Below are 56,416 nucleotides of genomic sequence, written 5' to 3'. Positions count from 1 at the left end.
GGCGGAAGAGGCAGGCGTGTCACTGGAAGCAGACGCGCGCGAGGCGGTGTCCGTCAACGGCAACCGCGAACTGATCGGTCAGGCGCTGTCGAACATCGTCGACAACGCCATCAAATATTCCACCGGCGCCAATGCCCAGCCGGCGGTGCGCGTCACGCTCGAGCGAGCCGGTGCGGACGTTCGCCTGTCGGTTACCGACAATGGACACGGCATTCCCGACGATGGCGACCGCGCGCGCGCCACGGAACGTTTCGTGCGGCTGGAGAAGAGCCGTTCGCAGCCGGGTTCCGGTCTTGGCCTCAGCCTCGCCAAGGCGGTCATGACGTTCCACAATGGCCGGCTTGAACTCTTGCCTGGCAATCCTGGACTATCCGTGGTCATGAGTTTCCCGGCTCGGGAGGATCACTGATGAGCACTGCAGCGAAGCGGGTGGAGACTGGATGGCTGCTGAAGCCGGCTGCCAAGCTTGCTCCGCTCGACAAGGACCGTGCGCGGTTGGAACTGGCCGAGATCGCTTCCGCCGCGCGCGAAGAAGGACTGACGCGGCTGGCCAAGTTCCTGGCAGGCAAAGGGGAGGGCCAGGATTTCCTTGCCGCCGTCTTCGATCTGTCGCCGTTCCTGCGTGATACCGCACGTCGCCGGCCGCAAATCCTGGACGGGCTGTTCGAGCAGACGATCGAGGCTCGGCTGAAGGCGATCGGCGCCGCCATCGACCAGGTGCATCTAACCGAAGCAGTCTCGGAATCCGGCCTGATGATGGAGCTGCGCCAGTGGAAGGCGGAGGCGCATTTCCTGATCGCGCTGGCCGATCTTGCCGGCGAGGCCGAAACGGCGCTGACGGTCCGGCGATTGAGCGATCTTGCAGACGCCTGCACCCGTGCGGCCGTCGACTTCCTGCTGCGTGACGCGCATGGCCAGGGCAAACTCAAACTGCCGGATGTCGGCAATCCGTCGAAACAGTCGGGCTGGATCCTGCTCGGCATGGGCAAGCTCGGCGCGCATGAGCTGAATTTTTCCTCCGACATCGATCTGGTGGTTTTCTTCGATCCGGAAGCGCCCGCCGTCGTCGATCCGCTCGACGCCACCGAGTTGTTTTCGAGGCTGACGCGCCGCCTGGTGCGCATCCTGCAGGACCGCACCGAACACGGTTATGTCTTCCGCACCGATCTGAGACTGCGCCCAGACCCCGGTTCGACACCGCTGGCGATCCCGGTCGAGGCGGCATTGCGCTACTATGAGGCACGCGGCCAGAACTGGGAGCGCGCCGCGATGATCAAGGCACGCCCGGTGGCAGGCGATCTGGCCGCGGGTGCGGCCTTCCTCAAGGAGTTGCAGCCCTATATCTGGCGCAAATACATGGACTACGCGGCGATTGCCGACGTCCATTCGATCAAGCGCCAGATCCACGCCCACAAGGGCCATGGCGAGATTGCGGTCAAAGGCCACAACGTTAAGCTTGGCCGCGGCGGCATTCGAGAGATCGAGTTCTTCGTCCAGACCCAGCAGCTCATCGCCGGCGGACGCTTCCCTGAACTGCGTGGCCGCGAGACCGTGCCGATGCTCGGTGAGCTTGCGACCCGCGGCTGGATCACCACCGAGGCGCGCGATGCGCTTGCCCGCCAGTACTGGTTCCTGCGCCGCGTCGAACATGCCGTGCAGATGGTTGCCGACGAGCAGACGCACACACTGCCGGAAGATGATGAAGGCCTGGAGCGCATCGCCCGCATGCTCGCCTTTGCCGACGCTTCTGCCTTTTCCCAAGCGTTCCGTGCCTCGCTGCAGCAGGTCGAACGCCACTACGCGGCACTGTTCGAAACAGCACCCGAACTATCGACCGGCATCGGCAACCTGGTCTTCACCGGCGATGTCGACGATCCCGATACGCTGCAGACCTTGCACGGGCTCGGCTTTCAGCGGCCAAGCGACATCTGCCGCGTCATCCGTGGCTGGCATTTCGGCCGCTATCGCCTCACCCAGTCGGCGGAGGCACGCGAGCGGCTGACGGAACTGACGCCGGCGCTGCTGCGCGCCTTCGGCCAGACGCGCCGGGCCGACGAAGCTCTGATGCGCTTCGACGAGTTTCTCGCCGGCCTGCCGGCTGGCATCCAGCTGTTCTCCCTGCTGCAGTCCAATCCTGCCCTGCTGAAGCTTCTGGCGACGATCATGGGGGCCGCCCCCCGGCTGGCGGCGATCATCACCCGCAGGCCGCATGTCTTCGATGGTTTGCTCGACCCGGCCTTGCTCACCGAACTACCGGACCGCGCCTATCTGTCGGCGCGGCTTTCCGCCTTCGTCGAGGGCGACCGACTTTACGAGGATGTGCTCGACCGGCTGCGCATTTTTGCCTCCGAGCAGAAATTCCTGATTGGTGTCCGGCTGCTCGCCGGCTCGATCGATCCGGCGCGGGCCGGCCGCGCCTTTTCCGATCTGGCGGATCTCACCATCGAGGCTGCGTTGAAGGCGGTGACGGCCGAATTCGCGGCACGCCACGGCATCATTGCCGGCGGCGTGGTTTCGCTGCTCGGCATGGGCAAGCTCGGCAGCCGCGAGTTGACTGCCGGATCGGATGTCGACCTGATCCTGCTCTACGACCACGCGCCGGATGCCGAAGAGTCCAACGGCGACAAGCCGCTGGCGCCTTCGCATTACTACACCCGCATGACGCAAAGGCTGATCGCGGCGGTGTCCGCGCCGACGGCGGAGGGGGTGCTCTACGAACTCGACCTGCGCCTGCGGCCGTCCGGCAACAAGGGGCCGGTGGCCACCCATATCGATGCCTTCAAGAAATACCAGCGCCAGGAAGCTTGGACCTGGGAACACATGGCGCTGGCCCGCGCCCGCGCCATTGCCGGCGACGCCAGCCTGTGCGGCGAGGTTGAAGCGGAAGTGGCGACGGTGCTTGGACAGCCGCGCGACGCCGCCAAGGTGATGGCCGAGGCTGCGGACATGCGGGGTATGATCGAGAAGGAAAAGCCGCCGCGCGATCTCTGGGACATCAAGCTTATTCCCGGAGGATTGATCGATCTGGAATTCATCGCCCAGGTGGCCGTCATCACCGGGCACGTCGAGACCGGGCGCCGCGCCACCGGCACCGCCGAGATCCTGTCGCGCCTTGCATCGGGCTTCGCCGATGCCGGGATAAGGCAGGAGCTTGGCGATGCCTACGCGCTCTATCTTGCACTGACCCAGATGACGCGGCTGTGCCTCACCGGAGCCTTCGAGCGCGACGACGTTCCGCCGGGGCTTTCGGATCTGCTTCTGGCGGTGACCGACTTGCCGGATTTCGGTGTGCTGGAAGCACACCTCAAGGAGACGTCGCAGAAGGTCAGGAAGGACTTTGATCTTTTGTTTCGTTCGGGATCACCGTGAAGCGATCGTCCCTTGGAATTGAAGACGTTTCGTGTTTTCCAGTCTCATGCAGCTACTCTGTTCGCCGAATCTGCCGGAGCGCGCGGCGTGCGTGAGCCTGCAAAATTCTCTCCCCCAGATAGGCGTAGAAGCGCGGCGGCAGCATACCATAGTCGAATCGGGACGGTTTGCTTCCCGCGATGGGCCTGAGATCGGGACCCGGCCAGAGGAAGTCATTGGTTTCGGTCACGACGATCCATGACGGCGTGTCATCGAGGCCGAGATGGGCTTTGAGTGGCGCAGGTATTTCTACTGCATCGGCAGGATCAGCCGGTGGCGAGTGTGTGACCGGAACGACCGTTATGACTTCACGGCCCTCCACGACCCGGCGCGCGGCGACAATGGCGCATGGTCGGTTTTTGCGACCTTCTTCGGCACCCTTTCGTGTTCTCTCACCCAGAGGTAAGAATAGGAAATCACCAGACCCGGGATAGGTTTGGGCAGGCTCACGGTGTCCAGTCTTTGAGCATCGCATCGAGCCCGGCATATTCGCTCGGTACGGCGCTTTCGGCGATGGCGTTCAGCGTCTCATCATCCAGTTCTTCCGCGTTACGGGCGACTCGTCCCTTGACCAACACCTCGAACATCGCCGCCGACAGGAGTACCGTGTGGGTCCGGCCATTCTTTGTGATTGCGACCGGCGCACGCTGGGCAGCGTCCTGAAAACGCCCGACATTCTGCTGGAATTCTGTTGAAGTCACTCGCATGACAAAGTCTACCTTTCTTATCTAAGGTGGATAAAATAGATAACTTTGTCAAAGCGTTTCACCTCGCGTCCATGAGGTGGGATCAGGCCTGGGATGGTGATAAAATATTCACGCTGCAACCTTGATCGCCGGCACGGCCCTCTTCACCGGAATGCGCACCGACACGATCGTGCCGACACCTTCGCTCGACCGGATCTTCAGCGCGCCGCCCTGAAGCTCGGCCAGCGAACGTGAGATGGCAAGGCCAAGGCCAGACCCGGCATGGCTCTTGGAGAACTGGTTCTGCACCTGCTCGAAGGGCCGTCCTAGCTTGCCGAGCGCCTCCTTGGGAATGCCGCAGCCATTGTCCTCGATCGTCAGCACCAGCGCGCCAGATGTGTTGCGGGCCCTGACCGATATGTGGCCGCCCTGGCCGGTGAATTTCACCGCATTGGACAAAAGGTTGATGACGATCTGCTTGATCGCGCGGCGATCGGCGACCAGCGTCAGCGCATCGGCAATGCGCGTTTCCACGGTGATGGCCTTTTGCGCCGCCTGCAGCGAGACGACGCGAACCGTTTCGCTGATCAGCGGGCCAAGATCGATCTCTTCCCGGTCCAGCGAGAATTGGCCGGCCTCGATCTTGGACATGTCGAGAATGTCGTTGATGACGCCCAGCAGATATTTTCCGCTGCTGTTGATGTCGGTGGCATATTCCTCGTAGCGCTCCGATCCGAGCGGGCCGAACAGCCCTTGTTCCATCAGTTCGGAGAAGCCGATGATGGCGTTCAGCGGCGTGCGCAACTCATGCGACATGTTGGCCAGGAATTCGGATTTGGCCCGGTTCGCAGCTTCGGCGCGTTCGGTTTCCTTCATGTATTTGCGGTTGAGGTCGACCAGTTCGCGCGAACGCTCCTCTTCGGCCCGCCGCGCGAGGCTGAGATCATGGATCGTTGCCATCAGCCGTCGCTCGCTGTCGACCAGCTTCTCCTGGTGCAGCTTGATCTGGGTGATGTCGGAGCCGACCGAGACGATGCCGCCGTCCCGGGTCTTCAGTTCGTTGACCTGCAGCCAGCGGCCATCGGCCAGCTGCCGCTCGAAAGTGGCGCCGCCCTGCAGGCCGCTGGTGTGGGCAAGCCGCCGTTCGGAAGCAAAGGCCAGCATGCGTTCTTCCAGCGCCGCGCGCGCGGTGCCCGGCATCACGTCGCGGTCCGAAAGCCCGTTGTCCTGCTGGTATTTGGAATTGCACATGATCAGGCGCTGCGTCGAATCCCACAGCACGAAGGATTCGTTGATGTTCTCGATCGCCGTTCTGAGGCGAAGGTCGGCAGCCTCGGAACGCAGCGCCAGATGACGCTGTTCGGTGACGTCGACGGCGATACCGATCAGCTGGATCTCCGGCGCTTCCGGATCGATGACCTGTGCCCGTGCGCGCATCCAGATCCATTGGCCGTCGGCATGGCGCATGCGGAACACCTGGTCGATATGGTCGATCTCGCGTGCGACGATTCTGTTGGCGAGTTCAAACAGGTCGCCGTCCTCGGGATGGATGATCTGATCGACCTCGCCGAAGGACAGCATCGTTTCGCACGGCTTGTAGCCGAGCATGTCGTACATCGAGCGCGACCAGTACATCTTGCCGCGCACCATGTCCCAGTCCCACAGGCCGCAGCGGCCGCGAACCAGCGCCATGTCGATGCGCTGATGCGCTTCGAGGTAGATGCGGTCGGCCGCCTGCGCACGCGCGGCCTGGCCGAAATAGGCATAGAGGATGACGATCAGCACGCCGGCCGTCAGCACGAACAGGGTGACGTTCAGCGAAACGGTCTTGCGCCAGGCATCGAAAACCGCGTCCTGTGGCACCAGGGCCGCCGATGCGCCCTTTCCGCCATCCGCCAGGCTGACCGCGGCGTACCAGTCCCGTCCGTCGATGTTGACGTCCATGACGCCGGCACGATCGCCGAACATGAACAAGGGCTGGCCGCCCTCGACGAGGCCGTCCAGCGAATGGCCCTGCCATGGCATCGAGCGCGGCGTCACCGCGACGATCTTGAAAGCGCTGTCGGTGATGACAAGCACATGGCTGCGGCCCATCGCGCCCTGACGGCTGGTGGTCTCCAGCAGATCCTGTATGGCGCCGGGCACCGTTTCCGAGGTGGTGGCGAGCGAACTGGCCAACTGGCCCGCCGCCAGCGTCAGGATCGCCTTGGCATTGCGCTCGACATCGTCGCGCTCGTTCATCAGTGACAGCACGCGCAGCGCTGCGATGACGATCAGGAAGGTGATGATGAGGGCGGGTATTGATCGGCGCAGCAGCGGCTCGGCGGCCAGAAGCCGCCGGTAGGCCGGTTCGGCGATGAGCCGCGTATTCCCGGCAAGACCGTCGCCGCGCGTCTCGCGATGCGCAAAAACCGTCCCTCCGGGCGCGCCCCACGCGTCCGCCTTCGCCATAAATGGCACTCCCCGAATTTGCCTATGCTGCTTGGCGATCCGGCAAACGCCGCACATCCGAATCGTCAGTAAAGAATCAAAGGTGATTCGCCTTGTCCAGTGGTCCGGCGAAAAAAGATTAAAAATCGACTAAAATAACGCCGAAACGGCCCAATGTCTCTTGCCGGGCGCCCGCTTATGCCAGCGTACGCTCGACAATATCCCGCAGATCCGCCGATAGGTTTTCGGCGCCGGCGATCGACAGCAGCGCTTCCCTGGCCTTGGCTTGCCGCAAAGGTTCGAGCGAACGCCACGATCTGAGCGCCGTCGCCAGCCTGGCTGCCACTTGCGGGTTGCCCTTTTCAACCTCGAGCACAGTCTGAGCAAAGAACCAGTAGCCTTCGCCGTCAGCACGATGGAAGCCGGTCTGGTTGGCGCTGGAGAAGGTGCCGATCAGCGAGCGAACTCGATTCGGATTGCCCATCGAGAAGGCCGGGTGGTTGGTCAGGGCCTTCACGGTGTCGACGGTTTGCGGCCCCGGAACGCTGGCCTGGATCTGGAACCATTTGTCCATGACCAGCGGGTCGGACCCATAGGTCGTCTCGAAAGCCGCCAGCGCCTCGACCGCCTCGGGCGAACCGTGGTGACGATGCGCGAGCACGGCAAGTGCTGCCGCGCGGTCGGTCATGTTGGTCGCCGACTGGAAATGCCCGGCGGCGAGTGCTGCTCCACCCGGCTGCAGCGACAGATAATCCAGCAAGGTGTTGCGCAAGGCGCGTCGTCCGGCGCTCGCCGCGTCGAGGCTGAACGCTTCTCTGTCGGCAAGGCTGCGGTAGAGGCCCGAAAAAACGTCCCGGTTCGCAGTGCCGATCGCCAGCGCCAGTGCCTCGCGAGCCGCATAGATGGCATCGGGGTCGATGTTCCTGCCGATGTCGCGGGCAATGTCGGCTTCGCCGGGCAATGCCAGCGCCAGTGCTCGATAGGCCGGCTCCAGCGTCTCGTCACCGGCGATGCTGCCGGCGAGTTCGATCAGCCGCGGTGCAAAGGCCGGCTGCTTGCCGCCGAGGACCTCGCGGAAGGCTGATATCAGTGCATCGGTCAGCAATGTGTTGAAGGCCTGCCAGCGCGAGAAGGTGTCGCTGTCATGGCGGGCGAGAAAGAACTGGTCGTCGGCTTTCTGCTCGACGGACAATGTCACCGGCGCCGAAAAGCCGCGGTTGAGCGACACGGCCGGGCGCTCGGTGACGCCTGAAAACCGCACCATGTGGCGGCGCTTGCGGATATGGATGACGCCGTCCTCGACGCTGGCGCCTTCGACGCCGCTATACGGCACAGGCTTGCCGCCGGCGCCGATCAGGCCAAAAGCCAGCGGGATGTGCATCAGCCGCTTGCGGCTTTCGGACGGTGTCGGCGGCACCGACTGCTCGATTTCGAGCGTGAATTCTTGCGCGGCCGGATTGTGCGTCGAACTGATCGTCAGGTTCGGCGTGCCTGCCTGATGATACCAGAGCGCGAACTGCGACAGGTCGCGGCCGGACGCATCCTCGAACACCTTGATGAAATCCTCGATCGTCGCCGCGTCACCGTCGTGTCGCTCGAAATAGAGGTCCATGCCGGCGCGAAAGACGTCGGCACCGAGAATTGTGCGGATCATGCGCACCACTTCGGAGCCCTTCTCGTAGACCGTCGCCGTGTAGAAATTGTTGATTTCGCGGTAGCGGCGCGGCCGCACCGGATGCGCCAGCGGACCTTGGTCCTCGGGAAACTGGTGGGCGCGCAAGGTGCGCACTTCGGCGATGCGCTTGACCGCGCGCGAACGCTGGTCGGCAGAGAATTCGTGATCGCGGAAAACCGTCAGGCCTTCCTTCAGGCAGAGCTGGAACCAGTCGCGGCAAGTGATTCTGTTGCCTGTCCAATTGTGGAAATACTCATGCGCGATGATCGCCTCGATATTGGCGAAATCGGCGTCCGTCGCGGTCTCCCGGTCGGCCAGCACATATTTGTCGTTGAAGATGTTAAGGCCCTTGTTCTCCATCGCGCCCATGTTGAAGTCGGACACGGCGACGATGTTGAAGACGTCGAGATCGTATTCGCGGCCGAACGCCTCCTCGTCCCATTTCATCGACCGCTTCAGAGCATCCATCGCGTAGCCGGCCAGGTTCTCCTTGCCGGGCTCGACATAGATGCCGAGTTCGATCGTGCGGCCCGATAGCGTGACGAAACTGTCCGCAAGCTGGCCGAGATTGCCGGCCACCAGCGCGAACAAATAGGACGGCTTGGGGAAAGGGTCGTGCCACACTGCATAGTGCCAGCCGTCGCCGAGGTCGCCCCTGTCGACCGGGTTGCCGTTGGACAGGAGCAGCGGCGCTTCGTCACGTATTGCCTCTATGCGCACCGTGTAGACGGACAGGATGTCGGGACGATCGAGGAAATAGGTGATGCGGCGAAAGCCCTCGGCTTCGCATTGCGTGCAGTAGACATGGCTCGAGCGGTAGAGGCCCATCAGGGCTTCGTTGCCGGCCGGCGCCACCTCGGTCTCTATGAGCAACTGGAAGCGACGCGCCGCCGGCGGCTTGAGGATGGTCAGTTGATCGGGCGTCGCCAGCAGATCCGCCGGCTTCACCTTGTTGCCGTCGATCTCTATGCGCTTGAGGGTCAGCCCGTCGCCGTCGAGCACCAGCGGTGCCGACACGGAGACGTCGTCACGACGCTCTATCGTGAGCACGGCGGTGACACGCGTTGCGTCTGGCGAAAGGCGGAAGGTAAGGTCGGTTTTCGGAATGAGGTAGTCGTTGGGGCGATAGTCTTCGAGTTTGAAGACCTGGCCGGTGTCCGTGCGCATTCCGTGGGTTTTCCTGTCGATTGCGTTGGCGGCGGATTGTGTCCGCTGGTCCAAGAAATTTGAAGTCCGCGCTCTTTACACGAAACCGCCCCTCGACAAAACTGAGGCAATGCCTATTTCAGGCGTTCCTTCTCCTGTCATCATCACGAGGCATCCATGACCGTCGTCACACCGAAATTCGGCATGGGCGCATCCGTGCTGCGGCGCGAGGATGCCGCCTTCATCCAGGGCCAGGGCCGCTATACCGACGACATCCAGCCGGCTGGCGTCCTGCATGGCTATGTCCTGCGCTCGCCGGTCGCCAAGGCCAGCTTCACCATCGGTTCGACCGAGGCGGCGAAGGCGGCACCTGGCGTCCATCTGGTGCTGACCGGCAAGGATCTTGCCCATCTCGGCGATCTGAAATCCGGCGTCATGCAGGAACAGCCGGACGGCACCAAGGCTCCGACGCGCGACATCCCGATCCTGTGCCGCGACCGCGTCAACTATGTCGGCGATGCCGTTGCCTTCGTCGTCGCCGACAGCCGAGCCTTGGCGCAGGATGCCGCCGAACTGATCGATGTCGACTATGACGGCGAAGACGCGGCCTCGGGGACGGCAAATGCACTTGCCGAAGGCACGCCGCTGGTCTGGCCGGAGCTTGGTTCCAACCGCGCCTTCAGCTACCACATGGGCGACAAGAAAAAGACCGAAGCGGCTTTCGCCAAGGCCGCCCATGTCACCCGCATCGAGTTCGTCAACAACCGGCTGGTGTGCAACTACATGGAGCCGCGCTCCGCGATCGGCGAATGGAACGTCGAGGAGAAGCGCTTCGTGCTGACCACCGGGTCGCAAGGCGTGCACTCCATGCAGTATATCCTGGCCAGCGTGTTCAAGATCAAGAAAGACCAGCTGCGCGTCATCACGCCTGATGTCGGCGGTGGTTTCGGGCCGAAGAGCTTCGTCTACCGCGAATATCCGCTGGTGCTGGAAGCGGCAAAGCGGCTTGGCCGCCCGGTGAAATGGGCCGGCGACCGCACGGAACACTTCCTGACCGACGCGCAAGGGCGCGACAATTTCGTCACGGCCGAAATGGCGCTGGACAAGGACGGCCGCTTTCTCGGCATGAAGGTGGACCTGCTCGCCAACATCGGCGCCTATATCTCGCAATACGGTCCGTTCATCCCCTATATCGGCGTCACCATGTCGACCGGTGTCTATGATATCCAGGCGCTCGACGTCTCGGTGACCGGCCTCTACACCAACACCTGCCCGGTCGATGCCTATCGCGGTGCCGGCCGACCGGAAGCAGCCTTCCTGCTGGAAAAGCTGGTCGATGCCTGCGCCCACGATCTCGGCCTGCCTGTCGAGGAGATCCGCCGCCGCAACTTCATCCGGCCGGAGCAATTTCCCTACCGGACGCAAACCGGCCGCCTCTACGACACCGGTGAATTCGAAGGCCATATGGAGCGCGCCATTGAGCAATCCGAATGGAAAGCGTTTCCGGAGCGGCTGGCGCAATCGAAGGCCGGCGGAAAAATCCGCGGCCTCGGCATGGCGACCTATATCGAGGCCTGTGCCTTTCCGGGCTCCGAACCGGCCTTCGTCGAACTCAATGGCGATGGCACGGTGACGCTGAAGATCGGCACCCAGACCAACGGGCAGGGACACGCCACCGCCTATGCGCAGTTCCTGTCGGAAAAGCTCAATCTCGACATCGACAAGATTCATGTCCGCCAGGGCGATACCGATGAGCTGAAGGCCGGCGGTGGCACTGGCGGCTCGCGCTCCATTCCGCTGGGGGGTGTATCGGCTTCCCGCGCGGGCGAGGATCTGGCCAACAAGATCAAGCGCATCGCAGCCGACGAACTGGAGGCTTCTGCCGGCGACATTGAGCTGTCTGATGGTGTTGCCCGCATCGTCGGCACCGATCGCTCGATCGATTTTTCCGCCATCGCCAAGGCCGCCAAGACATCAGACGATCTCAAGGGCTTTGGCGAGTTCGTGCAGGACGAATGCACCTATCCCAACGGCACCCATATCTGCGAGGTCGAGATCGATCCCGACACCGGCGCGACCGAGATCGTCCGCTACACCATCGTCGACGATTTCGGCGTCACCGTGAACCCGATCCTGCTCGCCGGCCAGGTGCATGGCGGCGTCGTGCAAGGCATCGGCCAGGCACTGACCGAAGACACTATCTATGGCGAGGATGGACAGCTTTTGACGGCGAGCTTCATGGATTACGCCATGCCGCGCGCCGACAATTTCCCGTTCTTCCATTTCGAGACCCGCAACGTGCCTTCGACCACCAATGCACTCGGCATCAAAGGCGCGGGCGAGGCCGGCACCATCGGCTCGACGCCGGCGGCACTCAATGCGGTGACCGACGCGCTCTGGCGCGCTTACGGCGTCAAGCACATCGACATGCCGGCAACGCCGGCGCGTATCTGGGCGGCGATCCGAGAAGCGTCGGGAGCGTGACAGCAGGCCCCGGCAGCCCCCCGGCCACAGCCAGCGATGATGCCGGCGGGCACGACACGCTTACCGGCATCATGCTCAAGATCGTGTCGGTGGCGGTCTTCGTCGGCATGCAGACCTGTATCAAAGCCGCAGGCACGATTCCGGCCGGCCAGATTGTCTTCTTCCGCTCTTTTTTCGCCATCTTCCCGATCATCGCCTTCCTGGCTTTCAGGAAAGAACTCGGCACTGCCTTCACCACCAGGCGTCCGTTCAACCACATCGCCCGCGGCCTGGTCGGCGTCTGCGCCATGGGGCTCGGCTTTTTTGCGTTGACACGGTTGCCGCTGCCGGAAGCGATCACGCTGAACTATGCGCAGCCGCTGCTGGTGGTGGTGTTCAGCTCCATCTTCCTCGGCGAGGCCATCCGTGTCTATCGCTGGAGTGCGGTCGCGGTCGGTCTTGTCGGCGTGCTGATCATCTCCTGGCCGGAACTGACGCTGCTGAGTTCCGACGAGGCGCTCGACGATCAGGAAGTGCTTGGCGTCATGGCCGCTCTTGTCGCGGCGGCGATCTCGGCCGTCGCCATGCTCTTGGTGCGCAATCTCGTGCAAAGCGAGCGCACAGCGACCATCGTGCTGTGGTTTTCGGTGACGGCGAGCGTCATGTCGCTGCTGTCGCTGCCATTCGGCTGGCAGGCGCTGACGCCGCTCCAGGCAGCTCTTCTTGTTGCCGCCGGCTTCTGCGGCGGCCTCGGTCAGATCCTGATGACGGCGGCCTATCGCCATGCCGAGGCCTCGGTGGTGGCGCCGTTCGAATACACCTCGATGATCCTCGGCGTCGTCGTCGGCTATCTCGTCTTCGGCGACGTCGCCACGCTCCATATGCTTGTCGGCGGCCTGATCGTCGTCGCCGCCGGCATCTTCATCATCTGGCGCGAACGCCAGCTTGGCCTGGAGCGCACCCGCACGCGCAAGGCATCTTTGCCTGAAGGGTGATTACGACAGCTCGGCTCGCTCCTTCGCCAACCGAACCAGCACCGTCCTCGTCTGCTCGTCGGCGGGGAAAAACGATTCGATCGCCAATTCCGAAAGCGTCACGTCGAGCGGCGTGCCGAACACCGTGATGGTGCTGATGAATGATAGCACCTGATCGCCATGCGCCAGCCTGAGCGGATGCACGATGGCATTCGGCTCGACGGACACCGGCCGGCTGCCTTTCAAGCCGGACGGGTAACTGCGCAATTCGCGCTCCAATTCGACCAGCACAGGGTCACCGCTCGCGTCGTTCTGGTGTTTCAGGCGCTCGAGCAGATGCGTTCGCCATTCCTGAAGGTTGACGATGCGCGGTGCGATGCCGCCGGGATGCAGGCTGAGGCGAAGCACGTTGACCGGCGGCGTCAGCAGCGAAGCCTCGCTGACATCGTCAAGGAAGGGTGCAATGGCGGCATTGGCCGAAACCAGGTTCCAGTGGCGGTCGACGGCGAGTGCCGGGAAAGGCTCGTGGCCTTTGAGGACGATCTCGACGGCCGCCATCGCCGGCGCCAGCGTCGTGTCGGTCAGGGAGCGTTCGCCGAAGCTGGGCGCAAAACCGGCGGCGAGCAGCAATTGATTGCGTTGCCTCAGCGGTATCGACAATTGCTCGGCCAGATGCAGCACCATGTCGCGCGAGGGCGCGGCGCGGCCGCTTTCGACGAAGCTCAGATGCCGCTGCGAGATCTCGGCCTCCATGGCGAGGTCGAGCTGCGACATGCGGCGGCGGGTGCGCCATTCGCGAATGAGGCTGCCGGCGGACGTTTGGGGTGTTGTCATGAGGCATGATTAGGTCGAGAGCAGACGTATTTCAATTACCTCGGAGGTTATCGGTACGGCATCCATGTCGGAGATTGGCTACTCGCCAAGCCTCAGCCAACTTCCCGCAGCTTTGCCTTCACCTCGAGAAAATCCCGCCACGCCAGCTTCTTGTGCGCGGGCGTTCGCAAGAGATAGGCCGGGTGCAGCGTCGGCATTGCCGGAATGGCGATGCCGGATGCCGTCGTGTGGACGCGCCAGTTGCCGCGCAGCCGCAGGATGCCTTCACTCGTATTGAGCAGGGTTTTTGCCGACGGACCGCCAAGGTTGATCAGCACCTTCGGATTGACCAGTTCGATCTGCCGCTCGATGAATGGCCGGCAGATCTCGGTTTCGTGCGGCGTCGGCGTGCGATTGCCCGGCGGCCGCCACGGAATGACATTGGCGATATAGACCGAAGTGCGGTCGAGCCCGATCGCCGCCAGCATGCGGTCGAGCAGCCGGCCCGATCGGCCGACGAAGGGCAGGCCCTCGATGTCCTCGTCGCGGCCGGGTGCCTCGCCGACCAGCATGACGGCGGCTTCCGGGTTGCCGTCGGCGAACACCAGGTTCTTGGCGGTGGCCTTGAGATTGCAGCCGTCGAACGCCGCCATGTGCTGGCGAAGCTCGTCAAGCGTTGTTGCCGTCGTTGCCAATTGGCGGGCAAGTGCTGCCTGAATTTCGTCGGGAACCGTGGCCGACGGTGCGCGCAAAACAGGTGGCGCATTTGGCCTGTCGCCCCCTTCGGGGCGATTTGTCGAACGCTGCTGTGCGGCGGTGCCGCCCGCAGGCGCCGCGGTCGGCGCGCGCTCCGCCGGCTTTGGCGCAACCTCGGCAAACCGGTTCACCGGCTGGTCTTCAAGCGCCTCGTCGACGCCCGCGCTGGCATAAAAGGCCAGCAGGTCGGCAATATCAGGTCTGTTGTTTGGGGAAGCAGCAGTCATGGATTCACATTCGTCCGCGTGGCGGCAATTTGCAAGGCTGGCCTCTTGCTCCACCCCGTCGGTATGCGCGGATCCTGCACCAGATAGAAGGTCCATCTGGGCGTATAGTCGGTCATCAGGAAGGCGTGCACTTTTATCCCACGTGTCCATGCATCAAGAGTGGACCCGGAATGCGCACCTTCACCGAATGTATGCGTTCCGAACATGAGTCGAACAACGGAATTGCTGGACAGCGGTCAAAGGAAATAGTGCACTCTCACCGCATACTTGGGCGGCGCGCTGGTGGCAGGCTGAGATTCGGAGTAAAAGACAAGTGTGCGGGTGTCTGCACTTACACAGATCGGATATTGTAATGGCAACGGAGAAAATCGACAAACCAGAGGATTTCATAAATTCCTTTTCATTCCACGATGTTAGTTTGGACCGAATAAATATCGATTTCGATAGTCAGACTGCGAATCTGGTTACACCGGATATGAATTGGAATTACGAAGGCAGCTGTGGATATGTTAAGAGACCGTGCAGCTTAATATTTGGAGGGGCAACCGCGTATTTCATAGACGTATTGATTTGGAAGGAGTAAGAATAGGAGACATGAGCACAAATCTCATAGATCTTAATCTTGGGGGGCGGCAGCTCTGGCCGGGGGCGAGGTCGTGGCAGTATTAGTTTTATGTTTAAAACTCTTGAAATAGCCGACATGTAATACCCGCCCCTACCGCCACGGGCGTCTCTCAGCGAATGGATCGGAATCACACCCTCCGGCCCGCGCCTTCCAATGTGCTGGCCACGCGTCTGTCGAGCGGTAGCGCCGAGATCGAGGTGCAGCCGAATTTCGAAGCGGTGTCCTACGTGATCAGCGATCTGACCGTCGTCACGCGGCTGCAGGGGATTCGGGGCTGATCGACCTCAACGCCGCTGACCAACCTGCTTGCCCAGCGTTTCGCCTCGCTTGGCGTTGATCCGGAGACGGCCAACTAGTTGGCGATCACAGTCGAATATTCCCGCAGCGGCGCCCGCATCTTTGCCGCAGCCGGGAGCGCAGGGAGCCACCGTTCGCGTGCCGGCATCGCTTAGATATCGGCATATTTCACCCCGTCGGTATGCGCGGATCCTGCACCAGATAGAAGGTCCAGCGCGGCGTGTAGTCGGTCATCAGGAATTCGAACCTGGCGGTTTTCAACGGGTCGACCTTGCCATTCCGGAACAGCAGCCGGTCATAGGGTTCGAAATCGCGATCGAAATCGGCGAAATTGCTCGACAAAATATTGTCCGGCGTCTTGTTGCGCTGGTCGAAGGAAAGCCCGTCGCCGAACACGCTCGGCCGATTCAGGATCTCCTGCAATTCGAACTGGAATTCGACCCAGGCCTGGCCGCTGTTGTTGAGCACCTCGATGCGCATATACATCATGCCGTTGGCGAATTCGCCGGCCTTGCCGAAGGCCTGGATCGGCTTTGTCGTGCGGATCGTCAGCGTCACCGGCGTTGACGAATTCAGCTCTTCGGTGATGACGAACGGATCGTCCTTCGTCCCGATGCCCGAGGCGCCGGTGATGCGAAAGCCGCCAAGCTCGTCGGAGAAGGAGTAGGCGCCTGCCGCCCAGACCTTCACTTCGTCGGCGGCAGCGTGATGCGGCGCCAGCATCAGAAGGGCCAAAAGGAGCGCCCGGCGGATCCGGCCGGGCGGGAAAAGAAAGCGCGTCGATGAAAAGCCGGCTGGCCCAGGAATGCGCATGGCGTGAAGTATGGCCGATAAGCAAGCCGTCGAACAATTAAAAACGCGCGCTTCGCAGGCAATGCCGGGCGAAAAGCAGTCTTCCAGCCTCGCAATGCGCGACTTTTTGGCCAAAACGGCATTGTCACGTATGCGCCGGTTTCCTGTCGTCAATTGATGCGCTATGCAGCGCGGGAGCCAGCAAGATACCCGAATGGGATAAGCCAGTGCGGAGGGGTTGATGAGCGACATCGAACGCGAAAGCATGGAATTCGACGTGGTTATCGTCGGCGCCGGACCGGCGGGCCTCGCCGCTGCCATCCGCCTCAAGCAGGTCAATCCCGAGCTTTCGGTCGTCGTCCTGGAGAAGGGCGGTGAGGTCGGCGCCCATATCCTCTCCGGCGCCGTTGTCGATCCGATCGGCATCGACCGGCTCTTGCCGGGCTGGCGCGATGAGGACGGCCATCCCTTCAAGACGCCGGTCACATCAGACCATTTCCTGGTCCTTGGTCCTGCCGGCTCGTTTCGCCTGCCCAACATGCTGATGCCGCCGCTGATGAACAATCACGGCAACTACATCGTCTCGCTCGGCAATGTCTGCCGCTGGCTGGCGACCAAGGCCGAGGCGCTCGGCGTCGAGATCTATCCGGGCTTTGCCGCTGTCGGCCTGCTCTACAATGAGCAAGGCGCCGTCACCGGCGTCGTCACCGGCGACATGGGCATCGAGAAGGACGGAACGCACGGTCCGGGTTTCGCACCCGGCATGGCGCTGATGGGCAAATATGTGCTGATCGGGGAGGGCGCTCGCGGCTCGCTCGCCAAGCAGCTGATCGCCAGATACAAGCTTTCCGATGGCCGCGAACCGGGCAAATATGGCATCGGCCTGAAGGAACTCTGGCAGGTCAAGCCGGAGAACCACCGGCCGGGCTTGGTCCAGCATTCCTTCGGCTGGCCGCTTGACTTGAAGACCGGCGGCGGCTCGTTCCTCTACCACCTCGAGGACAATCAGGTGGCGGTCGGCTTCGTCCTCCACCTCAATTACAAGAACCCCTATCTGTCGCCGTTCGAGGAATTCCAGCGCTTCAAGACCCATCCGGCGATCAGCGGGACTTTCGACGGCGCCAAGCGCCTCGGCTATGGCGCGCGCGCCATCACCGAGGGCGGCTGGCAGTCGGTGCCGAAACTCTCCTTCCCCGGTGGTGCGCTGATGGGATGTGCGGCGGGCTTCGTCAACGTGCCGCGCATCAAGGGTTCGCACAATGCCGTGCTGTCCGGCATGCTGGCGGCCGAGCATGTCGCAGAGGCGATCGGTGCCGGGCGCGCCAACGACGAACTCGCTTCCTACGAGGAAGCCTGGCGCGCGACCGACATCGGCAAGGATTTGAAGAAGGTGCGCAACGTCAAGCCGCTGTGGTCGCGCTTCGGCACCATCGTCGGTGTCGGCCTCGGCGGCCTCGACATGTGGCTGAACACGCTGTTCGGTGTCTCGCCCTTCGGCACGCTGAAGCATGGTAAGGCCGACTATGCGACGCTCGAGCCTGCCGCCCAGCACAAGAAGATCGCCTATCCGAAGCCCGATGGCGTGCTGACCTTCGACAGGCTGTCCTCAGTGTTCCTGTCCAACACCAATCACGAGGAAAACGAGCCGGTCCACCTGCTTGTAGGCGACATGGAACTGCAGAAGCGGTCCGAGCACGATGTCTTTGCGGGCCCCTCGACGCGCTACTGTCCGGCCGGGGTTTACGAGTGGGTCGACAAGGATGGCAATGCCGCCGCCGATCCCACGGCCAAGGATGTGCGCTTCGTCATCAACGCGCAGAACTGCGTCCACTGCAAGACATGCGACATCAAGGACCCGAACCAGAACATCAACTGGGTGCCGCCGCAAGGCGGAGAAGGCCCGGTCTACCAGGGCATGTAGGCCCGCGCCGGCCACAGCGTGCAAAGACCCCGACGACGGCTCGGGGTCTCCCGTGGCATGTGAAACATTAGGACTGTTGAAACTGCCGCACGCTTATGGTTCCATTCCTTGACGATAAGGAGATGGCCAATGCGCCTGGCGGTTCTGGCATGCCTTGTGGCGATCGGTGCGCTGTTCGGTTTGGCTTCGGCGGCCTCGGCCGGCACCAGGGTGGTGGTTAAGACGCGGACCTACGACATCACCGGGAACACGGGGCTGGCGCTGATGCAGGCTATGGACCGCAAGGGGCCGAAGCACGGCTTCATGACGCATGCCATCGCGCTGACCGGCTACGCGGTGGATTGGGACCTTGACACCAGCCAGGACAATGGCGTTTGCCGCTTGCGGCGTGCCAACGGCACGCTCAATCTCTTCTATACGTTTCCGCGTGTCGCCTCGGCCACCACTCCGACGCTCCGGAAGCGCTGGACGCGGTTCTTCGCCGGCGTCCGCGCCCATGAGGAAACCCATGGCCGCATCGCCAGGGAGATGATGCGGGCCACGGAAAGATCGATCTCCGGCCTCAGGATTGCCGACGACCGGTTCTGCTACAAGACACGTCGCGAGGCACAGCGACGTATCAAGGCCACCAATGCCGCATATGAGGCCAAGCAGCTCGCTTTCGATGCGCGCGAGCATCGCGATGGCGGCCATGTCCAGCATCTCGTCATCGCTTTGGTCAGGCCCTGATCCTTCAGCCTGGCGTCTTGCCGGTCTGGCTTATGGCCGCGGTCGCGGTTTCATGTTCGTCGAGCGGCTTTTGCTGGTTCAGCCTGAGTGAGAACTCCACCATGACCGGGAGGTGATCCGAGCCCGTGTCCTCCAGCCGTGTCGCGGAATGGATGGTCACGCCGCCCTTGCTGAAAACCTGGTCGATCGGCAGGCCGGCGAAGCGCCGCAGCAAGTCCGGCAGCTTGATGTGGATCCAGGTCGGGCCGGCGGACGGCATCACGGTCAGCCCGCCAAGCGCCGCGACCCGCCGCACGGCGGCACTCCACGGCGCGGCATTGCAGTCGCCCGCCATGATGGCCGTCTCGCCGAGCGCGGAAAGCGGCTCCGTCAACTCGCCGATCTGCCAGTACTGCTCGCGTGGCCACGGCCAACTGAGATGGATCGCGGCGACATCGACGTCGATGCCGCCGAAGTCGACGGTCGCTGTCGCCATGGCGCCGCGCCTTTCGCAACGCGCCTCGGTGTCGGCGGCAAAGGGCCGCCGCGAGAGCAGCGCGACGCCGAATATGCCGTTGGGATAAGGACAGAGGATCCGGTATGGATAGGCGCTGCTGATATAGCCAAGCTCGGTCGCCCACATCGCCGATACCTCGTCCAGGGTGATCACGTCGGGATTGGTCCGGCCGATCAGCGACAGCACCTTCTTCGGCGTCGGATTGTCGTAGCGCAGGTTCATCTGCAGCAGCTTGTAGATCGCGCGGTCTTCGTTCTTGGCTTCATAGGCGGCCTGAACCGGCCACAGGCGGGAGAAGGACAGCGACCCGGAAGTGGTGGCGAAGGCCGCCACGGCAAAAAGCAGTGCCACGGCCGCCTGCAGGCGAAATGTCGTGGCCAGCAGCGGCAGTGCGCAAAGCGCCATCAGCACGGCAAGGTGGACGCGGAAATGCGAGAAGGAATCGAAGGCGGGATGCAGCGTTCCGAAAAACCCGGCCACCAGCGCGATCGAACAGGCCAGCATTGCCAGGAATGCAACCGAAATCAGCAATGTCCCGACGCTCGCTCTCTCCATGCCGCCTGCTTATCGGCAGAAATGCGGCCCAATCAAGATGAGAAATGCCTACGCGATGCGTGGTATCGGCCTACTGGAACGCCGTTTCCGAAAAACTTCTGAGCTTGCGCGAATGCAACCGCTCCATCGGCATTTCCGCGAGCTTCTCCATCGCCCTGATGCCGATGGTCAGGTGCTGCGCCACCTGGCGCTTGTAGAATTCGGTCGCCATGCCGGGCAGCTTCAACTCGCCATGCAGCGGTTTGTCCGAAACGCACAGCAGCGTGCCGTAGGGAACGCGGAAGCGGAAGCCATTGGCGGCGATGGTCGCCGATTCCATGTCGAGCGCGATGGCGCGAGATTGCGACAGACGCTGGACCGGGCCACGCTGGTCGCGCAGTTCCCAGTTGCGATTGTCGATGGTGGCGACGGTGCCCGTGCGCATGATGCGCTTCAGGTCGTAGCCGGTAAGGCCGGTGACTTCGGCGACGGCTTCCTGCAACGCCACCTGGATCTCGGCCAGCGGCGGGATCGGCACCCAGACCGGAAGATCGTCGTCCAGCACATGGTCCTCGCGCACATAGGCATGCGCCAGCACATAGTCGCCCAGCGCTTGGGTGTTGCGCAGGCCGGCACAGTGGCCGAGCATCACCCAGGCATGCGGCCTCAGCACCGCAATATGGTCGGTGATGGTCTTGGCGTTGGAAGGCCCGACGCCGATATTCACCATGGTGATGCCGCCATGTCCCGATTTCTTCAGGTGATAGGCCGGCATCTGTGGCAGGCGGGGAACTGCGACGCCTTCACTGGGCGCGCTTTGCCCGCCCTTGGTGATGACATTGCCCGGCTCGACGAACTCCGTGTATCCGCCGCCGCCATTGGCCATCAGGTCGCGGGCGCGGGCGACGAATTCGTCGATGTAGAACTGATAGTTGGTGAACAGCACGAAGTTCTGGAAATGCTGCGGCGTGGTCGCCGTATAGTGCGACAGCCGGTGCAGCGAATAATCGATGCGCTGCGCCGTGAACGGCGCCAGAGGCCTCGGCTCGCCAAAGGCGACTTCGAAGGTGCCGTTGGCGATCTGGTCGTCGGTGCCATCGAGATCCGGCACGTCGAACAGGTCGCGGATCGGCCGCTTGATGCGCTCTGCCGTCGCGCCGTCGACATGGGTGCCTTCAAGGAAGGCGAAATGCAGCGGGATGGGTGTGGTCGATTCCGACACCGTGACCGCAACCCCATGATTGCGCATGATCAGGCGCAACTGCTCGACGAGGTAGCTTTCGAACAGGCCCGGCTGGGTGATGGTGGTGGAAAAATGCCCAGGCGTCGGCATATGGCCATAGGCCTGGCGCGAGTCGATCTGGGTGAATGAGTTGGTGGTGACGCCGATCTCCGGATAGAAGGCCCGGTAGCGCTTGCCATTGTCGCCGCCTGCTGCCGCCAGCTCTGCGAAGGAATCACGCAGGAACTTGGTGTTGCGGTCGTAAAGCGCCTGCAGTGCCTTGACGGCCTTTTCGGCGCTATCAAAGCTTTGCCGGCCAAAAGGCTCCGGCATGACGACAGATTCGATGGCTTGTGGGTAGATTCGCTTTTCCATGGCTCAATATAGAGACTTGGATCGGCACTTGGGAGGGGTGTCGCGACCGAAGGCGGCCAAAGCGCCGTTTTTCTTCAACCGCGCTGCAGGCTGACCAGGAGCACAAAGCCGACGCCGGACTTCTTCAGGGCAGGTGCGTCGATCGTCGAGCCGGCATCGGAGCGCATCATCGGCACGGCCAGAACCGGAGCGGCCAGAACCGCCAGGATAAGCGCCGCCCGCGGCAGAAGCCGAAGGGTCTTGAGAGCGTTGGCGGCGATGCGGTTCATGGTGTTTCAGCTTTTCTTTTCGAGGTCTTGGTTTCTTTGTTCAGTTGCGAAGATGGGTGGGGCAGGCGAGGCGGCAGGTTCCGGAACTGGCTTCGTCCCAGGCGCGGGCCGGACGGCCCGCTTCGGCGACGAGGATGGCGAAGAACATCCCAAACAGGCTCACCAGCAGGCAGACGATGGTGAAGCGGCGAGAAAGCATTGGGTCGGTCTCCTTCAACACGCCGGAGAATGCCCTGATGCAACTGAACCGGCTCTGATGCCGGCGTTCATCTGCGGTTCAAGATGATTGACGGGGTTTCGACGGCGCCGGCGTCGGTTTGGATAGCCGCCGGCGGGTATCGAGCATCACCGGCGCAGGATGTGTCGACAAAACGAAAACGGGGCCCGTCGAGGCCCCGTCATCATGTCGTAAGGGTGCGGTCGATCAGAGCTTGTGCCAGGTCTGGCTCTTGCAGATCAGTCCGCCCAGCACGCAGCCGCTCATCTTGAGAGAGCTGCCCGACAATGTCGCCTTGCCCGAATAGGTCTTGTCGTTTGCCGGATCGGTGATGTTGCCGGCATATTTGTTGTCGCCCGTCGCCTTGAGCGAGCCGATGGTCTTGCCGGCATATTTCCCGGACTTGAGGGTGATGGAAAACGAGCCGCCGCCGGCGATGGCCGCGGTTTCGCCGGCCTGCGTCTTCCAATTGCCTTCGATCGGATCGGCCCATGCCGCACCCGGCACGATCAATGTGGCCGCAAGGGCCAGGCTCAGTTTTCGAAACATGTCTTCCTCCCTGTGGATGTCCGGCCGGATGCTCCGCCTCGCCGGTCTGCCGCTTACGCAAACGTAAGCTAATCCAGCTCCCGGCAAAACAAAAGCGGTGCCGTAGCGGAAGACTTTCGGATTTTGAAGCCACCTGAAAGCGCCTCCTCGACGACGAAATGAAACGATCGGCGCATCGCCTTTGTCTGCCGTGGTTAGCGAAGTCTTGCCCCCGCGTGAGAAAACTTTCGTCAAATTTGACGCAAGCAGGCTGAATTGCTGGGTTTGTATCCTTAACGAATTTCGGCGTTTACCTCTTGTTTTAGCTTTGTTTTCCTCAAATTAAGCACGCCATTTAACGACGGATTCAAGCCTGCACGGCATTCTCGAAAGCATCGGAAGAGCAGCCGGCAAGACGAAAGAAGGCAGCTCTCGGGAGCCTGACAGGGCCGGAAAACAGGGGATTGAAATGGCACGTTTTGAAATGCTTGAAGCAGGTTTCGGCGCCATGGGAGCAACTGCCCAGGCCGACATCCTTTTCGAATTGGGCATGATGTATGCGACCGGCCGCGATTGCGAGACCGATGTCGTTGCCGCCCACAAATGGTTCAACATCGCCGCAATCAAGGGCTCGGCCCGCGCCGCCGAGCTGCGCTCGGAACTGTCGGCCGCCATGTCGAAGGTCGAGATCGCCACGGCGCTTCGCGAAGCCCGCGAATGGATGACCATGCACTGAAATCTGCCAATCGCAGAGAGGTCCATCGAAGACAGGGAAGCTCCGGGATCAAGGCCGCACAGACGGCCAGACCCGGCGAAATCGAAGGCCGCGCAAGACGGTCACGAAGGCAAGAGAAAGAACGCGGCAGGCAGCAAGGCTCAGCTGTGCGCGACACGGGGAAGGCGAGCGGGATTCTTAGGCGCGAGAGCGCCCGGAGATTGCTCGACGGACAAAAAAGCCACGACCAGCCGGAACAAGGCTGGCGTGGCTTTTTGCGTTGATGACGTCTTGCAGGCCCAATCGAGCGGCGCCAATGCGCCTAGACAGGCCGAATGAAGGATGAAATTGTCCGGCCTCTCTGGAAGAAGCGGGGCCGGGGCGGCCGCGCGTGAGTGGAGGAGTTCTACAACAATGAAAAAATTGAGTATTCTAAACGCGGCCATATTCGGCCTGATGATGAGCACGCCGGTCGCATTCGCCGACGACATCACCTTTGCGGTGATCGGCCCGATGACCGGACAGCTCGCCACCATCGGCGATCAGTTCAAGCAGGGCGCACAGGCCGCTGCCGACGCGATCAACGCCGCTGGCGGCATCAACGGGTCGATGATCAAGCTTGATATCGAAGACGACCAGTGCGATCCCAAGCAGGCCGTGTCGGTTGCCAACCGCGTCGTCGCCGATGGCGTCAAGTTCATCGACGGCCATGCCTGCTCGGGTTCGAGCATTCCGGCCTCGGCCGTCTATGCCGAAGCCGGCGCCTTGATGATGAGCCCGGCCTCGTCAAACCCGGTGCTGACCGATGCGGCAGCCAAGGCCGGCTGGCCGACGATCATGCGCCTATACACGCGTGACGATGCGCAGGGCGCCTTCATCGGCCCATGGATCGCCAAGAAGTTTGCCGGCAAGAATGTCGTCGTCCTGCACGACAAGAGCGCCTACGGACAGGGCGTGGCTGACGCCGTCAGGGCAACGATGAATGCCGGCGGCCTCAAGGAGGTCTACTATGACGGCATCAACGCTGGCGAGAAGGACTATTCGGCTCTCGTCACCAAGCTCAAGGACTTGAAAGCCGGCGTCGTCTATTTCGGCGGCTACCATCCTGAAGCTGGCCTGATCCTGCGTCAATCGGCGGAACAGAACCTGAAGTTCCAGCTGATCATGCCGGACTCCATCGCCTCGCCGGAATTCTGGCAGGTCGCTGGCCCGGCCGGCGAGGGCACCATGTTCGTCTTCCCGTCGGATCCGCAGGCAAAGCCGGAAGCCAAGGCTGCCGTCGAGAAGATCAAGGCCGGCGGTTTCGTGCCGGAGGGCTTCACGCTGTTCTCATACGCCACCATCCAGGCATTCGCCGAAGGCATCAAGCGTGCCGGCAGCGACGACCCGGCCAAGGTTGCCGAAGCGTTGAAGAACGGCACGCCGATCAGCACCGTTGTCGGTGATGTCACCTTCGACGAGAAGGGCGATCTCAAGAATGCCAGCTACGACATCAACCAGTGGCATGACGGCAAATACGCGCCGATCGCGCAGTAATCGCCGACTTGGCGACCAAGTAGCGTAGAGAAATGGCCGGGTCCGTCCCGGCCATTTCTTTTTACCTTCGAACCGTCAGCTGGCTACAGCGGTCGAGGCGGCTTGTTCCCCGACGAACCGCACCAGCACCGTCCCGTCGGTCACCTGCGCGCCCTCGGTGGCGATCTCAGCGATCACGCCGTCATGCGGCGCGGCGATGGTGTGCTCCATCTTCATCGCCTCCAGGATCAGCAGCGGCTGGCCCTTGATCACCGTATCGCCTTTTCCCACGCGCACCAGCTTGACCAATCCCGGCATCGGCGCACGCAGGCTGCCGGCGCTTGCCGCCGCCTCATCGGCCCGTGCCAACGGGTCCGACACGGCGAAGGTGTAGCCAACGGCGCCTTCGAACACGGTGATGTGGCCGGGCCAGCGGGCAAGGCGCGGCGCGGCGCGAAAATCATGCGAATTGGTGTCGTCATAGGGCTTCTCCAGCGCGACCTGGAAGCGCCCATCCGGCCGCACCGAAACCTTCGCCGCGATATCGTCTTCACCGAACTTCAGCCATGTGCGTCGCGCCACGCTGTGGAAATGGGCATAACCGGCAAGCGACGACCACGGATCGTCTGACAACGGCGATGCTCCGGCCCCCGAGGCTGCGACTGCGGCCGCGGCTATGGTTTCTCCGCTCGGCGGCGGGACGATCGTCAAAGCCGCCTGGTGTCTGCCAATCAGGCTGGTGTCGACGTCGCCTGCGGCGAAATCCGGATCGGCGGCGAGAGCGGCAAGAAAGGCGGTGTTGACGGTCGAGCCGGCGATCTCGGTCCGGGATAGCGCCGCGCCAAGCGCTTCCAGAGCCGCCTGGCGGTCCGTGGCGTGGACGACCAGCTTGGCGATCATCGGATCGTAGTACGGCGAGATGGCGTCACCCGCCCGCACGCCGGTCTCGATGCGCATCGTGGCGCCTTGCGGGGCCGCGTCTGGAAATCTCAGATGATGCAGCGTGCCCGTTGCCGGCAGAAAACCTTTTGCCGCGTCCTCGGCATAGATGCGCGCCTCGAAGGCATGGCCGGTAAGCGCGATCTCGCTTTGCGTCTTCGGCAGCTTTTCGCCGCTGGCGACCCGCAACTGCCACTCGACCAGATCGGTGCCGGTCACCATTTCGGTGACGGGGTGCTCGACCTGCAGACGGGTGTTCATCTCCATGAACCAGAAGCGGTCGGCTTTCAGGCCTTGCGAGGCATCGACGATGAACTCGATGGTGCCGGCGCCTGAATAATTGATCGCCTTGGCGGCCTTCACCGCCGCATCCGTCATCGCCTTGCGCAAAGCCTCGGTCATGCCGGGCGCGGGCGATTCCTCGATCACCTTCTGGTGGCGGCGCTGCGCCGAGCAGTCGCGCTCGTAGAGGTGCACGGCGTTGCCGAAATTGTCGCCGAACACCTGCACTTCGATATGGCGCGGCTTGTCGACATATTTTTCGACCAGCACACGGTCGTCGCCGAACGCAGCTTTCGCCTCGCGCCGCGCGCTGGACAACGCTTCGGAAAACTCATCGGGATGCTCGACCCGGCGCATACCCTTGCCGCCGCCGCCAGCGCGTGCCTTGATCAGCACGGGATAGCCGATCTCGCGTGCCTTGGAGGCAAGTAGCACGATCTCCTGCGCCTCGCCATGGTAGCCCGGAACGACCGGAACGCCGGCTTTTTCCATCAGACGCTTGGCCGCGTCCTTCAGCCCCATGGCACGGATCGAGGCCGCCGACGGGCCGATGAAAATGAGCCCCGCCGCCGTCACCTGGTCGGCGAAATCGGGATTTTCCGACAGGAAGCCGTAGCCGGGATGAATGGCTTGTGCGCCGGTAGTCAAGGCCGCGGCGATGATCTTATCACCGCGCAGATAGCTTTCGCCGACGCGCGAGGGGCCGATATGCACCGCCTCGTCGGCCATCTCGACATGCAGGGATCTCGCGTCGGCATCCGAATAGACGGCGACAGTGCGCACACCCAGTTTCCGAGCCGTGCGGATGACACGACAGGCGATCTCGCCGCGATTGGCAATCAGGATCTTGGCAAACATGGAGCCTCCGCATGTAAGGCTCGCAGTCCATGGGAAGCAGGGCGCTTCAACACCCCCCTCTGTCCTGCCGGACATCTCCCCCGCAAGGAGGGAGATTGGCAGCTTTGCCCTCGCTGCGAACTTTCAATGTTGGAATTTGGCGAAAGCGATAGCGACAGTCGATCTCCCCCAATGCGGGGGAGACGTCCGGCAGGACAGAGGGGGGTACTGTCCAGCGAGCCATTCCAGCCCTCGGCGTAGACCTCTCCCTTACCAAGGGAGTGCTCTACCTTGCGGTCGGTAGTATCTATTTCGATGACGAAATTGCGCAGCCGCCACTCGCGGTCTTGAGCTTCCACCGTGTCAAGCCGGCCTGGCAATTGCGCAGCGCCGTCTCTTCCGCCGCCTTCTGGGACGGCGCGTCGAGCTTCGTCCCGCAGACAATGTAGAGGTCGACGACACGCGAATAAAAGGTTGTGGCGTAGGCCGAATGGCCGCTCGCCGCGACGTAGCCCTTGTAGGCAACGTTGCATTCGCCCGAACCCAAGGTCGGCGGAAAACGCACGTCTCCCTTGCGTCCCGCGAGCGATTCCGCCGAACTGATGCCGGTCGCCATTAATATTAGGAATATGGAAAGTATCGAAGCAACCGTTCCCTGGCAATATTTCAATTTCATTTCCAGCCCGTCCCCATTGCCCCATGCTGGATAAGCAATAGCGAATATTTTGCCTCGCCGCCAGTTCACTGTTTGAGATTCGAAGCCGCCTATGCTGATGAATCGGTTGGTCCATACAGTTCAGCCTTTTCGCACGGCAGCAACGGCCTGCCGGTATAGTTCCGCCGTTTGTCCGTCGAAGTTGACCGTCCATTCTCACATCCGAAACACGCCAAAGCGCGTGTCCTCGATTTCGGCGTTGAGCGCAGCTGACAGGCTGAGCGCCAGCACGTCGCGGGTCTTCGCAGGGTCGATGATGCCGTCGTCCCAGAGGCGTGCGGACGAATAGAGCGGATGGCCCTCATGCTCGTATTTCATCAGGATCGGTTTCTTGAATTTCGCCTCTTCCTCGGCGCTCCATTCCCCGCCCTTGCGCTCGATGCCTTCGCGCTTGACCATGGCAAGCACCGTTGCTGCCTGCTCGCCGCCCATCACCGAGATGCGGGCGTTCGGCCACATCCACAGGAAGCGCGGTGAATAGGCGCGGCCGCACATGCCATAATTGCCGGCGCCGAATGAGCCGCCGATTATGACAGTCACCTTGGGCACGCGGGCGGTGGCAACGGCCATCACCAGCTTGGCGCCGTCCTTGGCGATGCCGCCCGCCTCGTATTTTCTGCCGACCATGAAGCCGGTGATGTTCTGCAGGAAGACCAATGGGATCTTGCGCTGGCAGCACAGTTCGATGAAGTGCGCCCCCTTCAGTGCGCTTTCGGAAAACAGCACGCCGTTGTTGGCGATGATGCCGACCGGCATGCCATGCAGATGGGCAAAGCCGGTGATCAGCGTGGTCCCGTAATTCTGCTTGAACTCGTCGAATTCGGAACCGTCGACGATGCGCGCAATCACCTCGCGTGCGTCATAGGGCTGGCGCAGGTCGGTCGGCACGATGCCGTAGAGTTCATCCGCCGGATGAAGCGGCGGAATCGATCGCTGTAAGTTCAGGCTTACAGTCTTGTTCCGATTCAGGTTTTTGACGATGCGGCGGCAGATGGCGAGCGCATGGTCGTCGTCCAGCGCATAGTGGTCGGCAACACCGGAGAGCCTGGTGTGCACATCGGCGCCGCCGAGATCCTCGGCGCTGACATCCTCGCCGGTCGCTGCTTTCACCAGCGGCGGACCGCCGAGGAAGATGGTTGCCTGGTTGCCCACCATGATCGTTTCGTCCGACATCGCCGGCACATAGGCGCCGCCCGCCGTGCAGGAACCCATGACGCAGGCGATCTGCGGAATGCCTGATGCCGACATATTGGCCTGGTTGTAGAAGATGCGGCCGAAATGCTCCCGGTCGGGAAACACCTCGTCCTGATTGGGCAGGTTGGCACCGCCGCTATCGACGAGGTAGATGCAAGGCAAATTGTTCTGCAGCGCGATCTCCTGCGCCCGCAGATGCTTCTTCACAGTCAGCGGATAATAGGTGCCGCCCTTCACCGTGGCGTCGTTGACGACGACCATCACCTCGGTGCCTTCGACGCGGCCGATGCCGGCGATCATGCCGGCCGAAGAGATCTCCTCGCCATACATCGACCATGCCGCGAACTGGCCGATCTCGAGGAAGGGCGAGCCGGTGTCGAGCAACTGGGCCAGGCGCTCCCGCGGCAACAGCTTGCCGCGCGAAACATGCCGCTCGCGCGCTTCCTCCGAGCCGCCGCGCTCCACGGTGGCCGCCTTCTCCGCAATGTCGGCGACCAGCGCCCGCATGCGCTCGGCATTGGCATGGAAGGTTTCGGAGGAGGGGGATATCTGGGTTTGCAGCGTAGCCATGCTATACTCCCTCCGCCATGATCTCGCGGCCGATCAGCCAGCGGCGGATTTCGCTGGTGCCGGCGCCGATCTCGTAGAGCTTGGCGTCGCGTAGCAGGCGGCCGGTCGGATAGTCGTTGATGTAGCCGTTGCCGCCAAGCAGCTGGATGGCGTCGAGCGCCATCAGCGTCGCCTTCTCGGCGGCAAACAGCACGCAGCCGGCGGCATCCTTGCGCGTCGTCTGGCCGCGATCGCAGGCTGCGGCGACGGCATAGACATAGGCGCGCGCGGCGTTCAGCGTCGTGTACATGTCGGCCAGCTTGCCTTGCACCAGCTGGAACTCGCCGATCGGCTGGCCGAACTGCTTGCGCTCGTGGACATAGGGGATTGCCACGTCAAGGCACGCCGCCATCAGGCCGATCGGGCCGCCGGCAAGCACCGTGCGCTCATAGTCGAGGCCTGACATCAGCACTTCGACGCCGCGCCCTTCCTCATGCAGCACATTGTCGAAGGGCACCTCGACATCCCTGAACACCAGTTCGCCGGTGTTGGAGCCGCGCATGCCGAGCTTGTCGAGCTTTTGCGCCACGGAAAACCCGGCCATCGCCTTCTCGACGATGAAGGCGGTGATGCCGCGCGAGTTTTGCTCCGGATCGGTCTTGGCATAGACGACCAGGGTCTCGGCATCCGGCCCGTTGGTGATCCACATCTTGGTGCCGTTGAGCACGTAGCGGTCGTTGCGCTTTTCGGCGCGCAGCTTGAGCGAGACGACGTCCGAGCCGGCGCCGGATTCCGACATCGCCAGCGCGCCGACCCGCTCGCCCGAGCACAGTGGCGGCAGGAATTTTTCCTTCTGCGCCGGCGTTCCCCAGCGGTTGATCTGGTTGACGCAGAGATTGGAGTGGGCACCATAGGAGAGGCCGACCGAGGCCGAAGCGCGCGAGATTTCCTCGACGGCGATCACATGCGCGAGATAGCCCATGCCGCTGCCGCCGAAATCGGGATCGGCCGTGATGCCGAGCAGGCCGAGCGCACCGAGTTCACCCCACAGATGCGCCGGAAATTCGTTCGAGCGATCGATGTCGGCGGCGATCGGAGCGATCCGGTCCTGGGCGAAGCGCCGCACCAAGTCGCGCAGCGCCTCGATCTCCTCGTCATGCCCGAAGCTGAGCGTGTTCGTGTACATGCTTGTCCTCCCTGCGCATGACCCCGAAAATCGCCTTTGATTTTCGGAAAGGGATCATGCGCGAAATCAAAATGCTGCAGCGTCCTTTGCGCGTCCGAAGGGACGCGCGGCGCTGTAGGCGTCGATCTTCGCGCCGACGAGCCGCATTGTCATTGAAAGATATGTCGCCGTGACTTCGGCGATCGATAGCCGTTCGCCCGGCCGAAACCAGACGATGACGCCGGTCATCATCTGGATCAGCGCCATGGCCGTCAGCCCGGTGTCGTCGATGCTGAAGGCGCCCGTCTCGTCGCCATCGCGCAGGATGGCGCGCAGCTCCTTCTCGTAGGCTGTGCGCATGCGCAGAATCTGCGTCAGCCGTTCGGGCGACAGGCTGCGCAATTCCATGTTCGACACATGCGTGGCGTGCCGTCGCTCGATATGAAAGGCGATGTGATTGCGCACATAGGCCGAGAGCAGTTGCGCCGAATCTGCGTTCGCCGGGCGGGCTGCTTCCCATGCTGTGGCCAGATCCTCCATGTGCTCGCGCATCAGCGTGAACAGAAGCTCTTCCTTGGTTGGAAAGTAGCGGTAGAGCGCAGCTGCCTGGACGCCGACCTCGGCGGCAAGCTGGCGCATCGACATCGCCTCGTAACCAAGGCGCGCGATGAGGTTGACCGCCGCCCCACGGATGGTCGCTTCGGTCTTTTCGCCATCGGACCCCGTGGTGCGTGCCATGTCAGCTCCTCTGCGGAGCGATAATAAAACGAACGTTCAATTAATTCAAGGCGCCCGATCCAAATTCACCTTCATGCAACGATCCTGAACCCAACAGAGGCGTTTTCTGCCACCAACTCCTCGATGTCGACCTTGGAAACCGAAGCTCCGGCCGGCCCTTCCCAGAGGCACTTGATCATTGTCGAGACCGCTTCATCGAGGCCTGCAATTTGCGTCGTTACGGACCCATCCGCTTCATTGCAAACCCAGCCCGCAAGACCAAGGCCTGTGGCCTCATCCCGGGCCCATGCTCTGAAGCCGACGCCTTGCACATTGCCGTAGATGCGCGCCTGCACTTTCCTGCGATGACCAGTCATGAATCTCTCCAAGCCTGTCTCGTTAAAATCTGGTGCATGGCTCAGGGAATGCAACATGAGAATTGCGCGCACGGCGCAATAGCTGGGCCCTCTGGCTTTGAAATTTCATTGACTCAGTCCATTAATTTTGAAAAATGGAGCTGCCTTATTGGGAGTTGGCTGCGGATGTTGGACGAACGCAACGCATTGGTGGCCGATGTCAGGCGCTTCAATCGCTTCTACACGCGCACCGTCGGCCTTCTCGACGAGACGCTGACACAAAGCGCATTCACTTTGACCGAGGCGCGCGTGCTGTTCGAAATGGGTCACCGCAGCAACCTGGCTTCCGCCGAAATCGCGGGCGAGCGAGGTTTCCTGGCTGGGGCTTTTCGGCTGGAGAATGGCCCGGCGGCCTCCGAAATATCAAGACAGTTGCGTGTCGATGCCGCCTATCTGACGCGGATCCTGCGCAAGTTCGCGGGCCAGGGGCTGACCGAGGCCAGAACGGACCCGGCTGACCGGCGCCGAAGGGTCCTCTCGCTGACCTCACGGGGCGAGGCAGCGCTTGCCAGGCTGCAAGCGGCGGCCGATCGGGACACGGCGCGGCTGATCGAAAGCGTCCCCGATGACAGGTTGCATGAACTGCGCAGCGCCTTGCGCAAGGCGGGGGAATTGCTGGGCGATCCCACCCGTGACAGCAGCGAGGTGACGTTGCGGCCGCATCGCGTCGGCGATGTCGGCTGGGTCGTGCAGCGCCAGGCCCAACTCTATGCCGAGGAATATGGCTGGACGATCGAGTTCGAGGCCATGCTCGCCGAGATCGGCGCCGATTTCATTCGCAATTTCGTACCCGGCCGCGATTTCTGCTGGATCGCCGAGCGCGGTGGTCAGCCGCTCGGCGCGGTGTTCCTTGTTCATCAGGACGACGAAGTGGCCAAGCTGAGAATGCTGCATGTCGAGGCGTCGGCGCGCGGCCTCGGCATCGGCAAACGACTGGTCGCGGAATGCGTGAACCGGGCTCGAGCTTGCGGCTACACCAAGCTGGTGCTGTGGACCAACGACATCCTCGTCGCGGCGCGCGCGATCTACGAACGCGCCGGCTTCAGGCTGGTCTCGCAGGAGTACCACCACAGCTTCGGCAAGGATCTGACCGGCCAGACCTGGGAAATGGATTTGTAGGCAGCTTTTGCTGCCGGTTTGCTTGCAGACGCGATTCTAGTTCCCCCGCGCCGTTGCCAGCGCGCCAGGCAACTCCTCGGCAAGAATATCGAGTTCGTGATCGAGACCGACGCTGACGCGGATACAGCGGTCGAGCCGTGGCACCATCGGTTTGCGGATGAACACGTCGCGCGACAGCAGGCCTTGCAGAACTTTCAGCGCGAAGGCGCCATCGCCGCAGCAATCGATGGTGACGAAATTGGTCGCCGACGCCAGTGGCTTCAACCCGTTCGCTTCGGCAATGCCGGCGATGCGTCGGCGGCCGGCCGCGACCCGCGCCACCACGCTTCTGAGATAGTCCTGGTCGGCGAGCGCCTCGACGCCGGCGATCTGCGCCATGCGGCTGACGCCATAATGGTTGCGGATCTTCTCGAAGTCGCGGATCACCTGGGCCTCGGCGATCGCATAGCCGCAGCGTATGCCCGCCAGCCCGTAAGCCTTCGAGAAGGTGCGCATGCGGATGACGTTTGGCCTGGAGATATCGATCAGCGGCAGCGCCGAGGCCGGCCCGAGTTCGCCATAGGCCTCGTCGAGCACAAGCATGGTGGTTTGCGGCAGCGCCTCGATGAAGCGGATGATCTCGCTCCCCTCCCACCAACTGCCCATTGGATTGTCCGGGTTGGAGAGATAGACCAGCGGGGCCTTGTCCTTGCGCACCGCCGCCAGCAGGCCATCCAGGCTTTCCCGGTCGTTCTCGTAAGGAACTGTCACCAGCCGCCCGCCGACACCGGCAATGTGGAAGTTGAAGGTCGGGTAAGCGCCGAGCGAGGTGACCACAGCATCGCCGGGCGCGACGTACATGCGTGCCACAAGGCTGAGCAGGCCATCTATGCCCTCGCCGACAACGACGTTCTCGGCTTCTAGGCCGTGATGGGCGGCAACCGCCAGCTTCAGATCGTGATTGTCGGGATCGCAATACATCCACATGTCGCCGGCGATCTCGGCCATCCGGGCGGTGACGTGCGGCGAGGGACCAAAGCTGCTCTCATTGGCGCCGATGCGGGCGCGGAAAGCGCGGCCACGCTCGCGCTCCTGCGCTTCGGGGCCGACAAACGGCACCGTCGAGGGAAGCGCTGCGATGAGCGGCATGAGGGGAGGGCGCTGGGGCATGGTGGAAGCTCGTTTGAAAAGGGCCTTCTTGCTAGCGCGCCGGATGGGTCGGTGCAAGTTGCCGCTGGGCAGATCCGTAACGCTGGATTCATCCGGCTCTTTTTGCTAGCGAGATATCATGAACAACCGTCTCCCGCCTGCTTGGTCAAAGCACATCAAGCCCGGGCCCACGCCGAAAGCGAAGGGGCCGATACTCAAGCCGACAGTGAGCCAAGGAAACGCTCAATCGCGAGCGCAGGCCGACGAAGCGCTGCTGAACCAGGCCTATGCCCTTCAGCAGGCCCAGCGGCTCGACGAGGCTCAGGACCTGTGCCTTCGGGTGCTGGCGCGCACGCCAAACCATCCGCTCGCTCTGTACATCCTGGGGACCCTGTACCAGCGTTACGATGACGAGATGGCCTTGCGATATTTCGCGCGGGCGGTCGGCGAGGAACCTAAAAACCCTTACTACCACCTCAGCCTCGGCGAGGCCTATGTGAAGGTCAGCGAATATTCGCCAGCCATCAAGCATATGCTGTATGCTTTGGAACTGCAGCCCAGACTTATCGAAGTGCTTTGTGCACTGGGGCGCGCCTACACCAAGTTTGACAAACCCGACCTGGCTTTGCCGCTTTACGAGAAAGCGCTCAAGATCAACCGCGATCATCCCAAAGTGCGGGCGGGGCTGGCCAGCGCGCTCAGCGGCCTGGGGCGCATGGATGAGGCCGCCGCCTTTCTGAAAGAAGCAATCGGACGTCGCATCGACGTGCCGGCTGCCTACCACGACCTCGTACAGACGAAAAAATTCACCGAAGAGCCGGAGGAACTCCAATCCATCCTGCGTGAACTCGGCAATCCCAAGCTTGATCCGGACGGTGCTTACAAGCTCCATCACGCTGCCGGCAAGGTACTGAACGACCTCAAGCGCTACAGTGAGGCATTCGACCATTTCAATAGGGGGAAACGGGCCTCCGGCTACACCTTCGACATCAATCTGTATCGCCGCTGGATCGACTCCCTGATTGAAACCTTCACGCCGGACTTTCTGGCGGCCAGGGCCGGCTATGGAAATCCTTCCGAAGTGCCTGTGTTCGTGGTCGGTATGCCGCGGTCGGGCACAACGCTCACGGAACAGATCTGCGCCAGCCATCCCGATGTTCAAGGGGCAGGCGAGCTTAACAAATTAAGGCGGGTCGCCAATGCAATCGGCCTTAAAACCTCATCGGCCGGCGATTTGAGCCGGCCGGTCATGTCGGTCACGCAAGATCTGTCCAGAAAGTTGGCGGAAGAGCATCTGTCCTACCTTAGGGAGTGGGCGCCTGCCGCGCTTCGCGTGGTGGACAAGATGCCGCACAATTTTGAAATGATCGGCCTTATCGGCCTTCTCTTTCCCAACGCGCGCATCATTCATTGTCGCCGTGATGCCATCGACAATTGCGTCTCTTGCTTTGTCCAGAGCTTCAACAAAGGACACAGCTACAATACTGATTTGCGGATACTAGGTCTGTACTACCACGAGTATGACCGACTGATGCGCCATTGGAACGAGGTTTTTCCAGGCCTTATCTTCGAAAATCGCTACGAAACGCTGGTCGAGGATCAGGAGGCGCAGTCACGCCGCCTCATAGATTACCTTGGGCTGCCCTGGGATGACGCCTGCCTGCGTTTTTTCGACAGGGATGGTTCGGTCAATACGCCCAGCCGCTGGCAGGTTCGCCAACCGATCTACAAATCGTCGGTCAAGCGCTGGAAGAATTATGAAAATGAGATTCAGACGCTGATTGATGCGTTGGGCGATCTAGCGGACAAATAATCCAATCCGAGCTGTGCGGGTGCATGCAATGCGCCCGCGACTTTCGCTGTTAATACCGAATCAATCAATTAAGACAGCGGGTTGCAGCACCGCATCCAATAGTCGCACAATGTCCTGAAAAAAACCCGGCGGTTGCCCGCCGGGTTGCAGACTGCTGACAAACCCCTAGCATTTGCTAGGGGTTTTTGATTCACTGGGTTATGTTGAAGCGACCCGCCCCTGAACAGACCGCACTCGAGATGGTGACGCTGGATCAGTTGGTTCCGGCTGATCACCGTTGCGCAAGATCGACCGTGTGATTGATTTCTCCTTCATCCACGAACTGACCGCGCCACTGTATTGCCCCTACAATGGCCGCCCGCCACTCGATCCGACGTTGATGTTCGAGGCGCTGTTCATCGGCTATCTGTTTGGAGTTCGCTCGGAACGGCAGCTGGTGCGCGAGATCGAGGTCATGTCGCCTATCGCTGGTTCCTGCGGCTGAAGCTGACGGACAAGGTGTTCGACGCCTCGACGTTGTCACAGAACCGGCGGCGGCGTTACGACGACACCAGCGTGTCGCAGGCGATCTTCGACCGCATCGTCGAGCAGGCGATCCGGGCGGGCCTTGTCGATGGCACGGTGCTTTACACCGCCTCCACCCATCTGAAGGCCAACGCCAACAAGACCCGCTTCGATCTGGCGTTCGTGGCCAAGTCGCGGGCCCATTACTGGGAGGCGCTGGACGCGGCGATCGATGAAGAGCGCGCCGTCCATAGCCAGAAACGGCTGAAGGAGAAGCAACGCCAGCCGGTGGAGAAAGAGACCAAGATCTCGCGCATCGATCCCGACAGCGGCTACATGGTGCGCGAGGGCAAGCCGAAAGGCTTTTTCTATCTCGATCACCGCACGGTGGATGCGGCGCATGCCATCATCACCGACACACACGCGACAGCGATCGTCCATGATTCGACCGTCTACCTGTCGAGGCTCGATCGGCAGGTGGAGGGCTTCGGCTTTGATGTCGGCGCCGTCGGGTTGGACGCCGGCTATGCCACGGCCGGCATCGCCAAAGGACTGGAGGATCGAGCCATGTGCGGTGTCACCGGCTATCGCCGACCGAGACCGCCCAAGCCCGGCATGATGGCACCGTCGGCCTTCACCCATGAGCCGGCGGCTGATGGCCCACAGGGCCAGGTGCTGGCCTACGCCACCACCGACCGCAATGGCTACCGCCGCTACAAGAGCGACCCCGCCATCTGCCGCGGCTGCCCATCTCCTGACACAAACAGTCCAAGACACTTCAATCACATAACAAAAAACCCCGCCGAAAATCGACGGGGTTTGTCAGCAGTCTGAAACCCGGCGGTTGCCCGCCGGGTTTTCGATTCGACAAGTCGCAACTTATTAGAACGAGCGCTGGAAGCGAAGGAGGCCGCCGACGCTGTTCTTCTTGTCGGCCGGAGTCCAGGCGACGTTATCCGTGCTGCCCTCATCGAACTTGCCGGCGTGAAGATAGTCAACTTCGGCCGTGACGGTGAAGCCGGGGACGATGTCATAGGCAACGTTCGCTGCGACGCCGACGTTCTCCCAGTCATCAGCAGACGCCTGAAGGTTGAACGAGGTCTTCTCGTTGAACTTGTAGGTGCCACCGCCCCAAACTGCCCAGTTGCCGCCCCACTGCTTGTAGAAGCCTCGACCGCCCGCGGGCTGATCGTAGGTCGGGTCGTTGAGGTTATCGTCGGTGCCATAGCCACCAATGATGAACAACGACAACTCGTTGGAAACGTTCACATCCAAGCGAACCTTGCCAGCGACTTCTTCGTAGTTGCTGTCATACGCAACGACACCGGTGATCGCGCCCCAGCCCTGGGTCCACTTCACGCCGCCGACGACATGGGGAACATAGCTGTCGATCGTGCCAACGCCATACTTGCCGTTGCCGAGATCGTCGACAGAGCCAGCGCCCGAGCCTTCTTCGAGCGAGAGCACGGCCGAGAAACCATTGCCTGCGTCGAAATAGTACTGGACGACGTTGGTGTCGAAGTCGCCGTAGGGAACCAGCGTATCCTGGATGACGTTGCCGGCGTAGCCGATGAACGTATCGAAGGCCGATTCGTCTTTACCGACGCGCAGACCGCCGAGTTGGATCCAGGCGAAGTTCAGCGATACGTCCTTGTTGTGCGCATCGTTCGGGCCAAAGTCGGGATCACCGTTGCTGTTGCCGAAATTGAAGCGGGTCTCGGTGTAGGTCTTCAAGGTACCGAGCTCGGTCTCCTGGCCGGTCCAGGTTTTGAGCGTGAAGCGGGTGTTCTTGTACCAGGCTCCCTGGTTCTTGCCGTCCTGCACGTCGTTGCTGCGAGCACCATCGAACGAGCCGACGTCGCCGGCGCCGATGTCATAACGGACATAGCCGCCGATGCGCAGGCAGGTTTCGGTGCCGGGGATGTAGAAGTAGCCAGCGCCGTAGACGTCGCAGATCTTGACGTATTCAGCGGGTTCCGGCTCGGCGACGACGACGGCGTCGGCGGCGCGCGCACCGGAAACTGCGATCAGGGCCGCAGCGGAGCCGAGGAGAAGGCTCTTGATGTTCATTTTCTGACCTCCAGTCAGAATCGAACGAAACAGCGGAACCGGCAAACCGCTTTTATGCGTTAAGTGATTGAGGCTCCAGAGTTTTTCGAAAATATACTGGATTTTCCGCCGTCGCGCGAACAATCACCAAAGACGTTTGCTGGCGAAAGCGTGTCCGGAGCCGGATTTGAGATAACGTTCGAACGAGGTCGCCTTGGCTCGATTCGAGAAGGCGATATAGGTGACGATCCGCCATGGCATGAACTTGGATGTATGGCTGGATTTTCCGGCGTTATGTTCGGCAAGTCGGCGCTTCAGGTCTGAAGTCACGCCGATGTAGCGCTCACCTTCCGTAGCCTTGCTTTCCAGCAGGTATACGTACCACACGAGCCACCCCCTTAACCAAGCGAGTATCCTGGCTCGGGGAAGGCGGCCCGCCAACCCCTGCTTTTGCTGGGATCGCACAGAGGTCTGGACTTGTCCTGCGAAGCGCACAGTGCAAGCAGAAAACCTTGTTTTGCTAGGGTTTTAGCCCTCCTTCGCCGAGGCTTCGGAGGGCATCCTGCTTCGCGCAGAGGTCTGGACTTGTCCTGCGAAGCTCGAAGAGCGAAGCAGGATGGCGGAGAGGATGGGATTCGAACCCACGAGAAGCTTTTGACCTCTACTCCCTTAGCAGGGGAGCGCCTTCGACCACTCGGCCACCTCTCCGTTGCGCCGGTGGATAAAGAAAAGCGCCGGCACAATCAACAAGCCTGCATCATTATATGGAAAAATAAGATGCACTGAACCGTGGCCTTCCATGGATGCGGCGGTTCTGCGGTTGTTTCCTGGCTAGCGACTCGGGAGCTTGCCATGATTCCGACGGCCCTTCGCCGGATTCGGCGGCAAACAAGGGGGTGCGGCGGGCCTGATGGTTAACGAGAGCTTTCTGAGTGAGGCCAAATCGTGTCATTTGTGCAACAACGCCGGGGGATAGCAGCCAGGCAGCCCTTTCGCCGGTACGATCGTGGTTGAACGCCGCCGCCTCATGGGTAATGTCGATTTCGAAGGAGCGGCGCGGTGCGCATCTTTTTCGGTAGTGGGGATGGGGCAGGGAACGCTGTCCTTCAGCAAAGAATACCCAGACCCGTTTTTTAACTTTTGACTGGAGGTCAGAAAATGAACATCAAGAGCCTTCTCCTCGGCTCCGCTGCGGCCCTGATCGCAGTTTCCGGTGCGCGCGCCGCCGACGCCGTCGTCGTCGCCGAGCCGGAACCCGCTGAATACGTCAAGATCTGCGACGTCTACGGCGCTGGCTACTTCTACATCCCCGGCACCGAAACCTGCCTGCGCATCGGCGGCTATGTCCGTTATGACATCGGCGCTGGTGACATTGGTTCGTTTAATGGTGCTCGTGCTATCGACCGGATGGATGGTGACGTCCAGGATACCTGGAGAAAAAATGCACGCTTCACGCTGAAGACCTGGACCGGCCAGGAGACCGAACTCGGTACCTTGAAGACCTACACCGAGACTCGTATCAATTTCGGCAACACGAATTTTAGCGACGAAGCCTTCAATAAGGGCATTTCGCTTAATTTCGCCTGGATCCAGCTCGGTGGCCTGCGCGTCGGTAAGGACGAATCGGCGTTCGATACGTTTACCGGTTATGCTGGCAACGTCATCCAGGATACGCTCGTTCCTTATGGTGGCTTCGACACGAACGTGATTCAGTACTACTTCGACGCTGGGAACGGCTTCTCGGCTGTGGTCTCTCTCGAAGAAGGCTATGGCGACTTCACGATCGACAGCTACGTCCCTCATGTCGTTGGCGGCGTGAAGTGGACGCAGGGTTGGGGTGGCATCAGCGGTGTCATTGCTTATGACAGCAATTACGAAGAAGTTGCTGGAAAGGTTCGTTTGGATGTGAACGCCACGAATGAACTTTCGCTGTTTATCATGGGTGGCTACGGCACTGATGATAATATCAACGACTTCGGCGGTGGTCGCTCCATGTACAAGCTGTGGGGCGGCAACTGGGCAGTCTGGGGCGGTGGCACCTACAAGTTCAACGAGAAGACCTCGTTCAACGCCCAGGTGTCGTATGATGAAGACGAGAACCTCGGCATCGCGGCGAATATCGCCTATGACGTCGTTCCCGGCTTCACGGTCACGGCCGAAGTCGACTACGTCAATGCGGGCAGCTTCCCGGCGTCCAACTGGACCGGCGCTGACGATGACAGCAGCATCGGCGGTATCCTCCGCTTCCAGCGCTCGTTCTAAGGGCTGGTTCCTTACAGGTGAAATCCAGCCCGGGCGCACAACGCCCGGGCTGTTTTTGTTTCGTGACTGGATCAAGGCAAACGGAAGGATGGGGGTAACGGTAGCTGAATAAATCCGTGGGGTGATTTCGTGGGATCCGCTGATGGGCGGATGAAATCACAACTGCGTGATTAAAATCTCTTGAAAGGACGCTTCCAAGCGGGTAGGGCTGACCTATCCCACTCGGGGGTGTGGCAAATGATGACGAACGAAGCGATTCAAGAGGGCGAGACCTCTGATCATTTTTCGATGTTTTCTTCTCAAAGTCCGAAGATTCGATACACCTACAACAAGATTAGAGAAGTAAAGTCGCATCGGGTCGGAGATCTTTTTTCAGCATATCGGGACATATTATGGGATGATGGGCGGCATAAGTATAATGTCAGCTCGTTCATCGGCGAAATAGACGAGATTCTCCTTGGGGAGCGTTTCAGCGCCTTTGACCAAAGTACCCTGGACAACCTTATCGGCACCTTGCGCCAGCGCGGCAACAGCAACGCAACCATCAATCGAAAAATGGCTGCCCTCAGCAAACTGCTGCGCAAGGCTCACAAGATGGGAGATATCCACAGCCTGCCCGAGTTCCGCCGCCAGAAGGAGCGGGCGGGTCGGATTCGCTTCCTCGAAAGGGACGAAGAGGCGCGGCTGTTCGCCGCCATCAAGAGCCGCAGCGAGGATGCCTACAGGCTTTCCGTCTTCCTGGTCGACACCGGATGCCGTCTCGGCGAGGCGCTTGGGCTGATCTGGAACGATATCCAGGAGCATCGCGTCAGTTTCTGGATCACCAAATCCGGCCGCAGCCGCACCATCCCGATGACCGAGCGGGTCAAGGAGGTCATCAAGCTGCCTCCCACTGAGGGTCGCCGGCCCAAAGGACCGTTCACCAAGCTCAGCCAAGCACAGTTTCGTGCCATCTGGAACGACGCGAAGGCCGAAGTCGGCCTCGGCGCCGACGATCAGGTGGTGCCGCACATACTGCGCCATACCTGCGCCTCGCGTCTTGTCCAGGGCGGCATCGACATCAGGCGCGTGCAGATGTGGCTCGGCCATCAGACGTTGTCGATGACCATGCGCTACGCGCATCTGGCCACCAACGATCTCGATGGCTGTGTCATCGTGCTGGAAACACCTCGATCGACTCAGCCGGGCGGCAATCGCGCTGAGGGCTCCATGTTTTCTTCGCCTATGACGACGCCTTCGTCGCCGACGGCAGGGCGGAAGAAGAGGGGCGAGGCAGCCGCCGCCGCAAAGGAGTCGCCGAAAGCGACTCGGAAAAGTTCAAAAGCCAAGTAGGCTGAAGAATCCTGTCTATACTATTGTAGCTATCCCGTGACCTTGTTTGGTCATGGGATTTACTTCGAGATATTCCTGCGTTCGGCTTGATCGAGAAAAGCGGCTATGTCGCCCGGCAGGCTGCCGGTCTCAAGGAATGGCGCATGGCCCTGGCCCTCGACAGTGATCGTCTCCATCATGGAATGTCGCTCTCTCATCTGGTTGAGCGTGTCTATGGACAGCAATCTCGAATTGGCACCACGTATGGCGAGCAACGGGATGGCGGCCAACGCCTCGAATTGAGGCCATAGATCAGGCAGCTTCTGCGTCAGATCGAGGCTCGCCACGGTATCCACCAACTTCGGATCGAAATCCGGCACCAGCCCACCATCCGTTTCGCGGTAGAGAGCCCATACCATGCGATCCCAATCGGCGCCGGCAAGGGCGGGGAAGTCTTCGCCATGCACGCTGCGCTGGGCGGCCGCCGCCTGCGTGCGGGTTTTCGGTCCCGGGTCGCGCTCGAGATAAGACTGGATATGGGCAAGCCCGGCCGTCTCGATCACCGGTCCGATGTCGTTGAAAACAATGACTTTCAGGATGGATGGCCGCATCATCCCGAGCACATGGATGATCAGCCCGCCGCGCGAGGTGCCGATGAAGGCCGCTTCTCCGATGTTCAGCGCCGTCAGCCCGGCCAGGATGTCGCCAGCCTCCACGCCGACATTGTAATTTTTGACGTCGGGATCATAGGCTGACTGCCCGCGCCCACGGTAGTCGAAGGCGATGACCTTTCGCGGAGTTGCCGCATCCGTCGACAGATAGAGCGCCAGCTCGTGAAAATCCTTGGCGTTGCGGGTCAGGCCAGGCAGGCAGACAACCGGCCAGGATCCGGTATTGGCCTCACCATAGATGCGCGCATGAAGCTTCAGCTCATCGGGTGCGCTGAAGAAGAAGTCGGAAAAGCCTTTGGTGCTCGACATCTGGATTCTCTCCCGCCATGCCTCAGCCGACTGCTACAGGCGAGCGCGGGGATGGTCAAATAGAGGGCGGGGCGCTGAAGCTGCCGATCTCCCCCCTTGCGGGGGAGATGGCCGGCAGGCCAGAGGGGGGTGTGAAGGATTGCCAACCTTGGCCCATTACTGGGAATGAGCCATTGAACTGATAGGCCGAGGGACAGCACCCCCCCTCTGCCTTGCCAGGCATCTCCCCCGCAAGGGGGAGATCTCCAGCTTCGACGAAGTCGCCTCTTGAGCCGTCAACCCCGCCCGTTCACCAGATCCCCGACAATGTCGTATTTGCCCGAAATACGCATCTTGTAGACCTCGTAATTCTCCATCACGCGCTGAACGTAACTTCTGGTTTCCGTGTAGGGAATTCGCTCGATCCAGTCGACGACCGCGTCGATGTCCTTGCCGCGTGGGTCGCCATACCTGGCCACCCACTGGCTGGCCCGGTTGGGGCCGGCATTGTAGCCGGCGAAGGTCAGCACGTAGGAGCCGTTGAAGCGGTCGAGCTGTTCGCCGAGGAAGGCCGAACCAAGCGTCGCGTTATAGCCGGCATCAGTGGTCAGCCGTGTTTGTGAAAACTGCAGCCCGGCCTTCTTCGCCAGTTGCCTTGCGGTTCCCGGCATCAGCTGCAGCAGCCCGCGCGCGCCGGCGCTCGACACGGCGCCGATGTTGAATTCGCTTTCCTGGCGGGCGATCGCATAGGCCAGCGCCTTGCCCGAGCCGGAAATGTCGGCCGAATCGGGAATGACGCCGAGCGGATGCGACAGCGCTCCGACATCGATGCCGCGCGCCCCGGCGATCTTGCCTACTTTCAGCGCCATGAAATGGTTGCCCTGCTTTTCCGCAAGGACAGCCAGCAGCGCCAGTTCTCCCGGACTCGTCAACTGCCCGGCAAGGTCGCGATAGAGCGTCTCGGCATAGCGGTCGTAGCCCGCCTCCTGCAGCCGCTTGATGGCGCTGACGGCCTCGCGGCCGGCAAAATTCTGCCGGTCGGCTGCACTTGGCGAGGGATAGACGATGTTCAGCGCCTGCCGGCCCACGCGTTCGGCGGCAAGCTGGCCGTAGAATGTCGTGCCATAGGCAGTGGCGCGTGCAAAATAGTCCTTGGCATTGCCCGGACCGCCGACTTCCGCGGCACGGCCAAGCCAGTAATAGGCGCGCGACAGCGTCATCGGCCCTTGGGCAAGGTCGGCGATGCGGGCGAAATGCGTCGCCGCGGCTTTTGGGTCGTTCAGGCCGCGCAGCGCATACCAGCCGGCGTGGAATTCGGCGTCTGCCGCATTGGCGGCACTTTCGGCGGCGTGCGTCGCGACGATCCGGTAGGCTGTCTTCATATCGCCCTGGTCGACCAGTTCGCGCGACAGCACCCGGCGCTCGACCCACCAGGCGTCCGGATCGACGAGAGCGTCGCGATCGGCCGGTGCCTGCATCACAATGGCCGCGGCGCCGGCAAAATCCTCCTGCTTGCGCAGATACTCGGCCTGCGCGAAGAAGTAGCCGGCCGAACGCTGTGCCGCCGGCACGGCCTTCAGCAGTTTGGCGGCGTTCTTGTCGCCTTTGTCGGCCGCCGCCCAGGCCCCGGCGAGCTGCTGGGCACCGGCCAGGCCGGCGACGCGCAAGGCGGAATTCGCGCGGTCGGCATAGAACATGCGCTCCATACGAAAGCGGTGGTCGGTGGCCGGGATCAAGCTGCCGAATTCCTTGATCAGCGCCGCCTCGTCCCTAGCCTCCAGGATCGCGGTGCGCCAGAAGGGCGACAGCACCGAACGTGCCGCCTTGATATTGCCTGACGCCACATAGGCGCGGGCAAGAACCATCACGCCTTCGAACGTCTGCGGCTGGCTACCATCGAACGCCCTGATAACGATGTCGGGGGCGGGATTTTCACGATAGAGTGCGCGTTCGCTGTTTTTGCGCAGGACGACGGTGCCCGGCCAATTGGGCAGCATCTTGGCCGCAGCAGTGATATCGCCGCTCGGAATCTTGTCGCCGCCATAAAGCGCAATCGCCCAGGCAAGGATATGCTGGTCGAGTGACTGAGCGGGAAGGCCATCGCGTACACCACGAGCGCGGGGACTATCGCCCGCCGCCAACGCATCCAGCCCGCTTTTCAAGGGGGCGACGTCGGGCAAGGGCGGCTGTGGGGTCCTGCCCTGCAGGTCAGGCAGCGCAATTGCCGCGCCTGGCATCGGAATGGCTGAGGTGACCCGTACGTCCACGCTACCACTGATCGCCATGCCCGGCATCAGCGCGAGCGTGGCGCCAAGCAGCGCGAGAATGTGAGGCCGACCGCCCGGCATGATCCTTAAGTCTTTCCTTGTCCTGGCATTCCACAAGCAGGCGAAGATGCCTCGAAGCCTAAACTTAGGTCGTGAAGAGCTCGTAAACAAAGAGTTAGCGAGGCCGTTCGAATTGCGTTTGCTGGCACCATGGCAATGCTTGCCGCGCAACCATGTCGAGACTATGGTGCGCCGCTTCGCTTTCGGCTAGAAGGCGCGCACGATAAAACACCGATGCATGTCGCCCAAAAGTGGATACCGGTTTTGGGACGACGACATAGAACTAAAGATGCATGTCGCCCAAAAGTGGACACCGGTTTTGGGGCAACGGCATGCATGAACAAACAAGTCCCAAGGAGTTGGACGATATGCTGAGAGGCTCGCTTACTGCGCTCGTGACACCGTTCGAAAAGAGCGGGCGTTTCGACGAGAAAGCCTTTCGCGCGTTCGTCGAATGGCAACTCGCGGAGGGCACGACGGGCCTGGTGCCGGTCGGCACCACCGGCGAGTCGCCGACGCTGTCGCATGACGAGCACCGCCAGGTCGTCAAGGTGTGTATCGAGGTGGCCAAGGGCCGCGTTCCGGTCGTCGCCGGCGCCGGCTCCAACAACACCGAGGAAGCGGTCGGCCTCGTGCAGTATGCCGAGAAGGCCGGTGCGGACGCTGCACTCGTTGTCACGCCCTATTACAACAGGCCGACACAACGCGGCCTGTACGAGCACTTCGCGGCGGTCGCCAGGGCGACCAAGCTGCCGATCATCATCTACAACATCCCGCCGCGCTCCGTCATCGACATGATGCCGGAGACGATGGGGCGGCTCGCGCACGACTTCAAGAACATTGTCGGCGTCAAGGATGCCACCGGCAAGGTCGAACGGGTCTCCGAGCAGCGCGCCACGTGCGGCATGGATTTTATTCAGCTTTCGGGCGAGGATGCTTCGGCGCTTGGTTTCAACGCGCATGGCGGCGTCGGCTGCATCTCGGTGACCTCAAATGTCGCGCCGCGGCTGTGCGCGGAATTTCAGGAGGCGACGCTGTCCGGCGACAGCGCCAAGGCACTGGAATTGCAAGATCGTCTGCTGCCGCTGCACAAGGCGATCTTTATCGAACCTGGCGTCTCCGGGGCGAAATATGCGCTGTCGAAGCTGGGCAAGGTCGAAAATGTGCTGCGTTCGCCGCTAATGACGGTCGAACAGTCGACCGCCGACAAGATCGATGCGGCGATGAAGCACGCCGGCTTGATTAATTAGGGATGAGGCGCCACCTCTCCGCATCATGAATCAAGTCAGAAAAGCCGATCCCAACAACAAGACCGTTTCGGAAAACCGCAAGGCGCGGTTTTCCTATGAGGTGCTCGACACGGTCGAGGCCGGTCTGGTGCTGACCGGCACCGAGGTCAAGTCGCTGCGCCAGGGCCAAGCCAACATCCAGGACAGCTATGCCTCGGTCGAAGGCGGCGAGATCTGGCTGATCAACTCTTATCTGCCGGAATATCTGCAGGCCAACCGCTTCAACCATGAGCCGCGCCGGCGCCGCAAGCTGCTGCTCAACAAGCGCGAGATGGCGAAACTGTCGCAGAGTGTCGACCGCGAAGGCATGACGCTGGTGCCGCTGAAAATCTATTTCAACGACCAGGGTCGCGCCAAGCTGTTGCTCGCCGTCGGCCGCGGCAAGAAACTGCACGACAAGCGCGAATCCGAGAAGCAGCGCGACTGGTCGCGCGAGAAGGGCCGGCTCCTAAAAGAGCGTGGGTAGGCTGGGGCCATTCGCTTGACGAACCGGATTGTTCTTTTCGGTCTAGCGAGCCTGGTCTCGGTGTGCCTCATCACGGCAGGCGGCTATCTCTACTTCCGCACATTCTCGCCGGATCGCGATAAATATCCGGTGAGGGGCATCGACGTCTCCCATCATCAGGGCCAGATCGATTGGCGGCGCGTAGCCGCCGACGATGTCGCCTTTGCCGTCATCAAGGCGACCGAAGGCGGCGATCATCTCGATGATGCTTTCGCACGGAATTTGGAAGAGGCCCGGGCCGCCGGTCTCGCCGTCGGCGCCTATCACTTTTTCACCTTTTGCCGGCCGGGTGCGGACCAGGCGAAGAATTTCATCTCGGTGGTGCCGCACGATCAGCCCCTGCTGCCGCCCGTGGTCGATATCGAATTCGGCGGCAACTGCCCGCAGCGGCCGACGCCCGAACAATTGAACGCCGAACTGGCCGCGTTCCTCGCTCCAGTCGAGGCGGCGTTCGGCAAGCCGGCGGTGGTCTATCTGACCGACGACGCAGCGGAAGCGTATGCAGGGCGCATTGCTGCCCGTCCGCTCTGGCTCCGCTCATTGCTCCTGGAGCCGGATCGCGACGACTGGGTCTACTGGCAGTACCACAACAGGGGTCGCGTCGACGGCATCAACGGCGATGTCGACCTGAATGTGCTGCAGGGTGGGCCGGAGAAATTGGCCGAGCTGTTCGCTGCACCTTGATCAGACGAATTCCGCTGGCGAGATGGAGAACCAAATGTCGGCGCGCTGATTCGTGTTACGCAGCGTTCCGTCCTGCCTGCGCGCTCACGAAGGTCAGTTTCAGACCAAGCGCCTCGGCCACTTTCATGATCGTTGCGAATTCGGGATTCCCTTCGCCGCTCAGGGCCTTGTAGAGAGCCTGTCGCGTCATACCGGCTTTCTCGGCAAGTCTCGTCATGTTCTGCGCACGCGCAATGACGCCAAGCGCATGAGCAATCTCCGCTGCGGTGCCATCTTCGCACGTCGCTGCCAGATATGCTTCGATTGCCTCTGGAGTGTCGAGATATTCGGCCCCGTCAAAGGCTGTGACTTTCATTGCCATATTGCCTTGTCCTTCCATTCCTTGGCGAGTTTTTTTGCGGCTGCGATGTCTCTGCTTTGCGTTCCTTTGTCGCCACCGCAAAGGAGCAGCACGCACAAGTTGCCTGCTTGGAGGAAATGATGCGATAGCCAGGACCATCGTCGATCCGCATTTCGCTTATGCCCTCGCCAACGGGCTTGACGTCTCCCGGATTGCCTACAGTCAGTCGGTCGATGCGCCGAACAATGCGGGCTTTTGCTTGCGCGTCGCGGAGGTCTTCGAGCCAGCGTTTGAATGTATCGGTTTCGAAACCTGCATCATGGTAACTGTAAACCATGGTTGACTATTGTCAAGGGGAGAAGCTGATTGCTTATCGTGCCTACTTGCCCAAGAACGCCGCTATCTGGCTGAAAACGCTGACGAACATTGCCTCGGTCAGCACGCCGGTATTGGTGTTGTAGCGTGAGCAGTGATAGCTCGAAAACAGCGTGACGCCACCGGCCGGCAGCTGCCCGCCATGCTTGAACGGGTAGGCGGCGACGCGCCCACCCAGTGCCCGCACGGTCGACTGGTGCGCGATCGATCCCAGTGCCAGCACGGCGCGCAAATTGGGGAACCGCGCGATCGTCGGCACCAGGAATGTCCGGCAGGTGGCAATCTCGGCGCCCACCGGCTTGTTCTCCGGCGGCACGCAGCGCACCGCGTTGGTGATCGCGGTGCCGACCAACTCCAATCCGTCGTCTGGCCGGGCCTTGAACTCTCCGCGCGCAAAACCGTGCGAAATCATCGTCGAGTAGAGCAGGTCGCCGGCATAGTCGCCGGTGAACGGGCGGCCCGTTCGATTGGCACCGCGAAGGCCAGGCGCCAGCCCGACGATCAGCAATTGAACCCCGGCGTCGCCCTCCGGCGGCAAAAAAGTCGGCACCGGCGCATTGAACCAGGACGGCTCGCGCTGCCGCCATTCGGCGATGAAGTCATGCAGCCGCGGGCAGAGCGGGCAATCGCGGCCGGGTTCGGAGGCGGAAAGGGCGGTCAAGGCGACTGGCCTCAGTAATCGTCCTCGTCGACTTCGGCCGGCTCGGGCCGCCGCACCGACCGCTCGGAGGGATCACGGCCGACCTCGTTCTTCAATGTCATCAGGTCGATGAAATGGTCGGCCTGGCGGCGCAGGTCGTCGGAGATCATCGGCGGCTGCGAGGCCATGGTCGAGACGATCGACACCTTGCGACCGCGCCGCTGCAACGCCTCGACCAGCGTGCGGAAGTCGCCGTCGCCGGAAAAGATGACGTAGTGGTCGACGACATCGGCGAGCTGCAGCGCATCGACCGCAAGCTCGATGTCCATATTGCCCTTGATCTTGCGGCGACCGGTCGAGTCGGTGAACTCCTTGGCCGGCTTGGTGACCACCTTGAAGCCATTATAGTCGAGCCAGTCGATCAACGGACGGATCGAGGAGTATTCCTGATCCTCGACCAGCGCCGTGTAATAATAGGCGCGCAACAGATAGCCGCGCTTCTGAAAGCTCGACAGGAGCTTGCGATAGTCGATGTCGAAGCCGAGTGCACGTGACGTTGCGTAAAGATTGGCGCCGTCGATGAATAGGGCGATTTTTTCACGAGGGTCGAACATGGAAAATATTCCTTCTCGAAATAAACGGCCGTCTAAACGAAATGCGATAGCGTTCGGTCAGGCTCATAATAAACCGGCTGACCTCCATGCCATCCGAGATAGCGCCAGTTTCGCGGCAATCCAAGGGTGCGTGCGGTACTGCAAGCAATTGTGATCGGGACACCGAACACATAACCACAGACAGGTTTTGCCAAATCGGGTGTTTGAACCAAGGTTTGGGCGCCATGCAGCCCGGCCATTGCCATGATGCTTGTATTTTGGCGGCGTTCGGGTTATGGACCGCGCCTGTTTTCCATCAAATCCATCGCATGAAAGGGGCAATCCATGGCCCGCGTAACCGTTGAAGATTGCATCGACAAGGTCGACAACCGCTTCGAGCTGGTGCTCTTGGCCGGCCACCGCGCCCGCCAGATCAGCCAGGGCGCGCCGATCACCGTGCCGCGTGACAACGACAAGAACCCGGTCGTGGCGCTGCGCGAGATCGCCGATGAGACGCTTTCGCCCGACGACCTCAAGGAAGATCTGATCCATTCGCTGCAGAAGCATGTCGAGGTCGACGAGCCCGAAGCCGACGGCGAGGCGATTGCCGATCAGACCGGCGCCGCCGTTGCGGCCACCGACGCCGATGACACCGAGGAGAACGTCACCTTCGACCGGATGACCGAGGAAGACCTCCTGGCCGGCATCGAGGGCCTGGTGCCGCCGGAAAAGAGCGACGACTACTAAGCCAGCCACGGTTGCGAAGGTCGCTGGAACAATCTTCCGCACTTCCGCATCGGCAGTTTCGTGGCTATCTATGACATGCGCCGTACAGCCGTGCGGCGCATGATTCATTTCACCGCTGCGAGATCCCGCCCATGATGCGTCAGTATGAGCTTGTCGAGCGCGTCCAGCGCTACAAGCCTGACGTCAACGAGGCGTTGCTCAACAAGGCCTATGTCTATGCCATGCAGAAGCATGGCCACCAGAAGCGCGCTTCCGGCGACCCGTATTTCTCGCACCCGCTCGAAGTCGCCGCCATCCTCACCGAGATGCATATGGACGAGGCGACGATCGCGGTCGCCCTGCTGCACGACACGATCGAGGACACGACCGCCACACGGGCCGAGATCGACGATCTGTTCGGCCCCGAAATGGGCAAGCTGGTCGAGGGCCTGACCAAGCTGAAGAAGCTCGATCTCGTCTCGAAGAAGGCCGAGCAGGCGGAAAACCTGAGAAAGCTTCTGCTGGCGATTTCGGAAGATGTCCGCGTGCTGCTGGTCAAGCTCGCCGACCGTTTGCACAATATGCGCACCCTCGACCATATGCCGGAGGCCAAGCGCCTGCGCATCGCCGAGGAGACGATGGATATCTACGCGCCGCTGGCCGGGCGCATGGGCATGCAAGGCATGCGCGAGGAACTGGAGGAGATCGCCTTCCGCTTCATCAATCCGGAAGCCTATCGCGCCGTCACCGCACGGCTTGCCGAAATCTTCGAGCGCAACAAAGGCGTGCTGACGGACATTGAAAAGGCTCTGTCCACGCTGTTCGAGAAGCATGCGATCAACGCCGGCGTGAAGAGCCGGCAGAAGAAGCCGTGGTCGGTGTTCCGCAAGATGGAGGCCAAGGCGCTGTCCTTCGAGCAGTTGTCCGACATTTTCGGCTTCCGCGTCGTCGTCGACACGGTCGAGGACTGTTACCGGGCGCTTGGCGCCATCCACACCGCGTGGTCGATGGTGCCGGGCCGCTTCAAGGACTACATCTCGACGCCGAAGCAGAACGATTATCGGTCGATCCACACCACCATCGTCGGCCCGTCGCGCCAGCGTGTCGAGCTGCAGATCCGCACCCGAGAGATGAACAAGATCGCCGAATACGGCGTCGCCGCGCATTCGATCTACAAGGACACCGGCGGCAAGACGAATGGCGCCGCCCACGCGATTTCGAAGGAAACCAACGCCTATGCCTGGCTGCGGCGCACCATCGAGCAGCTTGCCGAAGGCGACAATCCCGAGGATTTCCTCGAAAATACCAAGCTGGAACTGTTTCAGGACCAGGTGTTCTGCTTCACCCCGAAAGGCATGCTGATTGCGCTGCCGCGCGGCGCGACACCGATCGACTTCGCCTACGCGGTGCACACCGATGTCGGTGACACCTGCGTCGGTGCCAAGGTCAACGGCCGCATCATGCCGCTGATGACGGAACTGAAGAACGGCGATGAGGTCGAGATCATCCGCTCCAAGGCGCAGGTTCCGCCGGCGGCGTGGGAATCGGTCGTCGTCACCGGCAAGGCGCGCTCGGCCATCCGCCGTGCCACCAAGAACGCCATCCGCAAGCAATATTCGGGTCTCGGCATCCGCATCCTGGAACGCGCCTTCGAGCGTGCCGGCAAGACCTTCACCAAGGAGAGCCTGAAGCAGGTGCTGCACAGGCTGGCGCGCAAGGACATCGAGGATGTGCTGGCCTCCGTCGGGCGCGGCGAGCTCGCCTCCACCGACGTCATGAAGGCGGTATTCCCCGACTACAAGGATGAGCGCGTCACCACGGCCGTCCCCAAGCCGCGCGAGGAGGGCTGGTCGAAGATCCGCAATGCCGCCGGCATGCTGTTCCAGATTCCGGGTCGCGCCGCGCGCAAGGACAAGGACCAGCCACGCGATGGCGCCGTGCCGATCCGCGGCGTACGCGGCGATCTGCCGGTGCGCTTCGCGCCGGAAGGGGCAGTGCCTGGCGATCGCATCGTCGGCATCGTCCAGCCGGGCACCGGCATCACCATCTATCCGATCCAGTCGCCGGCGCTGCAGGCGTTCGACGATCAGCCCGAACGCTGGATCGACGTGCGCTGGGACATCGACGAGCGCACCAAGGAACGCTTTCCGGCGCGCGTATCGGTCACCGCCATCAACGCGCCGGGGTCACTCGCCGATATAGCGCAGGTGGTTGCCTCGAACGACGCCAACATCCATACGCTGTCGATGGTGCGCACTGCTCCCGACTTCACCGAAATGCTGATCGATCTCGAAGTCTGGGATCTCAAGCACCTCAACCGGCTGCTGTCGCAGCTCAAGGACAATTCGAGCGTCAGCGACGCAAGACGCGTCAATGGCTAGACCATGCTCCGGTTTCGGACAAAGTCATGGTCAATCAAAAAGAGGCAGACATGAACACCGATGAAGTGCTGGGCATTTTCCGCGAGGCGGGTGCTGTTCTGGAAGGGCATTTCATTTTGACCTCGGGCCTGCGCAGTCCGGTCTTCCTGCAGAAGGCGCGCGTGTTCATGCATGCCGACAAGACCGAGCTTCTGTGCAAGGCGTTGGCCGAGAAGATCCGCGCTGGCGTGCCAGGCAAGATCGATTATGTCGTCGGCCCGGCGATCGGAGGGCTGATCCCGGCCTATGAGACCTCGCGTCATCTCCGCGTGCCGGCGATCTGGGTCGAGCGGGAAGGGGGCGAGTTCCGCCTGCGCCGCTTCGAGATCGCCAGGGGCTCGCGTGTCGTCATCGTCGAGGACATCGTCACCACTGGCCTGTCGATCCGTGAGACCATCGAGTGCCTGCGCGATCTTGGCGCCGAGGTGGTAGCCGCAGCCTGCATCATTGATCGTTCGGCTGGCAAGACCGATGTCGGTGTGCCGCTCATCGCGCTTGCCGAGTATGAGGTCCCGGCCTATCCGGCCGACCGGCTGCCGCCGGAGCTTGCCGCCATCCCGGCGATCAAGCCCGGCAGCCGCAACATCTGACGGGGCATTTTTTTCGCCCAACAGTGCGCGGCGGTTTTGGGGAAAGCGACATGCGTGAGACAGATTGGAAATGATCGCCGGCATCGATCATTTCGTGCTGACGGTCGCTTCGCTGGAAGTGACCTGTGAGTTTTACCAGCGCGTGCTGGGTTTTGAGCGCATCGACGCGGCGGATCGGCCGACGGCGCTGGCTTTCGGGACCCATAAGATCAATGTGCATGAGGTCGGCCGCACTTTCGAGCCCAAGGCGAAGTCGCCGACATCAGGATCAGGTGATTTCTGCCTGATCACCGACCGGCCACTGGATGAGGTCCGTGCCCGGCTCGCGGCCAATGGTGTGGTGGTGGAACTCGGCCCGGTTGAACGTATCGGGGCCCGAGGTCCGATGATGTCGGTTTATTTCCGTGACCCAGACGGCAATCTGGTCGAGGTCAGCGAATACCTGCCGTAGCCGCCGGCGACGATGCGCCTTTCGGCGATGCGACTGCCGGTTCCCTAAATTCGCCGCGATTATCCGATGTTCGAAGCAAGACCTGCCGCCCCGAAGGGCGGCGACAAGCGCGGCGCACAGAAGGTGTTTGGTTGTTCTTGCGCCAGCGCGTCGTTATATAAGGTGGCGATTGCCATAGGGTGATCGTCAAGCGCAAGATGTGGCTGCCACGCCCGGCTGAAGGTGCCGTTGCGGGCGCTGTGGAACGGGAACAGAGTGCTTTTTCGACGCCGCAAGCCTGATGGCCTTTATGAGCGGGTGCGTACCTACCTTTGGCCGCGCCGCTCGTTTTCGCGCTCGCTTCAGTATTTTTCCAAGCGCATCCTGCGGCTGAAGGCCACACCGCATGCGGTTGCGGCCGGTGTTGCGGCCGGTGTCTTCGCTTCATTCTTTCCCGTCGGTTTCCATTTCATCATCGCTGCCCTCCTGTGCTGGGTGATCGCCGGCAATCTGGTGGCGGCCGCTCTCGGCGCGGTTTTTTTCGGCAACCCGCTGACCTTCCCGTTGCTATGGGGCGCGTCGTGGGAAACGGGCAAGCTCATCCTGCATGACCGCCTGCCGACGCATGGGCCGCCGGCACATCTGGGCGAGATGCTGCATAATCTCTCCTTCGCGCAATTGTGGAAACCGGTCCTCGAACCGATGCTGATCGGCGCGGTTCCGCTCGGGCTCGCCTTCGGGCTGCTGTTCTACGCCATCACGCGCTGGGGCATGAACGCTTTCCGCGAACAGCGGCGCAAGCGTCTGGCCGAGCGTGCAAGCCGGCATGCGCAATCGTCCCATCCCGGCGCAAGCATCGGTTCCACCGCGCGATGATCATCGGCATCGGCAGCGACCTGATCGACATCAGACGCATCGAAAAGTCGCTGGAGCGTCACGGCCAGCGCTTCATCCAGAGAATCTACACCGAGATCGAACAGGCCCGCTCCGAAAACCGGCGGGCGCGTGCTGCCTCCTATGCCAAGCGGTTCGCTGCCAAGGAGGCCTGCGCCAAGGCGCTGGGCACCGGTCTGGCGCAGGGCGTGTTCTGGCGCGACATGGGTGTCGTCAACCTGCCCAGTGGCGCGCCGACCATGGCGCTGACGGGAGGAGCGCAGGCCAGGCTGGACAAAATCCTGCCAAAGGGCCACCGGGCGGCGATCCACCTCACCATCACGGATGATTTCCCGCTCGCTCAAGCCTTTGTGATCATCGAGGCGCTGCCCGTCGAAGAAGCGCCACATTGATTGCCTCTGACGACCGGCATTGACGTTGCCCAGCGCGCGCCGAGACTCTATACCATCCAACGCACAATCGAGGACGACATGAGCGTGGCTGAAAAATCCGAGAAGAAATCCGGCGGGCTTGGCGAGACCGTCAGCGTCATCGTCCAGGCGCTTTTGCTCGCCCTGGTCATCCGCACGCTGCTGTTCCAGCCTTTTTCGATCCCGTCGGGATCGATGCGGCCGACGCTTTTGGAAGGCGACTATCTGTTCGTCACCAAATGGTCCTACGGCTATTCGCGCTACTCGCTGCCTTTCGGACCCGATATTTTTTCAGGCCGCATCTGGGGCTCCGAGCCGAAGCGCGGCGACGTAGCGGTTTTCAAGTTCCCGCCTGATCCGTCCGTCGACTACATCAAGCGCGTTGTCGGCCTGCCGGGTGACAAGATCCAGGTCAAGGACGGCCAGCTTTTCATCAACGGCGTCGGCGTGCCGCGCGTGAAAACAGGCCAGATCGACAATCCCGACATCACCGAGGAATCGCGCCCGATCGATGTGTATCGTGAGACCTTGCCCAACGGCGTCAGCTACGACACGCTCGACCTGAATTCGAACTCGATCGGCGACAACACCCGCGAATTCGACGTGCCGCCCGGCCACTATTTCATGATGGGCGACAACCGGGACAATTCCGCGGACAGCCGTTTCACCGTCGGCTACGTTCCCGCGGAAAATCTGGTTGGCCGCGCCAATCTTGTTTTCTTCTCGATCGCCGGCAAGGCGAGCCCTCTCGAAATCTGGAAATGGCCGTCGCTGATGCGTGCTTCGCGCCTGTTCCACTTCGTCAATTGATGGCTTTGAAGCGTCCGACAGGCGAAACTCTGGCCGGTTTGGTGAAGGCCAAGACCGGCCACGTCTTCAAGGATGTCCGTTTGCTCGAGACCGCCCTGACCCATTCCAGCGCCGTCAAGGCGGCCACCAACAACCAACGTCTTGAATTTCTTGGCGACCGCGTGCTCGGGCTTGTCGTCGCCGATATGCTTTTCGAGAAATTTCCTAATGCGCCGGAAGGTGAAATCGCCCCGCGCTTCAATGCGTTGGTCGATGCGCGGACATGCTCGGAAATCGGCATCGAAATGCAGCTCGAAGATCTGGTCCGGGCCGATGCTGCCTTGAAGATGCGGTCGCGTGGCTCAGGCGGAAACTACCTCGCGGATGCGGTCGAAGCTCTGATCGCGGCGGTTTACGTCGACGGTGGCATCGAGGCCGCGCGGCGGTTCGTCCTGCGCTACTGGGAACCGCGCTCTCATACGGTGATCGCAAAACCGCTCAATCCGAAATCCGATCTGCAGGAATGGATTGCCAAGACCAGCGATGCGCGCCCCGAATATGTGATCGAAAAACGCGAAGGCCCGGACCACCAGCCCGTCTTCACCGTGTCCTTGCAGGTCCGTGGCTTTGCG

The 56,416-nt window shown here is 61.8% G+C and carries 50 protein-coding genes, 1 tRNA gene and 2 pseudogenes (2 of these 53 only partly in view); 26 read left to right on the top strand and 27 right to left on the bottom strand.

Going from position 1 to position 56,416, the window contains the following annotated elements:
- Both NKI99_RS03995 and NKI99_RS03990 read left to right on the top strand, forming a co-directional pair.
- Positions 1–409, top strand: partial view of a sensor histidine kinase gene (locus NKI99_RS03995; protein WP_352609846.1) — the final stretch only. 1,070 nt of this gene lie to the left of the window's left edge; 409 of the gene's 1,479 nt are visible here — the last part of the coding sequence; its start codon lies off the left edge, out of view; it ends in the stop codon at positions 407–409.
- A complete protein-coding gene (locus NKI99_RS03990; RefSeq protein WP_352609845.1) occupies positions 409–3,369 on the top strand; it encodes a bifunctional [glutamine synthetase] adenylyltransferase/[glutamine synthetase]-adenylyl-L-tyrosine phosphorylase in 2,961 nt (986 codons plus the stop codon). The genes NKI99_RS03995 and NKI99_RS03990 overlap by 1 nt, the downstream gene beginning before the upstream one ends.
- A gap of 485 nt (positions 3,370–3,854) precedes the next feature.
- On the opposite strand, the gene NKI99_RS03985 is transcribed toward NKI99_RS03990, so the two are convergent.
- The 3 genes from NKI99_RS03985 to pepN form a co-directional block, all read right to left on the bottom strand.
- Complete coding sequence (locus tag NKI99_RS03985) at positions 3,855–4,115, bottom strand: type II toxin-antitoxin system prevent-host-death family antitoxin (protein WP_023812822.1); 261 nt, start codon at positions 4,113–4,115, stop codon at positions 3,855–3,857.
- 108 nt (positions 4,116–4,223) lie between these two features.
- Positions 4,224–6,545 carry a PAS domain-containing sensor histidine kinase gene (locus tag NKI99_RS03980; protein ID WP_352441293.1) on the bottom strand — a complete coding sequence of 774 codons (2,322 nt, stop codon included), beginning with the start codon at positions 6,543–6,545 and terminating at the stop codon, positions 4,224–4,226.
- A 175-nt stretch (positions 6,546–6,720) separates the two neighbouring features.
- On the bottom strand, positions 6,721–9,366 hold the full coding sequence (gene pepN / locus NKI99_RS03975) for an aminopeptidase N (protein WP_352609843.1): 2,646 nt from the start codon (positions 9,364–9,366) through the stop codon (positions 6,721–6,723).
- A 156-nt stretch (positions 9,367–9,522) separates the two neighbouring features.
- Here pepN and NKI99_RS03970 point away from each other — a divergent pair, with 156 nt between their 5' ends.
- Both NKI99_RS03970 and NKI99_RS03965 read left to right on the top strand, forming a co-directional pair.
- Entirely contained in the window at positions 9,523–11,829 is a 2,307-nt protein-coding gene (locus tag NKI99_RS03970) for a xanthine dehydrogenase family protein molybdopterin-binding subunit (RefSeq protein WP_352609841.1), read from the top strand.
- On the top strand, positions 11,826–12,803 hold the full coding sequence (locus NKI99_RS03965) for a DMT family transporter (protein ID WP_352441290.1): 978 nt from the start codon (positions 11,826–11,828) through the stop codon (positions 12,801–12,803). The genes NKI99_RS03970 and NKI99_RS03965 overlap by 4 nt, the downstream gene beginning before the upstream one ends.
- Here the strand turns inward: NKI99_RS03965 and NKI99_RS03960 are convergent, their stop codons facing one another.
- Together NKI99_RS03960 and NKI99_RS03955 are read right to left on the bottom strand one after the other, a co-directional pair.
- On the bottom strand, positions 12,804–13,616 hold the full coding sequence (locus NKI99_RS03960) for a helix-turn-helix domain-containing protein (protein WP_023812827.1): 813 nt from the start codon (positions 13,614–13,616) through the stop codon (positions 12,804–12,806).
- A gap of 92 nt (positions 13,617–13,708) precedes the next feature.
- On the bottom strand, positions 13,709–14,578 hold the full coding sequence (locus tag NKI99_RS03955) for a uracil-DNA glycosylase (RefSeq protein ID WP_352441288.1): 870 nt from the start codon (positions 14,576–14,578) through the stop codon (positions 13,709–13,711).
- Between the two features lie 741 nt (positions 14,579–15,319).
- Here NKI99_RS03955 and NKI99_RS03950 point away from each other — a divergent pair.
- Positions 15,320–15,481 carry a hypothetical protein gene (locus NKI99_RS03950; RefSeq protein WP_155930594.1) on the top strand — a complete coding sequence of 54 codons (162 nt, stop codon included), beginning with the start codon at positions 15,320–15,322 and terminating at the stop codon, positions 15,479–15,481.
- A gap of 187 nt (positions 15,482–15,668) precedes the next feature.
- On the opposite strand, the gene NKI99_RS03945 is transcribed toward NKI99_RS03950, so the two are convergent.
- Entirely contained in the window at positions 15,669–16,313 is a 645-nt protein-coding gene (locus NKI99_RS03945) for a hypothetical protein (protein ID WP_023812832.1), read from the bottom strand.
- A 10-nt stretch (positions 16,314–16,323) separates the two neighbouring features.
- Here NKI99_RS03945 and NKI99_RS03940 point away from each other — a divergent pair, with 10 nt between their 5' ends.
- The 3 genes from NKI99_RS03940 to NKI99_RS03930 all read left to right on the top strand — a co-directional run bounded on the left by NKI99_RS03940 (position 16,324) and on the right by NKI99_RS03930 (position 18,942).
- On the top strand, positions 16,324–16,470 hold the full coding sequence (locus tag NKI99_RS03940) for a hypothetical protein (RefSeq protein WP_155930595.1): 147 nt from the start codon (positions 16,324–16,326) through the stop codon (positions 16,468–16,470).
- Positions 16,471–16,533: 63 nt separating this feature from the next.
- Positions 16,534–18,213 (top strand): electron transfer flavoprotein-ubiquinone oxidoreductase, encoded by a 1,680-nt coding sequence (locus tag NKI99_RS03935; protein ID WP_023812833.1) that lies wholly within the window; start codon positions 16,534–16,536, stop codon positions 18,211–18,213.
- Positions 18,214–18,342: 129 nt separating this feature from the next.
- Entirely contained in the window at positions 18,343–18,942 is a 600-nt protein-coding gene (locus tag NKI99_RS03930) for a DUF922 domain-containing protein (protein ID WP_023812834.1), read from the top strand.
- Positions 18,943–18,946: 4 nt separating this feature from the next.
- Here NKI99_RS03930 and NKI99_RS03925 read toward each other — a convergent pair whose 3' ends face one another.
- From NKI99_RS03925 to NKI99_RS03905, 5 genes are all read right to left on the bottom strand, one after another.
- A complete protein-coding gene (locus NKI99_RS03925) occupies positions 18,947–19,993 on the bottom strand; it encodes an endonuclease/exonuclease/phosphatase family protein (RefSeq protein ID WP_352441284.1) in 1,047 nt (348 codons plus the stop codon).
- Positions 19,994–20,063: 70 nt separating this feature from the next.
- The gene (locus NKI99_RS03920; protein WP_245273264.1) at positions 20,064–21,527 is read right to left on the bottom strand and encodes an AMP nucleosidase; all 1,464 of its coding nucleotides are present in this window, start codon (positions 21,525–21,527) and stop codon (positions 20,064–20,066) included.
- A 116-nt stretch (positions 21,528–21,643) separates the two neighbouring features.
- On the bottom strand, positions 21,644–21,838 hold the full coding sequence (locus NKI99_RS03915; protein WP_127292634.1) for a hypothetical protein: 195 nt from the start codon (positions 21,836–21,838) through the stop codon (positions 21,644–21,646).
- A gap of 40 nt (positions 21,839–21,878) precedes the next feature.
- Positions 21,879–22,037, bottom strand: a complete 159-nt coding sequence (locus NKI99_RS03910; protein WP_352441283.1) for a hypothetical protein — start codon at positions 22,035–22,037, stop codon at positions 21,879–21,881.
- Between the two features lie 225 nt (positions 22,038–22,262).
- Entirely contained in the window at positions 22,263–22,604 is a 342-nt protein-coding gene (locus NKI99_RS03905) for a DUF2147 domain-containing protein (RefSeq protein WP_352441282.1), read from the bottom strand.
- Positions 22,605–23,052: 448 nt separating this feature from the next.
- Between NKI99_RS03905 and NKI99_RS03900 the strand changes: the two genes are divergently transcribed.
- Positions 23,053–23,319 carry an SEL1-like repeat protein gene (locus tag NKI99_RS03900; RefSeq protein ID WP_013532614.1) on the top strand — a complete coding sequence of 89 codons (267 nt, stop codon included), beginning with the start codon at positions 23,053–23,055 and terminating at the stop codon, positions 23,317–23,319.
- A 393-nt stretch (positions 23,320–23,712) separates the two neighbouring features.
- Complete coding sequence (locus tag NKI99_RS03895; RefSeq protein ID WP_352609838.1) at positions 23,713–24,834, top strand: ABC transporter substrate-binding protein; 1,122 nt, start codon at positions 23,713–23,715, stop codon at positions 24,832–24,834.
- A gap of 75 nt (positions 24,835–24,909) precedes the next feature.
- Here the strand turns inward: NKI99_RS03895 and NKI99_RS03890 are convergent, their stop codons facing one another.
- The 6 genes from NKI99_RS03890 to NKI99_RS03865 form a co-directional block, all read right to left on the bottom strand.
- Entirely contained in the window at positions 24,910–26,892 is a 1,983-nt protein-coding gene (locus NKI99_RS03890; protein ID WP_352609836.1) for an acetyl/propionyl/methylcrotonyl-CoA carboxylase subunit alpha, read from the bottom strand.
- A gap of 286 nt (positions 26,893–27,178) precedes the next feature.
- A complete protein-coding gene (locus NKI99_RS03885; protein ID WP_352609929.1) occupies positions 27,179–27,547 on the bottom strand; it encodes a hypothetical protein in 369 nt (122 codons plus the stop codon).
- Positions 27,548–27,742: 195 nt separating this feature from the next.
- Positions 27,743–29,350, bottom strand: a complete 1,608-nt coding sequence (locus NKI99_RS03880) for a carboxyl transferase domain-containing protein (protein ID WP_352609833.1) — start codon at positions 29,348–29,350, stop codon at positions 27,743–27,745.
- Between the two features lies 1 nt (position 29,351).
- On the bottom strand, positions 29,352–30,515 hold the full coding sequence (locus NKI99_RS03875; RefSeq protein WP_352609831.1) for an isovaleryl-CoA dehydrogenase: 1,164 nt from the start codon (positions 30,513–30,515) through the stop codon (positions 29,352–29,354).
- Positions 30,516–30,581: 66 nt separating this feature from the next.
- Complete coding sequence (locus NKI99_RS03870; protein ID WP_352609829.1) at positions 30,582–31,232, bottom strand: TetR/AcrR family transcriptional regulator; 651 nt, start codon at positions 31,230–31,232, stop codon at positions 30,582–30,584.
- A gap of 71 nt (positions 31,233–31,303) precedes the next feature.
- Positions 31,304–31,588: an acylphosphatase gene (locus tag NKI99_RS03865; RefSeq protein ID WP_352609827.1), complete on the bottom strand. Its 285-nt coding sequence runs from the start codon at positions 31,586–31,588 to the stop codon at positions 31,304–31,306.
- Between the two features lie 165 nt (positions 31,589–31,753).
- Here NKI99_RS03865 and NKI99_RS03860 point away from each other — a divergent pair, with 165 nt between their 5' ends.
- Positions 31,754–32,746, top strand: coding sequence for a bifunctional helix-turn-helix transcriptional regulator/GNAT family N-acetyltransferase (locus NKI99_RS03860; protein ID WP_352609825.1), 993 nt, complete (start codon positions 31,754–31,756; stop codon positions 32,744–32,746).
- A 36-nt stretch (positions 32,747–32,782) separates the two neighbouring features.
- Here the strand turns inward: NKI99_RS03860 and NKI99_RS03855 are convergent, their stop codons facing one another.
- Positions 32,783–33,895: a pyridoxal phosphate-dependent aminotransferase gene (locus NKI99_RS03855; protein WP_352609824.1), complete on the bottom strand. Its 1,113-nt coding sequence runs from the start codon at positions 33,893–33,895 to the stop codon at positions 32,783–32,785.
- A gap of 118 nt (positions 33,896–34,013) precedes the next feature.
- On the opposite strand from NKI99_RS03855, the gene NKI99_RS03850 reads away from it, so the two are divergent.
- Together NKI99_RS03850 and NKI99_RS03845 are read left to right on the top strand one after the other, a co-directional pair.
- Positions 34,014–35,687 (top strand): sulfotransferase, encoded by a 1,674-nt coding sequence (locus NKI99_RS03850; protein ID WP_352609822.1) that lies wholly within the window; start codon positions 34,014–34,016, stop codon positions 35,685–35,687.
- A gap of 200 nt (positions 35,688–35,887) precedes the next feature.
- Positions 35,888–36,941 (top strand): annotated as a pseudogene (locus NKI99_RS03845) (IS1182 family transposase); the annotation flags it as partial.
- Positions 36,942–37,073: 132 nt separating this feature from the next.
- Here the strand turns inward: NKI99_RS03845 and NKI99_RS03840 are convergent.
- The 3 genes from NKI99_RS03840 to NKI99_RS03830 form a co-directional block, all read right to left on the bottom strand.
- On the bottom strand, positions 37,074–38,261 hold the full coding sequence (locus NKI99_RS03840; RefSeq protein WP_352609821.1) for a porin: 1,188 nt from the start codon (positions 38,259–38,261) through the stop codon (positions 37,074–37,076).
- A gap of 123 nt (positions 38,262–38,384) precedes the next feature.
- Positions 38,385–38,627, bottom strand: a complete 243-nt coding sequence (locus NKI99_RS03835) for a GIY-YIG nuclease family protein (protein ID WP_023812851.1) — start codon at positions 38,625–38,627, stop codon at positions 38,385–38,387.
- Positions 38,628–38,857: 230 nt separating this feature from the next.
- A tRNA-Ser gene (locus NKI99_RS03830) sits at positions 38,858–38,948 on the bottom strand.
- A 450-nt stretch (positions 38,949–39,398) separates the two neighbouring features.
- Between NKI99_RS03830 and NKI99_RS03825 the strand changes: the two genes are divergently transcribed.
- Together NKI99_RS03825 and NKI99_RS03820 are read left to right on the top strand one after the other, a co-directional pair.
- Positions 39,399–40,502 (top strand): porin, encoded by a 1,104-nt coding sequence (locus NKI99_RS03825; RefSeq protein WP_352584950.1) that lies wholly within the window; start codon positions 39,399–39,401, stop codon positions 40,500–40,502.
- A gap of 237 nt (positions 40,503–40,739) precedes the next feature.
- Positions 40,740–41,834, top strand: coding sequence for a tyrosine-type recombinase/integrase (locus NKI99_RS03820; protein ID WP_352609820.1), 1,095 nt, complete (start codon positions 40,740–40,742; stop codon positions 41,832–41,834).
- Between the two features lie 59 nt (positions 41,835–41,893).
- On the opposite strand, the gene NKI99_RS03815 is transcribed toward NKI99_RS03820, so the two are convergent.
- Positions 41,894–42,793, bottom strand: a complete 900-nt coding sequence (locus NKI99_RS03815; protein ID WP_352609819.1) for an alpha/beta fold hydrolase — start codon at positions 42,791–42,793, stop codon at positions 41,894–41,896.
- 275 nt (positions 42,794–43,068) lie between these two features.
- A complete protein-coding gene (locus tag NKI99_RS03810) occupies positions 43,069–45,120 on the bottom strand; it encodes a lytic transglycosylase domain-containing protein (protein ID WP_352609818.1) in 2,052 nt (683 codons plus the stop codon).
- Between the two features lie 347 nt (positions 45,121–45,467).
- Between NKI99_RS03810 and dapA the strand changes: the two genes are divergently transcribed.
- From dapA to NKI99_RS03795, 3 genes are read left to right on the top strand one after another with little or no spacing between them, the layout of a single operon-like run.
- Positions 45,468–46,349, top strand: coding sequence for a 4-hydroxy-tetrahydrodipicolinate synthase (gene dapA / locus NKI99_RS03805; protein ID WP_352441273.1), 882 nt, complete (start codon positions 45,468–45,470; stop codon positions 46,347–46,349).
- Positions 46,350–46,374: 25 nt separating this feature from the next.
- A complete protein-coding gene (gene smpB / locus NKI99_RS03800; protein ID WP_013532594.1) occupies positions 46,375–46,854 on the top strand; it encodes an SsrA-binding protein SmpB in 480 nt (159 codons plus the stop codon).
- Positions 46,855–46,869: 15 nt separating this feature from the next.
- Positions 46,870–47,577, top strand: coding sequence for a glycoside hydrolase family 25 protein (locus tag NKI99_RS03795; RefSeq protein ID WP_352609817.1), 708 nt, complete (start codon positions 46,870–46,872; stop codon positions 47,575–47,577).
- A gap of 55 nt (positions 47,578–47,632) precedes the next feature.
- On the opposite strand, the gene NKI99_RS03790 is transcribed toward NKI99_RS03795, so the two are convergent.
- The 4 genes and pseudogenes from NKI99_RS03790 to NKI99_RS03775 form a co-directional block, all read right to left on the bottom strand.
- The gene (locus tag NKI99_RS03790; protein WP_023812859.1) at positions 47,633–47,938 is read right to left on the bottom strand and encodes an addiction module antidote protein; all 306 of its coding nucleotides are present in this window, start codon (positions 47,936–47,938) and stop codon (positions 47,633–47,635) included.
- Positions 47,929–48,254 (bottom strand): annotated as a pseudogene (locus NKI99_RS03785) (type II toxin-antitoxin system RelE/ParE family toxin). Before NKI99_RS03785 ends, NKI99_RS03790 begins: the two are co-directional and overlap by 10 nt.
- A gap of 42 nt (positions 48,255–48,296) precedes the next feature.
- Positions 48,297–48,953, bottom strand: coding sequence for a uracil-DNA glycosylase (locus tag NKI99_RS03780; protein WP_352550617.1), 657 nt, complete (start codon positions 48,951–48,953; stop codon positions 48,297–48,299).
- Between the two features lie 11 nt (positions 48,954–48,964).
- Complete coding sequence (locus NKI99_RS03775) at positions 48,965–49,546, bottom strand: LabA-like NYN domain-containing protein (protein ID WP_023812862.1); 582 nt, start codon at positions 49,544–49,546, stop codon at positions 48,965–48,967.
- 324 nt (positions 49,547–49,870) lie between these two features.
- On the opposite strand from NKI99_RS03775, the gene rpoZ reads away from it, so the two are divergent.
- From rpoZ to rnc, 8 genes are all read left to right on the top strand, one after another.
- Positions 49,871–50,272, top strand: a complete 402-nt coding sequence (gene rpoZ / locus NKI99_RS03770) for a DNA-directed RNA polymerase subunit omega (RefSeq protein WP_023812863.1) — start codon at positions 49,871–49,873, stop codon at positions 50,270–50,272.
- 131 nt (positions 50,273–50,403) lie between these two features.
- A complete protein-coding gene (locus NKI99_RS03765) occupies positions 50,404–52,632 on the top strand; it encodes a RelA/SpoT family protein (RefSeq protein WP_023812864.1) in 2,229 nt (742 codons plus the stop codon).
- A 50-nt stretch (positions 52,633–52,682) separates the two neighbouring features.
- On the top strand, positions 52,683–53,261 hold the full coding sequence (pyrE, locus tag NKI99_RS03760) for an orotate phosphoribosyltransferase (protein WP_127267157.1): 579 nt from the start codon (positions 52,683–52,685) through the stop codon (positions 53,259–53,261).
- Positions 53,262–53,331: 70 nt separating this feature from the next.
- Positions 53,332–53,712 carry a VOC family protein gene (locus NKI99_RS03755; RefSeq protein ID WP_352441268.1) on the top strand — a complete coding sequence of 127 codons (381 nt, stop codon included), beginning with the start codon at positions 53,332–53,334 and terminating at the stop codon, positions 53,710–53,712.
- Positions 53,713–53,967: 255 nt separating this feature from the next.
- Positions 53,968–54,567 (top strand): DUF2062 domain-containing protein, encoded by a 600-nt coding sequence (locus NKI99_RS03750; protein WP_128303036.1) that lies wholly within the window; start codon positions 53,968–53,970, stop codon positions 54,565–54,567.
- Entirely contained in the window at positions 54,564–54,977 is a 414-nt protein-coding gene (gene acpS, locus NKI99_RS03745; RefSeq protein ID WP_023812868.1) for a holo-ACP synthase, read from the top strand. The genes NKI99_RS03750 and acpS overlap by 4 nt, the downstream gene beginning before the upstream one ends.
- A 78-nt stretch (positions 54,978–55,055) precedes the next feature.
- On the top strand, positions 55,056–55,805 hold the full coding sequence (lepB, locus tag NKI99_RS03740; RefSeq protein WP_013532585.1) for a signal peptidase I: 750 nt from the start codon (positions 55,056–55,058) through the stop codon (positions 55,803–55,805).
- Positions 55,805–56,416: the 5' portion of a ribonuclease III gene (gene rnc, locus NKI99_RS03735; protein ID WP_352441267.1), read on the top strand. Its footprint extends 141 nt past the window's final position; only the first 612 of its 753 coding nucleotides appear in the window; it begins with the start codon at positions 55,805–55,807; its stop codon lies beyond the right edge, outside the window. Before lepB ends, rnc begins: the two co-directional genes overlap by 1 nt.

The sequence above is a fragment of the Mesorhizobium sp. M0239 genome (genome assembly GCF_040321815.1).
Taxonomy (GTDB): domain Bacteria; phylum Pseudomonadota; class Alphaproteobacteria; order Rhizobiales; family Rhizobiaceae; genus Mesorhizobium.
The sequence above is the reverse complement of the archived record's forward strand: the minus strand, read 5'-3'. Positions and strand labels throughout refer to the sequence as shown.

What these genes read in the sequence shown, in the direction of transcription:
- NKI99_RS03820 (WP_352609820.1), top strand. Translation starts at nt 40,740, where the DNA reads ATGATGACGAACGAAGCGATTCAAGAGGGCGAGACCTCTGATCATTTT.
- NKI99_RS03990 (WP_352609845.1), top strand. Translation starts at nt 409, where the DNA reads ATGAGCACTGCAGCGAAGCGGGTGGAGACTGGATGGCTGCTGAAGCCG.
- NKI99_RS03810 (WP_352609818.1), bottom strand. Translation starts at nt 45,120, where the DNA reads ATGCCGGGCGGTCGGCCTCACATTCTCGCGCTGCTTGGCGCCACGCTC.
- rpoZ (WP_023812863.1), top strand. Translation starts at nt 49,871, where the DNA reads ATGGCCCGCGTAACCGTTGAAGATTGCATCGACAAGGTCGACAACCGC.
- NKI99_RS03935 (WP_023812833.1), top strand. Translation starts at nt 16,534, where the DNA reads ATGAGCGACATCGAACGCGAAAGCATGGAATTCGACGTGGTTATCGTC.
- NKI99_RS03775 (WP_023812862.1), bottom strand. Translation starts at nt 49,546, where the DNA reads ATGTTCGACCCTCGTGAAAAAATCGCCCTATTCATCGACGGCGCCAAT.
- NKI99_RS03850 (WP_352609822.1), top strand. Translation starts at nt 34,014, where the DNA reads ATGAACAACCGTCTCCCGCCTGCTTGGTCAAAGCACATCAAGCCCGGG.
- NKI99_RS03825 (WP_352584950.1), top strand. Translation starts at nt 39,399, where the DNA reads ATGAACATCAAGAGCCTTCTCCTCGGCTCCGCTGCGGCCCTGATCGCA.
- NKI99_RS03980 (WP_352441293.1), bottom strand. Translation starts at nt 6,545, where the DNA reads ATGGCGAAGGCGGACGCGTGGGGCGCGCCCGGAGGGACGGTTTTTGCG.
- NKI99_RS03895 (WP_352609838.1), top strand. Translation starts at nt 23,713, where the DNA reads ATGAAAAAATTGAGTATTCTAAACGCGGCCATATTCGGCCTGATGATG.
- NKI99_RS03955 (WP_352441288.1), bottom strand. Translation starts at nt 14,578, where the DNA reads ATGACTGCTGCTTCCCCAAACAACAGACCTGATATTGCCGACCTGCTG.
- NKI99_RS03905 (WP_352441282.1), bottom strand. Translation starts at nt 22,604, where the DNA reads ATGTTTCGAAAACTGAGCCTGGCCCTTGCGGCCACATTGATCGTGCCG.
- NKI99_RS03840 (WP_352609821.1), bottom strand. Translation starts at nt 38,261, where the DNA reads ATGAACATCAAGAGCCTTCTCCTCGGCTCCGCTGCGGCCCTGATCGCA.
- NKI99_RS03960 (WP_023812827.1), bottom strand. Translation starts at nt 13,616, where the DNA reads ATGACAACACCCCAAACGTCCGCCGGCAGCCTCATTCGCGAATGGCGC.
- pyrE (WP_127267157.1), top strand. Translation starts at nt 52,683, where the DNA reads ATGAACACCGATGAAGTGCTGGGCATTTTCCGCGAGGCGGGTGCTGTT.
- lepB (WP_013532585.1), top strand. Translation starts at nt 55,056, where the DNA reads ATGAGCGTGGCTGAAAAATCCGAGAAGAAATCCGGCGGGCTTGGCGAG.
- NKI99_RS03765 (WP_023812864.1), top strand. Translation starts at nt 50,404, where the DNA reads ATGATGCGTCAGTATGAGCTTGTCGAGCGCGTCCAGCGCTACAAGCCT.
- NKI99_RS03900 (WP_013532614.1), top strand. Translation starts at nt 23,053, where the DNA reads ATGGCACGTTTTGAAATGCTTGAAGCAGGTTTCGGCGCCATGGGAGCA.
- NKI99_RS03860 (WP_352609825.1), top strand. Translation starts at nt 31,754, where the DNA reads ATGTTGGACGAACGCAACGCATTGGTGGCCGATGTCAGGCGCTTCAAT.
- NKI99_RS03930 (WP_023812834.1), top strand. Translation starts at nt 18,343, where the DNA reads ATGCGCCTGGCGGTTCTGGCATGCCTTGTGGCGATCGGTGCGCTGTTC.
- NKI99_RS03815 (WP_352609819.1), bottom strand. Translation starts at nt 42,793, where the DNA reads ATGTCGAGCACCAAAGGCTTTTCCGACTTCTTCTTCAGCGCACCCGAT.
- NKI99_RS03890 (WP_352609836.1), bottom strand. Translation starts at nt 26,892, where the DNA reads ATGTTTGCCAAGATCCTGATTGCCAATCGCGGCGAGATCGCCTGTCGT.
- NKI99_RS03880 (WP_352609833.1), bottom strand. Translation starts at nt 29,350, where the DNA reads ATGGCTACGCTGCAAACCCAGATATCCCCCTCCTCCGAAACCTTCCAT.
- NKI99_RS03920 (WP_245273264.1), bottom strand. Translation starts at nt 21,527, where the DNA reads ATGCCGGAGCCTTTTGGCCGGCAAAGCTTTGATAGCGCCGAAAAGGCC.
- NKI99_RS03885 (WP_352609929.1), bottom strand. Translation starts at nt 27,547, where the DNA reads ATGAAATTGAAATATTGCCAGGGAACGGTTGCTTCGATACTTTCCATA.
- NKI99_RS03950 (WP_155930594.1), top strand. Translation starts at nt 15,320, where the DNA reads ATGGATCGGAATCACACCCTCCGGCCCGCGCCTTCCAATGTGCTGGCC.
- NKI99_RS03925 (WP_352441284.1), bottom strand. Translation starts at nt 19,993, where the DNA reads ATGGAGAGAGCGAGCGTCGGGACATTGCTGATTTCGGTTGCATTCCTG.
- NKI99_RS03865 (WP_352609827.1), bottom strand. Translation starts at nt 31,588, where the DNA reads ATGACTGGTCATCGCAGGAAAGTGCAGGCGCGCATCTACGGCAATGTG.
- NKI99_RS03970 (WP_352609841.1), top strand. Translation starts at nt 9,523, where the DNA reads ATGACCGTCGTCACACCGAAATTCGGCATGGGCGCATCCGTGCTGCGG.
- NKI99_RS03915 (WP_127292634.1), bottom strand. Translation starts at nt 21,838, where the DNA reads ATGAACCGCATCGCCGCCAACGCTCTCAAGACCCTTCGGCTTCTGCCG.
- dapA (WP_352441273.1), top strand. Translation starts at nt 45,468, where the DNA reads ATGCTGAGAGGCTCGCTTACTGCGCTCGTGACACCGTTCGAAAAGAGC.
- NKI99_RS03985 (WP_023812822.1), bottom strand. Translation starts at nt 4,115, where the DNA reads ATGCGAGTGACTTCAACAGAATTCCAGCAGAATGTCGGGCGTTTTCAG.
- NKI99_RS03940 (WP_155930595.1), top strand. Translation starts at nt 16,324, where the DNA reads ATGGCCGATAAGCAAGCCGTCGAACAATTAAAAACGCGCGCTTCGCAG.
- NKI99_RS03870 (WP_352609829.1), bottom strand. Translation starts at nt 31,232, where the DNA reads ATGGCACGCACCACGGGGTCCGATGGCGAAAAGACCGAAGCGACCATC.
- pepN (WP_352609843.1), bottom strand. Translation starts at nt 9,366, where the DNA reads ATGCGCACGGACACCGGCCAGGTCTTCAAACTCGAAGACTATCGCCCC.
- smpB (WP_013532594.1), top strand. Translation starts at nt 46,375, where the DNA reads ATGAATCAAGTCAGAAAAGCCGATCCCAACAACAAGACCGTTTCGGAA.
- NKI99_RS03910 (WP_352441283.1), bottom strand. Translation starts at nt 22,037, where the DNA reads ATGCTTTCTCGCCGCTTCACCATCGTCTGCCTGCTGGTGAGCCTGTTT.
- NKI99_RS03755 (WP_352441268.1), top strand. Translation starts at nt 53,332, where the DNA reads ATGATCGCCGGCATCGATCATTTCGTGCTGACGGTCGCTTCGCTGGAA.
- NKI99_RS03790 (WP_023812859.1), bottom strand. Translation starts at nt 47,938, where the DNA reads ATGGCAATGAAAGTCACAGCCTTTGACGGGGCCGAATATCTCGACACT.
- NKI99_RS03875 (WP_352609831.1), bottom strand. Translation starts at nt 30,515, where the DNA reads ATGTACACGAACACGCTCAGCTTCGGGCATGACGAGGAGATCGAGGCG.
- NKI99_RS03855 (WP_352609824.1), bottom strand. Translation starts at nt 33,895, where the DNA reads ATGCCCCAGCGCCCTCCCCTCATGCCGCTCATCGCAGCGCTTCCCTCG.
- NKI99_RS03945 (WP_023812832.1), bottom strand. Translation starts at nt 16,313, where the DNA reads ATGCGCATTCCTGGGCCAGCCGGCTTTTCATCGACGCGCTTTCTTTTC.
- acpS (WP_023812868.1), top strand. Translation starts at nt 54,564, where the DNA reads ATGATCATCGGCATCGGCAGCGACCTGATCGACATCAGACGCATCGAA.